Raw genomic sequence first — 41,916 nt, 5'->3', positions numbered from 1 at the left:
TTTTTTATTGCCATAAATCCTTTACATAGCCACCTTGACAAAGTGGCTAAATCTATGCGAAAGGAGGACGCACCCTATGTCAAATTGCAAAGTAATCGCTTTAACCAACCAGAAAGGCGGCGTTGGAAAGACCACTACGGCGGTCAATCTGGGCGTGGCTCTGGCACAGCAGGGTAAGAAAGTCCTGCTCATTGATGCCGACGCACAGGCAAATTTAACCATGTCGCTCGGTTACAGCAGACCAGACGACTTGCCCGACACGCTCTCCACCATCATGCAGGACATCATTGATGATAAACCCGCCGATGTTTCCAGAAGCATCCTGCACCATGACGAGGGCGTTGACCTGCTCCCATCTAACATTGAGCTGTCGGGGCTGGAAGTAAGGCTGATTAACGCCATAAGCCGTGAAAGCGTACTGAAAACCTGCATCAACGAGGTAAAAAAGAGTTATGATACTGTCCTCATTGATTGTATGCCGAGCTTGGGTATGCTGACAATCAATGCGCTTGCGGCTGCTGACAGCGTGGTTATCCCGACACAGCCCCATTATCTTTCCGCCAAAGGCTTAGAGCTGTTGCTTCGCTCCGTGTCGAAAGTGAAACGGCAGATCAACCCGCACCTGCGGATTGACGGCATCCTTATGACGATGGTAATGCCACGCACGAACATCTCTAAGGAAATCACGGCAACGGTGAAAAGTGCCTACGGGCAGAGAATTAAAGTTTTTGATGCCCAGATACCCCACTCTATCCGTGCGGTTGAAGCCACCGCAGAGGGAAAAAGCATTTTTGCCTACGACAAGGGCGGCAAGGTAGCCGCAGCCTATGAACAGTTTGCAAAGGAGGTGGCAGAGATTGGCGAGAAACAGAGAAAGCAAAATCGAGCTGACCGCATACGATGACCTCTTTGAAACAGACGAGAGCCGAGCAGAAGCGAATCTAAGCAAGATAAGGGAGATACCCATTTCCGAAATTGATGAGTTCCCAGACCACCCATTCAAGGTTTTGATGAATGAGGATATGGAACAGCTTGTTGAAAGTGTCAGTCGGAGCGGCGTAATGACCCCTGCCACAGTTCGGCAGAAAGAGGACGGACGGTACGAGCTTATCAGCGGTCACAGGCGGAAAAAGGCTTGCGAGCTTGCAGGGCTTGAAACTCTGAAATGTGAGGTTAAGGAGCTGACCCATGATGAAGCGATTATTGTCATGGTTGAGAGTAATCTCCAAAGGACTACTATCTTGCCGAGTGAGAAAGCCTTTGCATATAAGATGCGGCTTGAAGCGATGAAAAGACAGGCAGGCAGACCCACAAAAGATAATTATTCCCCAGTGGGTAATAATTTTGGATTTGCTACTTCAAGTGATGAACTTGCCGAGAAAGTCGGGGAAAGTAAAAATCAGATTTTTCGCTATATCCGTCTGACCGAGCTTGTACCCGAAATCCTGCAAATGGTTGATGAACGCCAGATTGCTTTCCGCCCTGCGGTGGAAATCTCCTATCTGTCCGAGGAACAGCAATACACGCTTTTAGAAGCGATGGGCTACAACGATGCCACGCCCTCTCTTGCACAGGCTATCAAGATGAAAAAGTTCATGCAGGAGGGGAAGCTCACGGATGAGGTTATCCAGAGCATCATGCAGGAGGAAAAGCCGAACCAGAAAGAGAAGCCCGCCTTTAAGGACGAGCGGATAACCAAGCTCATACCGAAATCCATCCCCAGAGGGCAGGAAACGGATTTTGTCATAAAGGCGTTGGAGTTCTACAACCGCCACTTACAGCGGAGCAAGGCTCACGAGAGGTAAGGCAGGAAACATGGGAATTTTTGAAGTGGACACCGAGGGGGAAGTCTGCCCTTTGGGAAACAGAAAAAATTTTTTGACTTCCCCCTCTCCGCACCTCTCCCCCTAGATACTGCCAGTAACTATCCGAGAAAAGAACTATTAAAGGCTGTCCAGAGGGGCAGCTTTTTCTGTCAGAAAATCAATGAGCAACTATCAACAAGAGAACGAACAGGAGGTAATGAATGAAGATTCGTAAATTATTTCAAAGGGCTGCGGCGTTTGCTTTGGCTGCGGTTACGGCACTGTCCGCAGTCCCTGCAACGACAGCGTTTGCGGCGGGCGACATCGGCACGATTAGCTTTACTCACACCTACGACGGCGCAGGGAACGCAATCAGATATAATTCCAGTGCGAACATCGGCGGTCATACCGCAGGAGGTACGGGCGAATATAAGTACCGTATGTATGTGGACGGGGAAACGGCGTTCTGCCTTCAGCCGGGCGTACCCTTAAAAACAGGGAATACACTGGCAAAGGCGTCTTCCAACACATGGAACGCCCTCTCCGCAGACCAGAAAAAGGCGGTGGGGCTTGCCCTGCTCTACGGCTATCAGGGGAACAGCGGGAACCTGTCTGGAAGTGACGACGAGAAATGGCTTGCCACCCAGACCCTTGTGTGGGAGTTCGTCACGGGATGCCGCAACTCTGCAAGCCCGTACAGCCAGACAAGCGCAACCGTTTACAGCCTGCACTTTGGCTCGAACTATGCAAACAGCGGGGCGAGGGCGGCTTACGACCAGATTGTGTCATTCATGACAAGGCACAGCACGATTCCGAGTTTTATGTCGGCGGGCAAAAAGGACATTACAAAGGAGCTTGCCTATAAGGACGGCAAATACAGCCTTACGCTGACCGACAGCAACGGCGTGTTGTCCGAATATTCCTTTACCAGCTCCGACAGCAATGTAAAGGTGTCCAAGTCTGGGAACAAGCTCACCATCACGTCAAAAAAGGCGATTGATGGCAAGGCGAGGATTACAGCAACGAGAAATAACACGCCGACGGTCAGCAGCGGGGCGAAGATGATTGCCTACGGCGACCCGAACCTGCAGGATGTCATTACGGGCGTGGAGAACGTGGACACCATGACGGCATATATCAACGTGGAAACGCCGACAGGGACGGTCGCATTAAAAAAGACTTCCGAGGACGGCGTTGTTGCGGGGATTTCCTTTACCATCAAGGGCGACGGCTTCAACAAGACCGTAAAGACAGATAAAGACGGAAATATCACGGTGGAGGGCTTATTCCCTGGCACTTACACCGTCACGGAACAGTCCATCGACCGCTACGAGCCGCAGAAAACACAGACCGTGACGATTATCGGCGGGAAAACCTCTACGGTCACGTTCAGCAATACCTTGAAGCGTGGAAGCCTTGAGGTTGTGAAAACATCCGAGGACAATCTTGTGGATGGCGTGAAGTTCCACCTTTACGGCACTTCTTTAAGCGGATTGGCGGTTGATGAATACGCCGTGACCGATAAGAATGGATTGGCGAAGTTTGAGAACGTCCTTATCAGCGGCAGCACGCCGTACACCCTTGAGGAAGTGGACACGGCTATCCGTTACGTTGTCCCTGCATCCCAGACCGCCCCGATTGAGTGGAAAAAGGTCACGAAACGCAGCTTTACCAACATCTTAAAGAAATTCAACGTCACGGTATTAAAGACCGACGTGGAAACGGGGAAGAAGCCGCAGGGCGACGCCACACTTGCAGGTGCGGTTTACGGCATCTATAAGGGCGAGGAATTAGTTGACACTTACACCACCGATGAAAACGGGCAGTTCACAACGAAATATTATATCTGCGGAAATGATTGGAGCGTCCGTGAGATTGCCCCGTCCGAGGGCTATCTGTTAGATACTACAACCCACCATGTAGGCGCAGAGCCAGAGCTTTACACCGTGGAATATAATTCTGCCAAGAATGATGTAAACGAGCAGGTAATCAAGGGCAATATCGCCATCATCAAGCACACCGACAACGGCGAAACCCAGATTGAAACGCCAGAGGAGGGGGCTGTTTTTGAGGTATATTTGAAATCCGCAGGCAGCTTCGATGCGGCGGAGGAAACCGAGCGTGACACATTGATATGTGACGAGAACGGCTTTGCCCAGACAAAGGATATGCCGTATGGCATCTATACCGTACACCAGACCTCTGGATGGGACGGTCGGGAGCTGATGAAAGACTTTGACGTGTTCATCTGCAAGGACAGCCAGACCTACCGCTACCTTATCAATAACGCCAATTTTGAAAGCTATATCAAGATTGTGAAAAAGGATATAGAAACGGGCAAGGTCATCCCCTATGCAGGTGCAGGATTCCAGATTTACGACCCAGAGGGAAACCTTGTAACAATGAAATTCACTTATCCAGAAGTGACGGAGATTGACACGTTCTACACCACGGCGGACGGCGGGCTTATCACGCCGCAGACCTTAGAGTACGGCAAGGGTTATTCCCTCGTTGAAGTGCAAGCCCCATACGGTTATGTCCTCGACTCCGAGCCAGTCTATTTTGACGTGGAGCAGGAAAACTCCGAGATTGAGGGCGGCGTCACCATTGTAAAGGTGGAACGCTCCAACATGGCGCAGAAAGGGAAAATCACGGTAGGAAAATCTGGCGAGGTATTCAGCAGGGTATCGGGAAACAAGGGGCTGTACCAGCCGATTTTTGCAGTAGACAGCCTTGAGGGAGCGGTCTATGAGATTAGCGCAGCCGAGGACATCATCACAACCGATGGCACAGTTAGAGCCGAGAAAGGCGAAGTCGTGGACACGCTTACCACAGGGGAAGATGGCACAGCGGAATCCAAAGAGCTTTATCTCGGAAAGTATGAGGTAAAGGAAGTGACCGCCCCATATGGAATGGTGCTGAATGATGAAATCCATGCCGTGGAGCTTGTGTATGCAGGGCAGGAAATCGAAGTGACGGAAACAGGCACAAAGTTTTACAACGAGCGTCAGCGTGTGGAAATTGACGTAATCAAGAGCCTTGAGGTTGACGAAGCATACGGCGTAGGCAGCAACGGTGAAATCAAAGACGTTACGTTCGGTCTGTATGCAGCCGAGGAGCTGACCGCCGCAGACGGCACAACAATCCCTGCCGATGGATTGATTGAGGTAATTTTCCTTGACGAGAACGGTCACGGAAAAGCAATCAGCGACTTGCCGATGGGCAGCTATTATGTGCAGGAAATCAGCACAAACGCCGCTTACCTTGTCAGCGATGAGAAGTACCCTGTTGATTTTGAATATGCAGGGCAGGAAACCGCCGTTGTGAACATTACGGCAAACGAGGGCGAAGCCATTGAAAATGAACTGATTTACGGTTCTGTCAGCGGCAAAAAGTCCAATGAGGACGGTGAGGATTTAGGCGGTGCTTTAATCGGCATCTTTAAGATGGGGACAACGGAATATACAAAGGAAAATGCGATTGCGACTGCCACATCCGAGGATGACGGCAGTTTTTCTTTTGCCGAAGTTCCGTTTGGCACATGGGTTATCCGTGAAATCGAAAGCCCGAAAGGATATGTACTCTCAGAGGAAGAAATCAGCGTAACTATCAGTGAGGTTGATGAAGTTGTGGAGATTGAGCTTGTAAATTATTTTATCAAAGGCAATCTCTCCCTGACGAAAGTAGACAAGGACTACCCAGACAACAAGCTCACAGGTGCGGTATTCGAGGTTTACTCTGATACAAACGAAGATGGAAAACTGGACAAGAAAGACGTGCTGCTCGGCGAGATGGGCGAGGTAGAGAAAGGCGTTTACCAGATGAACGACCTGCGGTACGGCAAGTATCTTGTCCGTGAGAAAACCGCCCCGACAGGCTTCGTACTGGATGAGAACGTCTATCCCGTATCCATTGAGGAAAACGGCAAGACCTACAACGTGGAGAATGAAGCGGGCAAGGGCTTCTTAAATGAAGCCCAGAAAGGCTCGCTGAAAATCGTCAAGACATCTTCTGACGGCAAGGTGGAGGGCTTCTCTTTCCGTGTGATTGGAAAAGATTATGACCAGACATTCAAGACGGACAAAAACGGTGAAATCGTCATTGACGGCTTGCGTATCGGCGAATACACCGTGTCCGAGGTCAGCGACAAGGCATCTTCTGGCTATATCCTGCCCGCCGACCAGAAAGTGACCATCAAGACGGATGAAACGGCAACCGTAACCATGCACAACGAGCTGCGTGACACCCCGAAAACAGGCGACGACTTTAATCTCGGCTTGTGGGTAAGCCTTGCGGCGGCATTTACAGTCGGTGCGGGAATCTTCGGATTTGCAGGCTACCAGTGCGGAAGAAAGAAAAAGGAGGACTAAGCAGGATGAGGGGAAAAACCATTATCGCCATTGTGCTTGTGGCGTTTATCGGCGGTGCGGCTGCGTGGCTGCATCTCCGCAGGAAATAGTTTGAGAAATATTTTACTGATGTGGATTGGGGCGGTTTTCAGCGACCGTCCTCTTTCCATGAATGGAGGTAATTATGGACAGTCTGAAAACCATTGAGGGCAAAGTCAGAATCGTCCTGCAAGAGAATGAGGACGCCAGAAATGACGACATGGTGCTGTACCTTGCCCTCTGCAACTTTTATCTGAAAGATGCGGGAGCTATGCCGCTTGCAGAAATAATGACAAGGCATAAGGAGCTTGGCTTGCCGAGCTTTGAGAGCGTGGGCAGGACACGCCGCAAATTGCAGGAGAAATGCCCCGAACTTTTAGGGAGCGTGCGGATGCAGAAAATCAGAGCCAAAGGGGAAAAGGCATACCGCAGATATGCCAAAGAATCTTGAAGTGAATAAAAAATTTAAAGAGAGGAGGAACGCCTATGGACGGTGGAACACGCTCCAATCAGGGCTATGAAATCATAGAGGGCTGCACTATCGGGAACACGGAGCTTGTCATCGGGCATCACCCGAAAGCCCCGAACCCTTATGTATGCTGGTACTGCAAGGGCGGCGACAACTACTATTGGGGCTGCTACTGCAACACCCTTGAAGCGGCGAGGGAAAAGCTGAACGAACGCTACCAGTCGGAGTGCCAGATGCCATACAACCAACAGCCCGATAAAAAGGCGAAGCAACACGATGACCGAGAGCGGTAAGGAAAAGAAATATGACTGCACGGACTGTCCTTACCCCCGATATAAGGACAGCCGTGTTATCTTCTGCGACGTCTGCATCCGAAAGGTTTTAGACTGGCAGAGGGAGAAAAAGCAGGGAAAGGAGAAGCAAGATGGAGAACGAAGAAAAACGGATGATTAGCTCCTATGAGGTCACGCAGAGCATCCACATCGGAAAAAAGGAAGTCGTGTTCGGCATAGATGAGAAAGAGGAATACCCGTATCTTGTCTGCTGCTGCACTTACGATAACCCGCTGTCCGCAGAATGGGTGACGGATGCGGTCGGCTCTGACGATTATCTGGAAGCCATGCAGATGTTTACCGACAGGGTGCAGGAACAGATAGGGATTGTGCGGGCAGAGCAGGAACAGTTCAAGTTTGACATGACCCCGTTTACCATAGACGACTGCATCCCAGACGATAAGTGCGGCAGCATTGTGGACAAGGTCGTTGTCATCAATGCCGAGGTCAACCGCCATGAATATCGGCATTCTGCCTACCAGCTTGTACTGGCAGACGGCGGTCACGGCGCATTGGGCGGCAGGGGGCAGGCGGTGTTCGGCACTTCCCTTGCGGACGGAAAGCACGCCCGATGGGAACGGTGCGACGTGCTTGGGGAAATCAAGCCAGAGAAGATGCCCGTCTGGGCAAAGGAAGCTCTTGCAAAAATCCAATCGCAGGAAAAGGCGAAAAAATCAAAGAGCAGGGAGGAACGCTGATGGAGATACGGGCTTTGACGCAATCCGAACAGAAATACACCTATGCCCAGAGTATGCAGCTTGAGGGACAGACGGGATGTATCGGTCATCTCCGAGGTGATTTTAACACTTCTGGATATGGCTTTCATACCACTTGGTTTGATACCAGAAAACAGTGGAAAACGGACGAGTTTAAGACAGGTCTGGACGATGTTATCAATACCCTGCGTGAAGATAAGGGGCTTCTGCACAGCCGCTATGACATGGCGGCATTTGCGAGGGAAAATCCCGAAAGCGCATTTCAGGGCAGCTACTGTACCGAGTACGGCTTCCGTGCGGATACCGACAAGCACGCTTTCCTGCTCCGCTGCAACCCGACAAAGGGCGACTATAACTTTTACTGCTATTGCTATGTGAAAGAATGGCTCGATAGGCATATATCCAGAGCGGAACAGGGAATCCGCTTTATAGACCCCCATTACAAAGAGCTGTTCCGCATCCCAGACGGCGGGAAAATTATCATCACTTATGATTGGGGAGAAAAGGCGGAAAAGACCTGCCGTTTCATTGACGCATGCCATACCGAGGTGGACAGCAACCTCTACCACATCTGCGAGTTTGCCGAGCGCATGGAGAAAAACGGGGCAACGTATGAGCCGAAGCCGCAGGAGCCGCCGTCCGCACAGAAAGCCCCGAAGCACAAAGACCATGAACGATAGGAGGAAAGGAACATGGCAGTCAACCAGAAAGCCGTTAAGGTTTTAAATAAGATATTTGAAGCAGGCTTTACCGAAGAAAAAGCCATTGCCGCCATGACGATGGACGACATTCTCTCCATGCAGGGCATCACGGTGGCGGACATCACGCTCATCAACGAGCTGCAAAAGAGCATCAAGGGGAACAAGGTCATCTCTTTTCTGGGAGGTGGGACGGAGTGAACGCAGCAAGGCAGGTCTGCATGACGGACGGCAAAGGCAGGACGCTTTTCTCTGTCCCCGATGGCGGCATCATCCGTATGCTTTACGGGAACGGAGAGGATTATTTTGCCGTCTGCCGCTATCTGGATGAAACCCATGCAGAGATTGACGGCGTAAGGTACGCCGTTCGGGAGTTTGCAGGGAGGATGGAACGAAACAAAATCAGCTATGCCCTTGCCTAAAGGCGGACATGGACAACGAGGAGGATTGATATTTTTATGGAACAGACTGTTTTATCGGGCGGTGGTAAGGAATGAGTATCGAGCTAATCAACCGCATCACAGTAAAGAAAGACGGCGTGTATGTTTCTTCCCACAGCTCCAACGACAACTCGTCGTACCATTCATGGAGGTGCAAGGGCTTGTCGGAAATCTACGATGCCGAGGGGCAGAAAGGGCTTGACCGTGCGGTCATCCGTATGCTCTACGAGTATGCCGAGCTTCGTGGGACGCATAAGAGCCTTTCCCGTTACCGCTACGCAAAGGACGCCCCCGCCGCCCATGCCATTTATCAGAAATATATGGACAAGATAGACGACCGTTACGGGCAGATGGACGAAGCCGACCAGAACAGCGTCTGGTACAAGCCCACGGAAAAGGCAAAGGAGTACCGAGCCTATGAGCGGGACATGCGGGACAAGATGTATTCCGAAATCGCCGAGCGGTGCGGGGAATACGACAGGAAACAGAAAAACAAAGAAATGGAACGATAAGGAGGTGTGAGCCTATGGCTGCAAAGTACCAGCTTATTACGGAGCTGTACCGCCGCACGGGGATGGCGGTCGTAAAAAACCCGCAGGCTTGGCAGGGCTTTTTATCCTCTGCCTGCCACAATTACAAGTGCCGCTTTGACGAGCAGCTCTTGATTTACGCCCAACGCCCCGACGCAACCGCCGTAGCCGAGATTGGCACATGGAACAGGCTTTTTAAAAGATGGGTAAATAAGGACAGCAAAGGCATAGCGGTCTTTGACCCGAAAGGGCGCAGGAACACGCTGAAATACTATTTTGACGTTTCCGACACCCATGAGGGCTACTACGGCAGCCGAGCCGTCCCGATATGGCAGATGGATAAGCGGTACGAGCAGCCCGTCATGGAGCGGCTTGCGGACAGGTTCGGCGGCACGGAGGGCGGCGACCTTGCCACGTTTTTAATTCAGACGGCGGAGAACGCCGTGGAGGATAATCTGCCCGATTACCTCTCACAGCTAAAGGACTGCACGAAAGACAGCTTTTTGGAGGAACTGGACGACTATAGTATAGAAGTGATTTACAGACGGCTTGCCGCAAACAGCGTCGCCTATATGCTGTTGAGCCGCTGCGGTCTGGATGCGGACGGGTATTTTGAGCGTGAGGACTTTGCGGAGATTACAAATTTCAACACGCCCCAGACGCTGAACGCCGTCGGCATCGCTACGAGCGACATTTCCGAGATGGCGTTGCGGGAAATCTCTGCGGCAGTCCGAAATGTGCAAATCGAAGCAAAACGGCAGAACCGCACATTTGCAAGGAGTATCGCAAGCCAGTATGATAAAGGCAGGAAACAACCCGAAAGGAGTGAAGATAATGAGCGAAATCACTTACACGAAGCAGGCGGACTACCTTATACCCGACCTGACATTACCGACAGAGCCAGAGCTTCCGCTTGGCAGGTACGCTTTGATGCACAGGGATTATCTGGAACAGCACAAAAGAGTGACCTATCTCAACCTGCTGACAGCGGGCAGGCTGAACGAACACCTTTACCAGACCGAGCAGACGGCGTTGCAGCGTCTGGAGTTTCTGACGAAGCAGCTCGCCAAAGAGCAGGGAGTGACGGAGGAGCTGAAAGAGAAAGCCCCGATGCAGTGGCTCGGCATGATGAACAGCATCCGCAGCCAAGCGGAGGAAGTGATACTGGAAGAACTAATTTTCAGTTAGAAACAACAGAGCCAGAGGGACAGACAGAAAAAGGCAGTGTTGCCAATGAGGAAGAAGTTGCCGCCAATCTCCCGACCGTAGACGAACAGATTGAAAAGATAGCTGAAGCAGAGGACGAAAAAGCCTCTGCTTTTGCCGTTTCACAGGAGGACATTGATGCCGTCCTTATAAAAGGGAACAGCGTTGCCAATGGGAAATACCGTATTTATCATCAGTTCCAGAAGCAGGAAGATAAAAAGAAGAACATTGATTTTCTGAAAAGGGAATACGGCACGGGCGGCTTTTTTGTTAATTTTTCAGACGGCACGGAGGGGTATGTGTGGTACAGCGGCAAGGGCATCTCCATTGACCGTGACGGCATTTCCACCGAACACGACCTTGTTTTGAGCTGGTCGAAAGCGGAAAAACGCCTACGGGAGCTTGTTAAGGATAACCGCTACCTCAATCCCAAAGAGAAAGACCACTATGCCGACTATCTGGAAAGCGTGTCTGCCCCGCAATATGAAATCGATACCCAGAGGAAACTGGCAAGGCAGCGTTTCATTGAGGAAAAAAGGGAGCTACCCCCTGCGGACAAGCGGGACACGCTCGCCCTGCGGCTCTCCGATTTTATCCATGACTTGGACGGCTATGAGAAAGATTTGTTGGGCGTGATTGGATGCAGTGATTTTGCGGATATGCCCGCCGACCTTATGGAACAGACATTGCAGCATCCCGACAACGTGCAGGAGCTTTTAGACTTTCTCTCGCTTGTGCAGAAAAAGACGACCAGCGTTTACAGCCGCAGCAATGCATGGCGTTTCTCGCAGGAGCTTACGGAGTTGTACCCTCTCCGCTACCTCTACCATGAGGGCGACGTGGTGTATATCGGGGCGGACAAATATGAGGTCATAGCCTTTGATGAGAACGCCGTGTCTTTACGAAATGCGGAGTTTCCGTTGTTCGGAAAGGAGTTCAGCCGAGCCGACTTTGAAGAAAAACTAAAGGAGAACCCTGCAAACGACCATCTGAAAACGGTCATTACCGAGAGCCAGAAAACAGAAACACTTGCCGAGGAAAAACCCGACAGCATTACCCTTTCAATCGGTTTCTCCGAGCATCCCGCCTTTTATGACAGGGAGCTGAACGACCGATTTACGGATTTGAGTTTCGCTCTGGGAAATAAACTGCTCGGCATTCTGGACGAAAAACAGCATCGGGAAAGGGAGAATGAGGATAACCATGTTGGCTGGTATCATAAGACCGATTTTGAAATCCATGCCGTCACCGGCGGCGAGGAATTTAACTATGAGGGGAGGTTTGACATCGGCGACGGCGAGGGGGATTTAATCGCCCATATCCGAAATTTTTATGAATATTCCCTCTCCCCCGACTGCCCGTTTATCCCAGAATGGAAACGGCAGGGGGAAGATTACTACCGAAAGAAAATGGAATCCCTGCGTCTGGGGCATGACGTGTTTATCCCGTTCTTAGAGAGGAACACCGAGCTGACCCCAGAGGATGAAAAGCAGCTTGGCGAGATAATGTCCTTTGAAAATGAATGGTTTGTATCTGCTGAAAAGGAAAAAACCTTTGCCACAGACAGGGAGATAGATATTCTGCATGATGTTCTCTCCCAGATGAAAATGGATGATATAGGGCTTTCTTACGAAGATGGAGTGATTGTTGCACGGAGTGCAGGCGATAAATGGCAGGGGGCAGGTTTCTATCACTTCTTAGTAGACGAAGCCATGAATTTTGACGGGAATGGCAATTTATCTGGAATGGAACTGGATGCAGATACGCTTGCCGACTTCAAGCGGCTTGCCGAGCATAATGGCGTGGAAATGCCCATGAGCCACAGCATACGGGACGAAGAAGAATTGCCCCATTACACGGTAGAGCAGACTTCTGACGCTTTTGCCGACCCGTTTATCATACGGAATAATGAAGCCCCAGAGGACAGTGCCGACCGATACTACGACGTAGGCGACATCTACCAGACCTTTGAAACCGAGGAAGAAGCACAGGAATACGCCGACACCTTAAACAGTGCAGAGCATATCACGGAGCTATTTGCAGCGAAAGATGCGGAGCGTGAGGAACAGCAGAAATCAGAGTCTGCCCCGTCTGGGACAGACAGAAAGCAGGATAATTCTGACCTTATCGGAAAGGAAATTTCCATTGACAACCGCCGCTACCTTATCGAGAGCATCGGGAAAATCAGCGGCGACGTTTCCATGCGTGACATCACATTTCAGAACAGCGTGGGCTTCCCGATAAACCGTGTGGAGAAAGGCGGCTATGTCCGCAGGATTTTAGAGCAGGCAGAAAAAGAACCACAGCCCGAAGAAAAATCAGAATCTCCCGCAAAGCCAACCACGGAAACCGTGGCGGAATACCCCGCCGTGGAGAACGGGCTTCCCTACGACATTGTGGTGGAGAAGATACGCTTTGATGAGCCAGAGCATGGGCAGCCGAGAAAAACGCCCGCCCCTGCCCTCTCTGCCGACCGCCGCAACTACCGCATTACCGATGATAATTTAGGCGTTGGCGGCGCAAAAGAGAAGTTCCGCAACAACATGTCCGCAATAAGGCTTCTCCACGACCTTCAGATAGAAAACCGCCTTGCCATGCCCGAAGAACAGGAAACCCTTGCAAAGTATGTCGGGTGGGGCGGTCTGTCGATGGCGTTTGATAGCAATAATGCGGCATGGGAGAACGAATATAAGGAATTAAAATCAGCTCTCTCCGACGAGGAATACCATGCCGCTATGGAATCCACGCTGACCGCATTTTATACGCCGCCTGTTGTCATCAAGGCAATGTACGAAGCACTTGACCGTCTGGGATTTTCACAGGGGAATATTTTAGAGCCGTCCTGCGGCACGGGAAATTTTTTAGGATTGCTGCCCGACAGCATGGAAAAATCAAAGCTGCACGGCATCGAGATTGACCCGTTATCGGGCAGGATTGCGAAACAGCTCTACCAGAAAGCCAGCATCGCCATTGAGGGATTTGAGGAAACAAAGCTCCCAGACAGCCATTTTGACGTGGTGCTTGGCAACATCCCGTTCGGGGAGTTCAAGGTCAACGACAGCCGCTACAATGCCCAGAAGTTCCTAATCCACGACTATTTTATCGCAAAGGCACTGGACAAAGTGCGCTCAGGCGGCGTTGTGATGTTCATCACCTCTAAGGGGACGATGGACAAAACAAGCCCAGAGGTGCGGAAGTATATCGCACGGAGAGCCGAGCTTTTAGGGGCGGTAAGGCTTCCCGACAACACGTTTCGGGCAAACGCAGGCACGGAGGTCACGAGCGACATCCTTATTTTACAGAAACGTGACCGCATAATAGAGATAGAGCCAGAGTGGGTACACCTCGACACAGACGAAAACGGCGTCACGATGAACAGCTACTTTGTCCAGCATCCAGAGATGGTGCTTGGCGAGATGAAGATGGAAAGCACAAGGTTCGGCATGGACAGTGCCTGCAAAGCCTACCCAGACGTGCCGCTTGCGGGGCTTCTCCATGAAGCCGTGCAGCGGATAAACGGCGAAATCACGGAGCAGGATGTTGGGATTGATGAAATTTCCGATGAGCGTGAGAAAGCCATCCCCGCCGACCCGAACGTGCGGAACTTCTCTTTTGCCCTCGTGGGCGGCAAGGTTTACTTCCGAGAGAATAATGAAATGACCCCCGCAAACGTGTCCATGACGGCAGAGAGCCGCATCAAGGGGCTGTTGGAAATCCGTGACTGCGTGAGGAAGCTCATCCAGTACCAGACCGACGACTGCCCAGAGGAAATGATAAAGACCGAGCAGGAAAACCTAAACCGATTATACGATGCCTTTACCAAAAAGTACGGTTTAATCAACAGCAGGGGGAACTACCTCGCTTTTGCGGCAGACGAGAGCTACTTCCTTTTATGCTCCCTGGAAGTGCTTGACGACGAGGGGAAATTCAAACGCAAGGCGGACATGTTCACGAAGCGGACGATAAAGCCCCACCGAGAAGTGACCTTTGTGGAAACCGCCAGCGAAGCCCTCGCCCTCTCCATCGGGGAGAAAGCCCGTGTCGATTTGGAGTATATGGCACGGCTTACTTGCAGGTCGGAGGAAGAAATCATCAAGGAATTGCAGGGAGTTATTTATAAAGTTCCATCTTCCGAGCCTGCAAGGTATGTGACCGCAGACGAGTATTTGTCGGGCAATGTGCGGGAGAAACTGAAAGTCGCAGAGATAGCGGCAAAGGCAGACCCAGAGCTTGCAGCCAACGTGGCAGCACTGGAAAAGGTCATCCCGAAAGACCTGCCCGCAAGCGAAATCTCCGTCCGTCTGGGTACGACGTGGATACCGCAGGAGGATATACAGAAGTTCATGGTGGAGCTTCTAACGCCGTCAAGCTATGCGGCGGGCAGGCTGCAAGTGCGCTACACGGCATATAACGGCGACTGGTTTATTGAGAATAAAAGTTCCGACGTGGGGAACGTCAAGGCGGACAGCACTTACGGCACGAAGCGGGCAAGTGCCTACCGCATCATGGAGGACACTTTGAATCTCCGTGACACCCGTATCTTTGACTATGTTTATGACGAACACAACAATAAGAAAGCGGTTCTGAACCATAAGGAAACCACGGCGGCGCAGGCAAAGCAGGAGGTGATAAAGCAGGCGTTTCAGGACTGGATTTGGAAAGACCCAGAGCGGAGAAACCGTCTTGTACGCTATTATAATGACACATTTAATTCTATCCGCCCCCGTGAATATGACGGAAGCCATATCACATTTGGCGGCATCAGCCCAGAGATTCAGCTAAGACCGCATCAAGTCAATGCGATTGCCCATATCCTTTACGGCGGCAACACGCTCCTTGCACACAAGGTAGGGGCGGGAAAAACCTTTGAGATGGTCGCCGCCGCACAGGAAAGCAAGCGGCTCGGCTTATGCCAGAAATCCATGTTTGTCGTGCCAAACCACCTTGTCGGGCAGTGGGCGTCGGAGTATTTAAGGCTCTATCCATCTGCCAACATCCTTGTCACGACCAAGCGGGATTTTGAAACGGGAAACCGAAAGAAGTTCTGCGGCAGGATTGCGACGGGGGCGTATGATGCGGTGATTATCGGGCATAGCCAGTTCGAGAAAATCCCCATCAGCGAGGAACGCCAGAGGGAACAGCTCATGCGCCAGCTTGACGATATAGAGATGGGGATAGACGATGTGCAGGCATCCCACGGGGAGCAGTTCACGGTCAAGCAGCTCATGAAAACGAGGAAAGCAATCAAGGCAAAGCTCGACAAGCTCAACGACACCAAGCGGAAAGACAGCGTGATAAACTTTGAGGAACTGGGCATAGACAGGCTCTTTATAGATGAGAGTCATTTTTACAAAAATCTTTACCTGTTTACAAAGATGCGGAACGTGGGCGGCATCGCCCAGACCGAAGCCCAGAAGTCGAGCGATTTGTTTATGAAATGCCGCTATCTGGACGAAATCACGGGCAGCCGTGGCGTGATTTTCGCAACGGGGACGCCCATCAGTAACTCAATGGTAGAAATGTATTCCGTGCAGAGGTATTTGCAGTATGACACGCTTGCGAGGAACGGATTGCAGCATTTTGACAGTTGGGCTTCCACGTTCGGAGAAACGGTTACGGCTCTGGAACTCGCCCCAGAGGGGACGAATTACCGAGCAAAGACGAGGTTTGCGAAGTTCTACAACCTGCCAGAGCTGATGCAGATGTTCCGTGAGGTTGCGGACATCCAGACCGCCGATATGCTAAAGCTCCCCGTGCCAAAGGTTAATTACCACAACATCAAGACCAAGCCGAGCCAAATCCAGACGGAAATGGTGGCGGGGCTTGCGAAGCGGGCAGAGAAAATCCGTGCAAGGATGGTAAAACCACAATTCGATAACATGCTCAAAGTGACAAACGACGGGCGGCAGCTTGCCCTAGACCAGAGATTGATTGACCCGATGCTGCCAGATGACCCGAACAGCAAAGTCAACGCCTGCGTGGAAAATATGTACCGCATCTGGGAGGAACACACTGACACAAAGGCGGCACAATTATTGTTCTGCGACCTCAGCACACCGAAAAATGACGGCATGTTCAACGTCTACGACGACATGAGGGAAAAATTGATACGGCGTGGCATCCCTGCGGAGCAGGTGCGTTTCATCCATGAAGCAAATACCGACGCACAGAAAAAAGAGCTGTTCGCAAAGGTAAGGAGCGGCGAGGTGCGTATATTGTTTGGCTCTACCCAGAAGATGGGTGCGGGTACAAACGTGCAGGACAGATTGATTGCCATTCATAACCTCGACTGCCCGTGGAAACCGTCGTGTTTAGAACAACGCCAAGGTCGTCTGGAACGTCAGGGCAATATGTTCCCAGAGGTTGAAGTTTACCGCTATGTGACGGAACAGACATTTGATGCGTACCTCTATCAGCTCGTCGAGGGAAAGCAGAAATTTATCAGCCAGATAATGACGAGCAAAAGCCCCGTCCGTTCTGCCGAGGATGTAGACGAAGTGGCTCTCTCCTTTGCGGAGGTAAAAATGCTGGCTACGGGCGACGAGCGTTTCAAGGAAAAAATGGATTTGGATATGCAGGTGGCGAAGCTGAAAGTCTTGAAGCAGAGCTATCTTTCCGAGCATTACGACCTTGAGGACAGGATACTGAAGCACTACCCGCAGGAGATTAAGGAGTATGAGGAACGCATTATTGGTTATGGAAATGATGCTAAGATTGCAAGCCAGCACAAGCCGCAGGGCGAGGACAAGTTCTGCCCGATGACCTTAAACGGCGTGACTTACAAAGAAAAGGCGGACGCAGGCGGGATGTTGCTTGCCATCTGCAAGGAAAACCCGCTGTCACAGCCGATAAAAATCGGCAGCTACCGTGGCTTTCAGATGGAGGTTTTCTATGATACCGTCAATGCCCACTATTGTCTGAACCTTTGCGGAATGAGGAAATATAAAGTAGATTTAGGAACGGATGCCCTCGGAAATCTTACTAGAATCGAGAATGAGATTGCCAAGCTCCCCGCCAGACTGGAAGCCGCCAAGACCAGAAAGGAGGAAACCACCGCACAGCTTGAAACCGCAAAAGAGGAAGTGAAGAAGCCGTTTGCCTTTGAAAATGAGCTGAAAGAAAAGACGGAGCGGCTGAACGCCCTCAATATCGAACTAAATCTGAATGAAAAAGACAAGTCTGTTATTGACGATGAGCCAGAGCAGAACGACGAGCAGCCAGAGAAGAAAAGTGCGGACAGGGAGCGTTAAATCCAGTTTGCACATTTGTACTGCTGATTTTGGGGTATTATAATAAGGACGATTAGTAAAATCGGAGGTGAGGAAGAATGTCGGATGCGTTCAGATTTGAAACCTTTGTAGACGCCCACAGCAATATCTTTAATGAATACCTCGGCTCTGTCATAGCGAAGCTGTCCAGAGAAAACGAGGAATACCGTGCCATAAGAGCCGAGATTGAGGGATTGTATGAGAAATATCCGAAAGTCTTAGGCGTGTTTGACACGGAAACAGCGGAGGAACTGACCGAGGAAGAATGTGCCGCACTGATTAAAGTGATGGAGCTTAGGAACAAACTTACGGACATGGAGATGCAGTCGGTCTATTTCCGTGGCTGCTATGACAGCGTGGGGTATCTGAAAAAGGCAGGGATTTTATAACGGACTGACCGAGAAAAAAGGCGGTGTTGGCGTGAGTGCTGATGCCGTCTTTTACATATGCAGTCATAAATTTGTTTATTATATGAGATTGCATAAATGTCTATGTGGTAGATTTTGCAACAAGGATATGATACAATCAGAAGAAAAAACGCAGATATGTATGAGGAGATTTATGAGAGAACAATTATTGCTTTTGATTAGAATTTCAAAGCCAGATTACAATAAAACTTTATATGAGGACTACAAATTATATATGAATCCGCAGATGGCATTTAAAAAGGATAATATGACAGCAGGTCAAAAAGACATAATGGAGGGAGCTATAACTAATATACCAAGCAAATTATTATATTCAACGGATGAAAAGAAAACATGGAAATTACTTGGTGATATTACGCTAATGCACAAAAATAATAATGCTTATATTTATTGTATGTATGGATTAAAATACGACGTTAAGTATTACAATGCCAAAAGTAATAAGTATTTTTATCCTATACCTTGGAGTTATATTGAACCATTATGGCAGGGTAATGGCACGGAAATGATAGTTATCATTAATACTTCCGAATTTATAAACAAATTTTTAAAAGCAGCAAAACAGAAAGGATTAGCACATTCTTATGGAAAAGTGCATTATGATTTAGAAGAAAAGTTGCAGGACAAGGAGTATCTTCATTTAGCTATGAATGATAGTTTTGAATCGGTTTATCATAAAATGGCTGATGGTTATGAATTACAGAAAGAGGTTCGATTTACCATTATATGTCCAGATAAACCAGACCATTATGAATTACAACTGGATAATGACCAGAAGTTGAAATTTACAACAATACCATTATCTTATGGAAAAAATATTGGTGTGGAGTTGTCGAATTTAGAGTTTGATGATACATTGGGACTTCCAGTAAGATTTTCATCTGACATTAAATATTATGAATCAGAATAGATATTTTTATATTTGAGAAGATTGAATATCTATACATAGCCGAGAGGTTTTCATTTACGAAAATCCCTCGGCTTATTTCATTTTCGGGAGGTGATTTTATTTATTGAGAAGTAACAGACCCTATGTGCAGATTGACCCAGACGTGCTTGAGCAGGCAAGGCAGATAGATTTGTTGTCTTATCTTAGAGTCTACGAGCCGAGCAACCTTGTCAAAGTCAAAGGCACGACGAACGTCTATTGTACCGCCGAGCATGACAGCCTAAAGATTTCCAACGGCAAATGGTACTGGTGGTCGAGGGGCTTTGGCGGCTATTCTGCCCTTGATTATCTGATGAAAGTCAAGGAATACGGCTTTGTGGAAGCCGTGGAAACCCTCACGGGGCAGACGATGGCGGACTGGAAGCCGCCGCCCCCTGCCGTGAAAAAAGACGAGCCAAAGGTGCTGCTCCTGCCGCCAAAGAATAAGGACTGCGGCAGAGTGACAGAGTATCTTTTCGGGCGTGGCATTGACTACCAGATTATCCAAGAGTGCATTGCCGAGGGGATTATTTTCGAGAGTGCCGACTACCACAACGCCGTTTTTATCGGGAAAGATGAAAGCGGAACACCAAAATACGCCGCCTGCCGTGGCACGATGGGGAGCTTCAAGCGGGACGCATCGGGCAGTGACAAGCGGTATTCGTTTCGACTTCTGGCAAAAGAGCCATGTGCTTCGGTACATTTATTCGAAGCTGCCATTGACTTACTCTCCTATGCCACTTATTTAAAATGTGAGGGCAGGGATTATAAAACGGAAAATCTTCTCTCCCTGTCGGGCGTATATCAGCCGAAGAAAGAGCTGAAAGAAAGCAAAATCCCCGTTGCCCTCACGACTTTTTTGAAAGCAAACCCGCAAATCAAGACCATATTTCTGCATCTGGATAAGGACAAAGCAGGTCGGCTATGTACCGCCGCATTAAAAGAATTGTTGCAGAAAGACTACCGAATCGTTGATGAACCGCCGCCAGCCGGCAAGGACTTCAACGATTTTTTAATGTCCTATCTGGGGATTGCAAGGCAGAAACCGAGCCGTGAAAGGAGGGATGCCCGCTGACTGAATAACGATTTTCTGTAAGAAATGACCGTAACCACAACAAAATTTCAGACCGAAAGGGAGGAAAGAACGATTGAAAAATTATGAAGTGACCCTTGTCGCCCACTATGCAAAGACCGTTTCCATCCATGCCGACAGCCCCGAACAGGCGGCGGAGAAGTTAAAAATTATCCTGTTTGACACCGACCTTGTGAGGTTTTCCGATGGGGATTTCGTCTGCGGCGAAGCCGAGATTAACGCTCCCTTAGAGGACGCAGGGGAAGAAAACGAATCCGAGGGAGAGGATTTTGAGGACGGCTGCTGTTCGGGCTGTCCGTGCTTCAGAACGGTATGTAAAGGATGCTGTCACGGGGGCGGGGATTAAAGACACGTCTTACCAAGCACTGAATTTGGTTATCCATCTGCCGATGGAAACAAAATTCGCTTGTTAGGGGAAAGCTCCCCTAATACCCCGTGGAAAAGACCGCCGCCAGAGTGCGGCAGGAAGAAAGGAGTTTTTAAGGATGAGAGATTTATTGTTCTTCGCCCTCGGCACAACGCTCGGAGGGATGTGCGGCGTGGCGTGTATGTGCGTGCTGCAGATTAACAGGCTCTCCGAGGGAAAGGGGGATTTGGATGCGGAAACGAAACGTGCAGATACTGTTCCGACTGACCGAGGAAGAAGCTGAATACCTCTGCTCCCTTGCGGAGCGGTCGGGACACTCCAGACAAGCCCTGCTCCAGTCGATGGTCATGGGCTACCGCCTGTGCGAGAAGCCAGACCCAGAGTTCTATAAAATCATGCGGGAGCTGTCAGCCATCGGCAACCGCATCAACCAGCTTGCGGCAAAGGCGAACGCCTTGAACTTTGTGGATACGCCGATGCTCTACGACGAAGCCAAGCGGTGGCGGGACTTCCGTCTGGACGTGGGCAGGTGCTACCTTGTTCCGAGGAAGACGTCTGGCTGATGGCGGTCTGCGAGATATGGGACGTAAAGGGCAGGCTCGACCATCCCATCGACTACGCCGAGAACCCAGAAAAGACCGCCAACCCAAAATACACGGATGCGGACTTGCAGGCGATGGGCGACGTGATGAAGTACGCCATCAACGGTGATAAGACCGAGCGTCAGTTTTTCGTCACGGGCGTAAACTGCGACCCTGCCACCGCAAGGGATGAGATGATGATGGCGAAAGCCCAATGGAACGACCAGAGCGAGATTGTCTGCTATCACGGCTTTCAGAGCTTCAAGCACGGCGAGGTCACGCCAGAGCAGGCACATGAGGTCGGCGTGAAGCTGGCGGAGAAAATGTGGGGCGGAAGGTTTCAAGTGATTGTGGCGACGCATCTGAATACGGACTGCCTGCACAACCACTTTGTCGTCAACTCCGTTTCTTATATTGACGGAAAGCATTACCACGACAACAAAAAGAACCTGCGTCTGCTCCGCCAGCGTTCGGATGAATTGTGCCGTGAGTATTCCTTATCGGTCATCGAACACCCAAGCGGCAGGAAGAAGCCCTATGTCCTCTGCCAAGCCGAGAAGAACGGCTTGCCTACAAGGGACAGCGTGGCACGGCAGGCGGTGGACGAAGCCATCTCAAAATCATTTACGCTGAAAGACTTTGACCGCCAGTTGTCGGAAATGGGATACCGCATCAATTTTGACCCCAACCGAAAATACTGGACGATTATCGGCAAAGGGTGGCAAAGACCAAAGCGGCTCCATAAGCTCGGCGACGACTACACCAATGAGCGGATAACGGAACGCATAAGGGAAAATTCCTATGCGGTCAAATTCCAGAACTTTTCCAAAGAACAGCCGCAGGTCAGAGTGCTAAAGGTAAAAGGCACATTAAAAAGTGCAAAGAAAATCGGCGGCTTGCGTGGGCTGTATCTCCACTACTGCTACAAGCTCGGCATCCTGCCGAAGAAGAAGCAACAGAACTATGCACGGCTTCACTATCTCCTAAAGGACGACTTGATGAAGATGGAAGCCATCACAAACGAAACAAGGCTGCTCTGCCGCAACCATATCGACACGGCAGAGCAGCTTTTGTCTTATAAAGGCTCTCTGGAATCCGAGATAAGTGAGCTGACCGAACAGCGAAAGGGGCTTTACTCCCAGAGCCGCAAAGCAAGCGGCAAAGATAAAGAAGCGGTCAAGGCTCGGCTGTCGGAAATCACGGGGCGCATGAAAACACTGCGTAAGGAGGTCAGATTATGCGAGGGAATCGAAGCCCGCAGCGACACCCTCAAGGAAAAATTAACTGTCATACGGGCAGACGAGAACAAAGAAAAAGGAAAGGAGCTGATGAAGCATGAACACAGGCGGCGAAGCGGCGGAGCAAATCGTAAGGATGAGCTTGGAGGGATTTGAGGTCGCAGCCAGAATCACGGGGGCGGGTGCGAAAAACATCGCCATCCTGCTCTACTCCATTTTAAAAGAGGAACAGAAAACCAAAGGAAAGGCAAGGCTCACAAATATGCTCCGCTCTGGGAAAGAATTAAAAGTCTTTACCGTAAAGAGCGGCGATTTGAAAAAATTCACGCAGGAAGCGAAGAAATATGGTGTACTCTACTGCGTCCTTGCAGACCGTAAGAACAAAGACCCCAATGCGGAGGTGGACGTGATTGCGAGAGCCGAGGACGCATCGAAAATCAGCCGCATCGTGGAGCGGTTCAGCCTTGCTTCCGTAGATACCGCTTCTATCGTGACCGAAGCGGAGAAATCGAAAGGGGCAAAGGGCAAAACGAAAGAAGAAAAGAATAAGCTGAAAGATGCCAAGACCGCAGATGTGAAAGACGCAGGGGCAGAGGACGGTCAGCCAGAGCCAGACGTCGGCGTGGAGGAAAAGGCGGAGAAAGACAAACTCATGGACGCCCTTATGGGAAAGCCCGTGCAGAAGGAGGAAAACGCCCCAAACCCCTCGGTGGCAAAGACAGAAAAATCCCCTCTGTCCGAGCCTACCTTAAAGCAGCAAAGGAAGCCCGCAGAGGGGGCTACTATGGCTAAGACGGAGAAGCCGTCAGTCAGGGAGGAACTGCGGAAAATCAAGGAGAGCCGCAAGGGGCAGGAAGCGGACGCTTCCCCGAATCTTGACAAAGAGAAATCCCCCGACAGGGCAAAAAAGCCGCCCGCTGGAAAGACGGAGCATAAGCAGCCCCAGAAGCGGAAACGGAAACCAAAATCGAAAGGAGCAAGATAAGCATGAGTATTTATGACGTATTCAGCGGCGGCGGCAGACCTTTTAACAAAGAGGAATGGGCTGCCGCAAAGCAGGAACAGCGGAAAGCAGCCTATGAGCTGATAGACACGACCTGCGAGAAAATGATGGCGGACGGCGTGGCGTTTCAGCAGTACCTTGACGTGCAGGGGCATTTTGACCGCTACTCCGTCAACAACGCCATCTTGGTGTCGGCACAGATGCCCGAAGCGACGCAGCTTAAAGATTACGGCAGTTGGAAACAGAGCCGTGCCTATGTGGACAAGGACGCACAGAAAATTACCATCCTTGAGCCGGGGAAAGAGTACGAGCGGGAGGACGGCTCAAAGGCGGTCGGCTACAACGCAAAAGTGGTCTACGACATTTCCCAGACCTCGGCAAAAGACAGGCAGCAGCCGCAGGAAGCCAAAACCATGCGGGAGCTTGTGTCGGCGATGATTGACGCAAGCCCCGTTTCCTTTGTGCCTGTCGATGACCTTGAGCTGCCTGCGTTTTACGACAGCGCACAGCAGACCATCTTCATCAAGACGGGATTGAATGAGGAACAGCTCTTTGTCAGCATGGCAAAGGAAGTGTCGGCGGCGGTCTTTGACTTCAAGCATAAGGAGAGCCGTGACGCTTCAGAGTTCAAGTCGTTCTGCGTCGCCTATATGGTAAGCTCCCGCTACGGCGTGGACACAAAGGGCTTTAATTTTGATAAACTCCCGAAAGAATTTGAGGGCATGGAAACGCAGGAATTTAAAGGGCAGCTCGGCTCGATGCGTGACGTACTCGGCGAAATCCAGTCGGATATGTATAAGAGCCTTGAAAAGAACAAGCCGCCCAAATCCAAAGGGCAGGAACGCTAATCGGAGGTGCAGACTATGAAAGAAGAACGCTATCACTTGGCGTTGGATAAATATGATAAGAATATCGTCCTTAACGCCCTCAACACCCTGCGGACGCAGCAGATACAGGAGGAACGCCCCACTGAGCCTGTTGACGAGCTGATAAGCAGGGTGGCATACGCCCCGACCAAGAAAGTAAAGGTCGCCCCGTGCAAGTGCCATGAAGAACGGTGACGATTATAAAGTGAGCCTAATCCTTTCTCTGTTTGGCATTATCCCTGTCGTATGGCTTGCCCTGCTGACTGCCCCTTATGTCAGCGGCGGCATCGTGGAGATAATCGGCAACCTGTCCGTGGCAATGGAGAACCCATTTTCCATAACGGTATGTGGGGACAGCGTAAGGACTGTCCTTATTTTTCTGCTTGCCTACGGCATGGGAATCGGCGTTTATTTCTCCACACGCAGGAACTACCGCAAGGGGGAGGAACACGGCTCTGCAAAATGGGGCAACGCAGGCACTCTCAATAAGAAATACCGAGATAAGGACGCATCGGAAAACAAGCTGCTGACCCAGAGCGTCTGCATCGGGCTTGACGGGAAGAAGCACAGGAGGAATCTGAATATCCTTGTGGTGGGCGGCTCTGGCGCAGGAAAGACCAGATTTTTTTGTAAGCCCAATGTCATGCAATGTAACACGTCAATGGTAATTTTAGACCCGAAAGGCGAGATTGTCCGTGACACGGGCGGGCTTCTGGAAAAGAAAGGCTATGAGGTGCGTGTGCTTGATTTAATCAATATGCACAAGAGCCACTGCTACAACCCGTTTGTATATTTAAGGAACGACAACGACGTGCAGCGGCTGGTAACAAATTTATTTAAGGCGACCACGCCGAAAGGAAGCCAGTCACAAGACCCGTTCTGGGACACGGCGGCGAGTATGCTGCTTCTGTCCCTCGTGTTCTATCTGAAATACGAAGCCCCGCCAGAGGAACAGAATTTCCCGATGGTGATGGAGCTATTGCGGGCGGGCGAGGTAAGGGAGGACGACGACGGCTATGTAAGCCCGCTTGACGAACTGTTTGACCGTCTTGAGATGGTAAACCCAGAGCATATCGCTTTGAAATACTACCGTGATTACCACAGCGGGAGTGCCAAGACGCTAAAGAGCATCCAGATAACCCTTGCCGCAAGGCTTGAGAAGTTCAATCTGGAAAGCCTTGCGGGATTGACCGCCACGGACGAATTGGATTTGCCGTCTTTGGGCGAGAAGAAAGTCGCACTGTTCGCACTAATACCAGACAACGACACCAGTTTCAATTTCCTTGTGTCGCTGTTATACACGCAGCTATTCCAACAGTTATTCTACCTCGCCGACCACAAGTACGGCGGGAGCCTGCCCGTCCACTGCCAGTTCATTATGGATGAATTTGCCAATGTTTCGCTGCCCGATGACTTTGACAAGATTTTGAGCGTCATGCGGTCAAGGGGCGTGTCCGTTTCGATTATCCTGCAAAATCTGGCACAGCTCAAAGCCCTGTTTGAGAAACAGTGGGAAAGCATCGTTGGCAATGCCGATGAGTTCCTCTATCTCGGCGGCAACGAGCAGAGTACCCATAAGTTTGTAAGTGAGCTTCTTGGAAAAGCCACGATAGACACGAACACCTACGGGAAAAGCTCTGGGCGGAGCGGCAACTATTCCACCAACTACCAGATTTCGGGGCGTGAGCTTTTAACCCCAGATGAGGTGCGTATGCTTGACAACCGCTACGCACTTCTTTTTGTGCGTGGGGAACGCCCCGTTATGGATTTGAAGTACGACATTTTGAAACACCCGAACGTGAAACTGACCGCCGACGGGGGGAAGCCGCCGTATCTCCACGGAGAGCCGACGCAGGCGGTCGCAACCCTTGTGTTTGACGATGCTTTGCTGATGGATGCAGAGAGCATGGAAACGGTCAGCACATCCTACGAACTTCTGTCCGATGAGGACTTGGAAGAAATATTCAATTTATAAGGAGGATTTACCCTATGAAACTTTTTCAGAAAAACGAGAAGAAAGCAACCCAGAAACTGCCGATGACAGGCAAGGTAAAAAGAGGTTTCCGCTTCTACTGCGTGGCGGTACTGGCTGCGGCTCTGATGCTTGGAACGTCCATGACCGCCTTTGCCGCAAATGACCCGATTGCCGTTGTCAACAACCTTTCCAATTTCATCTTCGGTCTGATACGGGCGGTCGGAATGATTATGCTCGGCTTCGGCATCGTGCAGGTCGGCTTGTCGCTGAAATCCCACGACCCGTCCCAGAGGGCGAACGGCTTCCTCACACTGGCGGGCGGCGTTGTGATTACCTTTGCGAAAGAGATTTTAACCCTTATCACGGGCTAATAAGAAACTAAGACAACAGACTGACACAAGACAGGGCAACGGGGCAGATCCGCTCTGCGGGACTTGCCCCGCTGCCCAATTTTAAGAACGGAGGTGGTCGAATGTCAGACAACTGGGTAGTCCAGAACTTGGAGAACGCCCTTGACACATGGAATGAAAAGTTAGCCGAGATATGGCAGCTCATCACCCAATCCCCAGAAACCTTTAAAGGCGGTGCGATATGGAAAGTCATCGTTGACATCCACGGGGCGTTGCAGGCGATAGGTCTTGCCCTGCTCGTGCTGTTCTTTGTCGTGGGCGTGATGCGTACCTGCGGCGACTTCGCAAGCGTGAAGAAGCCCGAACACGCCTTGAAGCTGTTCATCCGCTTTGCTCTTGCGAAAGGCGCGGTCACTTACGGCTTGGAGCTGATGATGGCTCTGTTTAAAATCGTGCAGGGCGTGATTTCCGCCATTATGAAAGCCGCAGGCTTCGGCTCGGCGCAGAAAACGGTTCTGCCGCAGGAGATTGTGACAGCCGTGGAGGACTGCGGCTTTTTCGAGAGCATCCCCTTATGGGCGGTCACGCTGATAGGAGGGCTGTTCATCACGGTGCTGTCGTTCATTATGATAATGTCGGTGTACGGCAGGTTTTTTAAGCTGTACCTTTATACCGCCATCGCCCCCGTGCCGCTGTCCTCGTTTGCGGGAGAGCCGAGCCAGAGCGTGGGGAAGAGCTTCATCAAAAGCTACTCCGCCGTCTGCCTAGAGGGGGCAATCATCGTGCTTGCCTGCATCATCTTCTCGGTGTTTGCGGCGTCCCCACCCGCAGTCAACCCCGATGCGGCGGCAGTCACGATGGTATGGGGCTATATCGGGGAATTGGTGTTCAATATGCTCGTCCTTGTCGGTGCGGTCAAGATGGCAGACCGTGTGGTAAGGGAGATGATGGGCTTGTAATTATCCAACAGGAAAGGAAAATTGAAATGAAAAAAGAAACGAAATATTACCAGAATTATGATATTCATTTGTTAAATGGAGAAGTCATCGGGGCTTCCGAAGCCTATGACCTGCCTGCTGAAAAAGGACTGGTCGGAAAATTTGAAAAAGCGGACGATAACGAGATATTTGAAATCGGGGATGCCATTTCTGGATTTGCGTATATCCCGAAACGCAGTATCCTCTTTATTTCGACGGGGGATGTCAGGGAGGGGCGGTGCTGATATGGAAGTCAAGATAAATAAGGAAATCCGCAACTACACGGAATCCATGTTCTTCGGGCTGTCGATGCGGCAGTTCCTGTTTTCCGTGCTTGCCTGCGGCGTGGCGGTCGGCTTGTTCTTCCTGCTCCGTGGCAGGTTCGGGACGGAAACAGTAAGCTGGATGTGCATCTTGGGGGCTTCCCCTTTTGCGGTCATGGGATTTGTAAGGTACAACGGCATGACCGCCGAGCAGTTTGTGTGGGCGTGGATAAAGTCGCAGTTTCTGATGCCGAAGAAGATTTTATTTGTCCCAGAGAATTTATATTACGAAGCGGTGAAGCAGGCACTGGACGCACATGAGAAAGGATTGCCCGCCGTGCAGGAGAAGAAACGGAAAAAGGGGAAACGCAGAAAAAAAGAACAAAGACAGACGGGCGAAAGCAGCCCAAGAAATCAAGAAAGCGCAAGGAGGTAGATTATGATTAAGACGCTGAAAACGCTGTTCAAGCAGGACAGGGAGAAATTCATCGTGCCGAAGTCGGTGCAGGCGGTCATCCCGTTAAAGACCATGTGGGAGGACGGCATTTTCCTCGTGGGCAGGAACAAATACGCAAAGACATTTAAGTTTGAGGACATCAACTACGCCGTGGCAAGCCGTGAGGACAAGGAAGCGATGTTCCTCGAATACTCGGAGCTTCTTAACGCCCTCGATAGCGGGGCGACCACGAAAATCACGATAAACAATCGCAGGCTCAATAAAGCGGACTTTGAGCAGACCATCTTAATCCCGATGGCGGAGGACGATTTGGATAAATACCGCAAAGAGTATAACAAGATGCTGCTCGATAAAGCAACGGGGGCAAACTCCACCGTGCAGGATAAATATGTGACGGTTTCCGTCTGCAAGAAGAACATTGAGGAAGCGAGGAATTATTTTGCCCGTGTCGGTGCTGACCTTATCGGGCATTTTAACCGTTTAGGCTCGAAGTGTACGGAACTGGATGCTAACGACAAGCTGCGTATCTTCCATGATTTTTACCGCACGGGCGAGGAAACGGCGTTCTCCTTTGACATGGTGCAGACCATGCGGAAAGGACACGACTTCAAGGACTATATCTGCCCCGACTCCTTTGAGTTTGAGAAAGATTATTTTAAGATGGGCAACCGCTACGGGCGTGTGATATTCCTCAGAGAGTACGCCGCCTATATCAAGGACAGCATGGTGGCGGAGCTTTGCGAATTAAACCGTAACATGATGCTCTCTGTTGATGTTGTTCCTGTTCCCACAGACGAAGCCGTGCGGGAGGTGGAAAACCGTCTTTTAGGCGTGGAAACCAACATCACGAACTGGCAGAGGAAACAGAACCAGAACAACAATTTTTCCGCCGTCATCCCCTACGACTTGGAACAGCAGAGAAAGGAAAGCAAGGAATTTCTGGACGATTTGACGACCCGTGACCAGAGGATGATGTTTGCCGTGCTTACGATGGTGCATACCGCAGACACCAAAGAGCAGCTTGACAATGACACGGAAGCCCTGCTCACGACGGCAAGGAAGCATCTCTGCCAGTTTGCCGTGCTGAAGTACCAGCAGATGGACGGTCTGAACACCGCCCTGCCGTTCGGCGTGAGGAAAATAGATGCCCTGCGTACCCTCACCACGGAGAGCCTTGCGGTGTTTATTCCTTTCCGTGTGCAGGAAATCTACCATAAGGACGGCGTGTATTACGGGCAGAACGTCATTTCAAAGAACATGATTATCGCCAACCGCCGCCACCTTTTGAACGGAAATTCCTTTATCCTCGGCGTGTCTGGTGCGGGCAAATCCTTTACGGCAAAGGAGGAAATGACGAACATCATTCTGACCGACCCTAACGCCGATGTCTTGGTCATAGACCCCGAACGAGAGTACGCCCCTCTTGTAAAGGCGATGCAGGGCGAGGTTATCCACATCTCGGCGACGAGCGACAACCACATCAACGCAATGGACATGAACTCTGATTACGGCGACGGTGCGAACCCCGTCATCTTGAAGTCAGAGTTTATTTTATCCCTCTGCGAGCAGCTTATCGGCGGGGCAAGCCTTGGGGCAAAGCAGAAATCCATCATTGACCGCTGCACGGCGAGCGTCTACCGCCATTACCAGCAGGGCAACTATATGGGTACACCTCCGACCTTGCAGGACTTCCGTGAGGAGCTGTTAAAACAGGACGAGCCAGAAGCGCAGGAAATCGCCCTTGCGATTGAGCTGTTTACGGACGGCAGTTTGAATACCTTTGCCAAGCATACGAACGTGGACACCCACAGCCGCCTTATCTGCTACGACATCCTCGATTTGGGCAAGCAGTTACAGCCTATCGGTATGCTTGTCGTCCTCGACAGCATTTTAAACCGCATCACCCAGAACAGGGCGAAAGGCAGGAACACCTTTATTTTCATTGACGAGATTTATCTGCTCTTTCAGCATGAATACTCGGCTAACTTCCTCTTTACCCTCTGGAAGCGTGTGCGTAAGTACGGGGCGTACTGTACTGGAATTACGCAGAACGTGGACGACCTCTTGCAGAGCCATACGGCGAGGACGATGCTTGCCAACTCTGAATTTATCATCATGCTGAACCAAGCATCCACAGACCGTATTGAGCTTGCGAAGCTCCTTAACATCTCCGATTTACAGATGAGCTATATCACGAATGTTGGTGCGGGGCAGGGGTTACTCAAAGTCGGCAGCTCCCTTGTGCCGTTCGTTAATAAGTTCCCACGCAATACGGAGCTGTATAAGCTGATGACGACTAAATTTGGGGAGTGCTAAAAGGAGGGATTTTTATGTCAGAGATAAGATTCCGCAACGCAGCCCACCGTGATTTTTTTCTGGAAAGCATGATGAAATGCAGGGTAAACGACTGCTACCACAGGGCGTTTTTCTATGTGATGGGGATTGCGGGGGAAACAAGGCAGAACATCAACGCCATGTTCGATTTTAAGACGGACTGCATCAAGCCAGAGGGGATGCACGGCGGATGGCAGACAAGCGGCACGGTCAAGGTCTGCCACCTTGCTTTTAACCTCTGGAACGGTTACGCCGAGGAGGGGCGTGAGAAACTGTTTACGCCAGAAGAATTGTTCTGCTGCGAGTTCGCCCCGTATTTCATGGAGGGCATCAAGGCACGGTATCCCGAATATTGCAGGGACTTACCCACGCCCAAGAAGCAGGCGGAGCATACACGGTAACTGAAAATAAATGTCAAGGAATTACCCTGCGGGCATACGTCTATGCCCAAAAGCAGGGCAAGAACAAAGAAACACCCTGCGGGCATACCCCTATGCCCAGAAAGCAGGGCAGAATTAAGGAAAGGAATAGCCTATGAATCTGAAAAACTATAAATGTATTCTCTGTACCGCCGCCGCTGTTACCCTTTTGGGAGCGGCGGTTTTTTGCGGCTTTAAGATTTACAGCCATTACCAGCAGATAGACGAGCAGACGGAAGCCTTTGCGGAGATTGCCGAGGTTGTGGAGAACGCCGAGCCAGAGGAAGAACCGCCCAGAGATAAGGATATGCCCGTCAGCGAGGGCGAGGACATTCTTGCGAAATACAAAGAGCTGTATTTGCAGAATGAGGATATGGTCGGGTGGATTGCCATTGACGGAACAGGCATCAACTACCCCGTCATGCAGAGTAAAAACAATCCGAATTTCTATCTGAAGCACAGCTTTGAAAAGGAATACAGCGATTTGGGAGTGCCGTATATCCAAGAGGACTGCGACATCCCCACAAGCGACAATCTGGTTATTTACGGACACCACATCAAAGGCGGCAGGATGTTCGGGGCGTTGGAAGATTACAAATCCAAGAGCTTTTATGAGAAGCATAAGACCGTCCAGTTTGACACGCTCACGGAGCAGGCAGCGTATGAAATCATCGCCGTTTTTAAGACCGTGGCATACAGCTCGGAGGGCTACCGCTACTATGATTTTGTCAATGCGGAGAATGAAAAAGAGTTTGACGCCTATGTCGGGAAGTGTAAGGAGCTTGCCTTGTATGATACGGGTGTGACAGCCCAATACGGCGACAGGCTCATTACCCTCTCCACCTGCGAATACTCGGCACAGAACGGCAGGCTTGTCGTCGTGGCAAAAAAGGTAAATTGACATGACCGCAAATCTTCTGGGAAAGGAGGTCGGATTTTATGGCTGATATAAAGACCAGAGATGCGGTCAGAGGCACGATTAAGACGCTTGATAAGGCGGCTGTTGCAGGGGAACGCATGAAATCCGCTTACGCAAAGACAAAGGACAAGGCGGAGCAGGGATATTATGCAGAGGAAAATTCCCCCACGGAATATGCCGCCGACAAGGTTTCCCATGCTTCGGGGCGTATCAGGGACGAGGGCATCCACCAATTTAATAAGCAGGGGCAGAAAAACACCCAGATTACCAAAGAAAATATCGGTAAGGCAAAGGATAAAATTGCCGATTTTAAGGCAAAGCGGGCGAAGAAAGCCGCAGAGCAGAAAACAATGCGGAATAAGGCAGAACAAAACGCCATGCGTACAATGGGACAGGACGGCTTGCAGGAAATACAAGGGACTGCAAGCCGTCCCGCTGTTTCCGCTGCTCCTGCCAAGACCGAAACGCCCCAGACGGCGGCAAACTCGCTGATAAAGACCAGACAGCAGGGAAAGCGGACGATAAAGACAACCGCCAGAAATGCGGAAAAAACCGTCAAGACCACAGCCAAAGGCACAGTCAAGGCGACGGAAAAAGGCGTGAAAACCGCAAAGGCGACATCCAAGACAGCGATTAAGACCACCGAGCAGACCGCAAAGGCGGCACAGAAAACGGCGAAAGCATCTGCCAAAGCCGCCCAGAAAGCGGCGCAGACGGCAAAAGTCACCGCAAAAGCGACAGCCGAAGCGACGAAAGCCACGGTCAAGGCTACCATTGCGGCGGTCAAGGCAATCATAGCGGGGACAAAAGCGTTGATTTCTGCCCTTATCGCGGGCGGCTGGATTGCCATTGTGATAATCATTATCGTCGTCCTGCTTGGGTGCGCCGTTTCCCTGTTCGGGGGCGGCAGCGACAGCACTTCCTATACCCCTGTCAGTGCGGAAGTGGAAGCCTACACGCCGCTGATACAGAAGTATGCGAAGCAGTACGGAATCCCCGAATATGTGGAGCTGATAAAGGCGGTGATGATGCAGGAATCTGGCGGCAAAGGCAGCGACCCGATGCAGGCGGCGGAGGGGAGTTTCAACAAGAAATACCCCCATGAGCCGAATGGTATTAAAGACCCCGAATATTCCATCGAGTGCGGCGTGCAGGAACTGAAAGCTGCACTTGTTTCAGCCGAGGTGGAGAACCCGATTGACATGGAGCGCATCAAGCTCGCCCTGCAGGGCTACAACTTTGGGAACGGGTATATCTCATGGGCAAAGACCAACTACGGCGGCTATTCCTATGCAAATGCGGTGGAATTTTCCGCAATGCAGGCACAGCGGCTCGGTTGGGAGAAGTACGGCGACACGCAGTACCCCGCCCATGTGTTACGCTACTACCCATACGGGCGGGCGTTTACAAGCGGTGGCAATCAAGCCATCGTAGAAGTGGCTCTGACGCAGCTTGGCAACGAGGGAGGTCAGCCTTATTGGAGCTGGTACGGCTTTGGCGGGCGTGTGGAATGGTGTGCATGTTTTGTGTCGTGGTGCGCCGACCAGTGCGGCTATCTGGAAAGCGGAATTGTGCCGAAATTCTCCCTCTGCTCGGACGGCGTGAACTGGTTCAAGGGCAAAGGACAGTGGAAGGACAAAAACTATGAGCCGCAGGCAGGCGACCTTATTTTCTTTGATTGGGGGAGCGACGGCTCAATCGACCATGTGGGAATCGTGGAGAAATGCGAGAATGGAACGGTTTATACCGTGGAGGGTAACTCTGGGGATGCCTGCAAACAGCAGAGCTATCCAGTCGGGAGCGGCTCAATATACGGCTACGGATGCCCAAACTATTAGTTGGGCGGAGCAAAAGGAAACCAGAGGTCAATCCTCTGGCTCTTTTGCTTTACATAGCCCGTTTACAGTTGCTTCAACAACGGACAGTTCTTTGTCATCCAGTCGGTCAAGCATAGCATCCAAACGTCTTCGGATAGAACTTTTCTTTGCTTTTTCCTCAGTATGTATATGTTCGTCAACTGATACATCAAACATTGTGATAAGTTGAAGGAATAGCTCTATGCTTGGATACTGCCCCTCATTTTCAACAGCTTGAAGATGTCTGGGATTATAATCAATAATCTCCGCAAGCTGTTCTCTGGTCACGCCTTGAGCTTTACGGGCTTTTTTGATTGCCAGTCCTAACGGTCTGAAATCAAAGTCAAAATCGTTGTTTCTTTTGTCCATTCGTTCACCACCTGTACTCTGAAAATTTTTACCCTTATATTTTACAGAGGTGTAGTATCCTATGAAACGATGTGAAATCTCTGGTTATAAGAGATTTTATCTCCTATTACAAGAGAGGAAAAATCCTATTTACATAATTGTTGCTATTTATATAAGCGGTTATAATAGATGTAAGTTAGCACATAAATGGATGTTCTTTCTAAAATTTCACATTCGCTCCATATTGGAGTGTTAAACTGAAAAAAGAGGTGATTAATATGGCGACATTACTTATTGTTGAAGATGACCGAAAAACAAATGAAGCGATTTGCGAGTATTTGAAATTAGCGGGACACAAATTAATTCCTGCATATGACGGGGAATCTGCGCTGCAATGTTTTAGCAATAGCAGGATTGACTTAATTGTACTTGACATTATGCTTCCAAAAATATCGGGACTTTCTGTTTTGCATGAAATCAGAGAAAAAAGTTCTGTCCCGATACTTATGCTAACAGCAATAGGGGACGAATATACACAAGTTTCCAGCTTTGACGGACAGGCAGATGACTATATCGTAAAACCCTTTTCCATGATTTTGTTAGGGCGGCGCATTACTGCACTTTTAAGAAGAAGCGGAAAGGGGATTTTGCCAGATACAATCGAATTTGGAAATGTAATTGTAGATTTTTTAGGTTATACAGCAAAAGATGACAATGGAAAAATCGACGTTACTCCAAAAGAGATTGACTTGCTGAAATTGTTTGTGGAGCATAAAGGACTGGTTCTGACCCGTTCCCAGATACTTGACGATTTATGGGGCGACAGCCATCCTATTATTGACAGGACAGTAGATACTTATATAAAAAACCTGCGAAAAAAACTGCATCTTGACTGCATTGTTACTGTAAAAGGAATTGGATATAAATATGAGGTGGACTAATATGGCACGAATAAAAATATTTCCTAAGACATTTTTATATACATTGAGTGTCTTGATATTTATTGTAATAACTGCACATGGCATCATGTATGTTCTTGCCCCACAAATATCTTTAGGACTTGTTGGCGAGAAAGGAATGGAACTGGACGGATTTTTAGTCAGTACGGACGTAGATGCCTCACAGTTTGTAACATTTACGATAAAACGTGCCCTGCCTGTTTCTGTTTCCTGTTGTATCGTGATTGCCATTGTCTGTGCTGCACTTTTTTCCAGAAGCATGACGCGAAATATTTGTCACTTATCAGAAACAGCGCAGCGCATGACAAAAATGGATAAGTCTGCGATATGTTCTGTTACTTCGGGAGATGAAATTGAAGATTTGGCAGGAAATATCAATAGTCTTTACAGGAGTTTGCTGAAAGCAATCCATAATCTTGAATTAGAAAAAAAGTATGTGCAGGAAAGCGAGAAATTGAAAATAGATTTTTTGCGTGCAGCTTCCCACGAATTAAAAACGCCTGTTACTGCTTTAAACGCCATTCTTGAAAATATGATACTTGGAGTAGGAAAATATCAAGACTATGACGTATATCTGCCAGAGTGCAAAGAAATAACAGAACAGCTTTCCGAGATGATACATGAAATTTTAGAAACATCCAAAATGAATATCATAAATGAAGAAAAACCGACCGAAATAAATTTGCCAGAACTGCTCACAAACCTTTGTGAGCCATATAAACTGATTGCCGTTGCAAACGAGATAAATTTTTCTGTCTGCCTGCCACAGCATTTTACAGTCAGTATACCCATTTCCTTATTTGAAAAGGCAGTTTCTAATATTCTTGCAAATGCAGTTGCATATACAGAAAGCGGGAAGCTGATTTCTGTTTCTATGGATGGCAGAAATCTTGTTGTTGAAAATGAATGTGTCCCTGTTCGGCAATCCGAAATCCCCCAGTTGTTTGAGCCATTTTACCGTCTTGATTATGCAAGAAGCAGAGAGCAAGGAGGAAATGGCTTAGGCTTGTATATTGTGGACACTATTTTTTCTGCACTTTCTATTCCATATACGTTTCAAGCGAAAGACAATCCGCAAAGAATGTGTTTTACTATATATTTATGATGAAAAACCCTCCGATGTTTCGGGGGATTTTTTTCTTCCGTTTATTTTTCACAGATATTCCATATACGTTCCATATAGGAATGTTATTTTAATATTGTGTTCAAAAAATAAAAAACGGAGGTATCAAAATGAATTTTTTAAAACGGGCAATGTTATATGTTACTCGAAAAAAAGGGAAAAGCATAGTGCTTTTTTGTATATTGCTTATTATGGCAACCTTTGTCTTGTCGGGATTGTCTATCGGGAAAGCTACAAAACAAGCACAGCAAAATCTGCGTCAAAGCCTTGGCGGTTCTTTTCATGTCTGGACGGACTACACAGATAATAACCCCTATCTGCATAAAGAATCGGACGAGGATGAAAGTGGAGGGACTGGATATATCATGTATTCCACAGAGCAGTTATCCTCTGATATGGTGAAAAATATCCGTGATATAGCAGGAGTGAAATATTGCGATGCATTTGATGAAACATTATTGGATTTTGAACAGTTGTCTTTTTTCAAGGGGACAATTCCTTTGGAGGAAGAATTAGGGAATAGCACGACTACGGTAAGTCTATGGCGTTCCGAAGAACACAATTTGTTTACAAATGGCGTTGTCAAACTAACGGAAGGCAGGCATATTACAGAAAAAGATACGGGGAAAGCAATTATTTGTAAAGATTTGGCTGATAAAAATGGCTTAGGGATAGGCGATATGCTGAAAACGAGGTCTATGGATGGGCGCAGCATGACGCTGGAAATCGTTGGATTGTTTACAGCAATGGAAACAGAAAAAATCGGCAAGAATATAGAGGGCTATAATAAAATACAGAATCGGGTGTTTATAGATATAGCGTCGGCAATTCTTATCGAGAACACCCCTGCTGTCCAGGGATTTTCAGAAGTTTCAATTACCATAAACGACCCAGAAGAAATGGATGAAATTATCGAAAAAGTGAAAAAGACGCCTGGATTTAAAGAGGATGGATTTACGATTGATACGGAAAATGAAACTTATGAAAATACGGCTTCCTCTCTGGAAAGTATGGATAAACTGGTGATAGGTCTGCTGATTGCGGCTATCCTTGTCAGCGTTGTAATCTTATCGCTTATTCTTACTCTATGGGGAAAATCACGTGTCCGTGAAACAGGTGTGTTCCTCTCGCTTGGCATAAAAAAGACAGACATTATAGGGCAATATCTGACAGAAGTATTGCTGATTGCAATCGTTGCTTTTGGGATTTCCTTTTTTACAAGTAATATGGTTTCAAACCGTATCGCCGATGTGCTTTTACAGCAGGATATACAGAATAAAATAGAAGAACCGAATGACGTGCAGCAAGATGACATTGTGATAGAATCGTTTGAAAGTACAGCATTAGGAGGTGTAGACAATATAGAATTGAGCGGTGCAGAAAATACAGATTATTTGGAAACGGATATTGAAGTTTCTGTAAGCATAGAAAATTTATTACAGTTATATCTTGTTGGATTTGTAATTATCATTGTATCTGTTATGATATCGTCTATTGCGGTCATGCGTTTGAAGCCGCGTGAAATTTTATCCCGCATGAGTTAGGAGGAGAAAAAGATGACAACGCTAATATGTGAAAACGTAACATATCAATATGAAAAAGGCTCAAAGGTCTTAGAACATATCACAACTCAATTTGAAACAGGAAAAATGTATGCGATACTTGGTGCATCTGGTTCTGGGAAAACGACCCTGTTATCATTGATAGGCGGTCTTGATATTCCACAGGAAGGAAAAATTATGTTTAATGGCAGGGATATATCGGAGATGGGACTTGAATCCCATAGGCGCAATCATGTTTCTGTCATATTCCAGAATTACAATCTTATTGATTATATGACTCCGATTGAAAACGTAAAATTGACCGCAAAACAGGACGCCCTGCCAATATTAAAGCAGCTTGGATTGACGGAGGATGAAGCAAAACGAAATGTAATGAAACTGTCGGGAGGACAGCAGCAGCGTGTGGCAATTGCCCGTACACTGGTATCGAATGCCCCTGTTATTTTAGCGGATGAACCAACGGGAAATTTAGACAAAGATACTGCCGCAGAAATTACGGGGATTTTGAAAAATTGCGCCCATCAGATGAATAAATGCGTAATTATTGTTACCCACTCCAACGACCTTGTAAAACAAGCAGATACCGTTTTTAAGTTAAAAAAAGGCAGGTTGCTTCAAATATGAAATACGAGTGGATATATTGCCCGATTTGCAAAAAAAAGACGCATAACAAATTTAGGGAAGATACTGTTTTGAAAAACTATCCGCTTTATTGTCCAAAATGTAAACGGGAAACGATAATTAACGCAAAAAATATGCAAGTATTTATCATCACAGAGCCAGACACATAGATGCAGAGCCGATGAATGTGTGGAATGAATGAAACCACAGTTTATCGGCTCTGCATTTTACTTAATTAAATGCAGATACGTCCACCAAATAAAAAAACGGCGATTTGGATGGTGTTCCGTAAGGAAGTTGCCCTAAAGACCGAAATATTGTGATATGCTGCTATGTAGACAGTGTAGCCTTGCGGCTACGCTGTTTTACTGCTCTGGCTGACTGTTCTTTTCCGCATATGCTCTTGGAACAGTTCTTCCATTTCTTCGGGCATCGGCTCTCTGACAATGCCGACGCTGTTGTAGTAAATATCTAAACTCTGGTAACGCTGACCGTCGATATATTCTGGCTTGGACACGACAATCTTCTCAATAAACTCGTGTACGATTTCGGGGGTTAATTCCGTAAGCTGTGTGACACATTTTACCCTGTCGATAAAACGCTGAAGGCTGTCGCTCTTGTCCGTTTCGGTTTCAAGGTACTGTTCCATATTGGGAATGGATTCTTTTAACTGTTTCTGCTCGTCCTCAAATGCCATTGACATGGTGGCGAAACGCCCATCAGAGATTTTCCCGCTTACATTGTCCTCATAAATCTTCTGGATAAGGCTGTCAATCTCTTTCACCCGCTTTTTTGCCTGTGCAAGCTCCCTGCGCTTTTCGGATAATTCTTTCCTCTTTTCCTCTCCGAAAGCCGCCATCTGATTTCTGGCAAAATCTTTTTCAAAACACTGGACGTACCAGAACACACGCTGCATACTGTCCAATACTGCCTTTGCCACTACTTTTTCTCGGATATAGTGGGCAGAGCATACATCAGAGTTTTTGCGGTAGGAAGAACAGAAGAAATAAGCCTGTTCCCTCTTGTAATTATTTACTGTGCTGTAATAGAGTTTCTCCCCGCAGTCTGCGCAATAGAGCAGACCAGAAAACATGCTGATAATCCCGCTCCTTGTCGGTCTGCGGCGGTGTTCCCGAAGCTCCTGCACGAGTAGGAAGGTTTCTTCGTCAATGATTGCGGGATGGGTGTTTTTAAATATCTGCCATTCCTCCTGCGGGAGTTCCAGCCGCTTCTTGCTTTTAAATGATTTGTGCATGGTGCGGAAATTAACGGTGTCCCCGATATATTCCTGTCGGGAGAGGATGCGTACTACGCTGGCTGCTGACCAGTGGTAGGGTGTGGCGGGCGGTTTTCGGTATGCCATTCCAATGCTGTTCCAGTAAACCGTCGGCGTCATTACCTTGTCGGCTTTCAGTTTTTTTGCTATCTGTGTCGGTCCAAGCCCTGCCACGCATAAGCTGAAAATCTGTTTTACTATTTTTGCCGCAGGCTCGTCGATAATCCATTTTCGGGGATTTTCAGTGTCTTTTTTATAGCCGTATGGCAGGTTGCTTGTAAGCGGGATTCCTGACATCCCCTTATTGCGAAATACATTCTTTACTTTCTGGCTTGTGTTCTTGGCGTGCCATTCATTGAATAAATCCTGCATGGGGACAAGGTCGCTGATGCCTTTAGCAGTGTCGATATTGTCCATGATAGCGATATAACGTACCTCCATGCGGTCAAAATCTTCTTCCAATAACTGCCCGACAACAAGGCGGTTACGCCCAAGCCTTGAGTGGTCTTTGACGATAATCGTCCCGATTTTCCCCTGCTCGGCTAAGTCCATCATTTCCATAAATGCGGGTCTTGTAAACGACACCCCCGAAAATCCATCGTCAATAAAGAAGCGGGCATTGCGGAAACCATTTTCTTTTGCGTATTTCTCTAGTATGGACTTCTGGTTTTTGATGCTGCCCGAAAGCCCGTCCTGTTCATCGTCACGGCTTAAACGGCAGTATAAAGCTGTTATTTTATCTGGCTGGCTGCTCATAATTCTCCTTTCCACAGCCAGATATGATATGAATTGTAGGTGCCATTATCATACCATATCTGGCAGAATACTTCAACGCTTTAAAGCCTTAATTCAAATCTTGTTTATGCGTTTAGGAGAATACGCTTGGTCTTTTCCTCTATGCTTTCAGATGCGGAAGCGTTAAAATGGGCATTGACTGTGTAAACCGTGCCGTCTATTTCTTTCTGGAAATTAAGTGGATGGGGATATTGCGACCTGCGAAACCATGCTATCCGTTCTTCTTTTGTCATGGATGCAAGGCAGTCCGTAATCCCATCAATCATCTGACGGATGACAGTTTCTTCTGACAATTCTTCTTTTTCTATGTCGCTAAAAGGCTCATTCATCGAAATGATTCCTCCCTCCTGCGGTCTGCCCTGCCTGTTCTGACATTTGTATTTGCTCGCTGGTTTTCAGTCGTATCGTGGATTTGGTCTAAGCAGTTGTCGATATGGGCAGCGCGTTTTTCAATCCCGTCTGCATATTTTAGACGCTTCCTAAGCTCGGTTATCTGTTCCGTCACGCCCTGTTTTTTGGCTCGGAGTGTTTCTTTTTCGGCTGGTAAAGCACGGCGTACCTTATTCCGCAAGTGCTGGCGGTAGTCAATCAGTTTATTCATTTCGGTCTGGTTTTTCTCCCTGTCGGCGTGTAAATCGGAGAGGGTAGCGATGTTATGCTTTGACATATACCTTACCTGTGCGGTAATCTCGTCCAGTTTCCGAAGCTCCTCTTTCATCAGCGTTGTCGGCTTGTAGTCCGTGCCTTTTGGGAATATCCCCAACTGATAGCACCAGTAATAATATAACGCTAAGATTCCTGTGGTTTTTTGATGTGGTTTCCATGCGTTTTTGTACTGCTCTGGCATATGCTGGGAGTAGGAAATTCTTGCTTTATGGTTTCCGTATCGGGAAGTCCCGCCTAGGCATGACCGTATGAAATCGGGTGTCAGCCTCTCGTCAAGCGTGTCTAACCTTGTGAAATGTTTGTACTGCGGCAGCTTCATTTTCCAATGGCTGCCCGAAAAATCAATCTCATATCCCTTGTCGGCAAGGTATTTCATCATGTGCTGTAAATCCCTGCTCCTATTGATTGCTTCTCTCAAATCCTCCCGATAAACATTGTACCGTGTCGGCTTTCCGTTTTTTTCGTCCAGATAAAGCGGTCTTGACGGGGCTTTCTTAGGATTTTCAATCACCGATAAACCGTACTCTCGGCATAAGCGGTCGGACACTTCCCTCAACCTTTTCTGCTCCGATTTTGAGTAATTATATTTGCTCCCATCCAGATAGGAAACGGAGTTAAAACAGAAATGATTATGGAGATGTCCTTTGTCAAGGTGGGTGG

Annotated in this window: 41 protein-coding genes; 37 read left to right on the top strand and 4 right to left on the bottom strand. The window is 48.9% G+C overall.

Annotated elements, in window-relative coordinates; translation table 11 throughout:
- Window positions 1–76 precede the first annotated feature (76 nt).
- From E5329_RS18305 to E5329_RS18155, 32 genes are all read left to right on the top strand, one after another.
- Window positions 77–904 carry a ParA family protein gene (locus tag E5329_RS18305; RefSeq protein ID WP_135975375.1) on the top strand — a complete coding sequence of 276 codons (828 nt, stop codon included), beginning with the start codon at window positions 77–79 and terminating at the stop codon, window positions 902–904.
- On the top strand, window positions 858–1,805 hold the full coding sequence (locus E5329_RS18300; protein ID WP_135975373.1) for a ParB/RepB/Spo0J family partition protein: 948 nt from the start codon (window positions 858–860) through the stop codon (window positions 1,803–1,805). The genes E5329_RS18305 and E5329_RS18300 overlap by 47 nt, the downstream gene beginning before the upstream one ends.
- Before the next feature lie 221 nt (window positions 1,806–2,026).
- Entirely contained in the window at window positions 2,027–6,175 is a 4,149-nt protein-coding gene (locus E5329_RS18295) for a SpaA isopeptide-forming pilin-related protein (protein ID WP_135975371.1), read from the top strand.
- 163 nt (window positions 6,176–6,338) lie between these two features.
- Window positions 6,339–6,644, top strand: a complete 306-nt coding sequence (locus E5329_RS18290) for a hypothetical protein (protein WP_135975369.1) — start codon at window positions 6,339–6,341, stop codon at window positions 6,642–6,644.
- A gap of 35 nt (window positions 6,645–6,679) precedes the next feature.
- Window positions 6,680–6,955, top strand: coding sequence for a hypothetical protein (locus tag E5329_RS18285; RefSeq protein ID WP_135975367.1), 276 nt, complete (start codon window positions 6,680–6,682; stop codon window positions 6,953–6,955).
- The gene (locus tag E5329_RS29910; protein ID WP_168354743.1) at window positions 6,939–7,115 is read left to right on the top strand and encodes a hypothetical protein; all 177 of its coding nucleotides are present in this window, start codon (window positions 6,939–6,941) and stop codon (window positions 7,113–7,115) included. The genes E5329_RS18285 and E5329_RS29910 overlap by 17 nt, the downstream gene beginning before the upstream one ends.
- Entirely contained in the window at window positions 7,087–7,692 is a 606-nt protein-coding gene (locus tag E5329_RS18280) for a hypothetical protein (RefSeq protein WP_135975366.1), read from the top strand. The genes E5329_RS29910 and E5329_RS18280 overlap by 29 nt, the downstream gene beginning before the upstream one ends.
- Window positions 7,692–8,390: a hypothetical protein gene (locus tag E5329_RS18275; RefSeq protein WP_135975363.1), complete on the top strand. Its 699-nt coding sequence runs from the start codon at window positions 7,692–7,694 to the stop codon at window positions 8,388–8,390. Before E5329_RS18280 ends, E5329_RS18275 begins: the two co-directional genes overlap by 1 nt.
- Window positions 8,391–8,402: 12 nt before the next feature.
- Window positions 8,403–8,609: a hypothetical protein gene (locus E5329_RS18270; RefSeq protein WP_016221066.1), complete on the top strand. Its 207-nt coding sequence runs from the start codon at window positions 8,403–8,405 to the stop codon at window positions 8,607–8,609.
- On the top strand, window positions 8,606–8,830 hold the full coding sequence (locus E5329_RS18265) for a hypothetical protein (protein ID WP_135975356.1): 225 nt from the start codon (window positions 8,606–8,608) through the stop codon (window positions 8,828–8,830). The genes E5329_RS18270 and E5329_RS18265 overlap by 4 nt, the downstream gene beginning before the upstream one ends.
- Window positions 8,831–8,901: 71 nt before the next feature.
- Window positions 8,902–9,360 carry a hypothetical protein gene (locus E5329_RS18260; RefSeq protein WP_135990840.1) on the top strand — a complete coding sequence of 153 codons (459 nt, stop codon included), beginning with the start codon at window positions 8,902–8,904 and terminating at the stop codon, window positions 9,358–9,360.
- A gap of 753 nt (window positions 9,361–10,113) precedes the next feature.
- Window positions 10,114–10,566: a TnpV protein gene (locus E5329_RS32600; protein ID WP_408634667.1), complete on the top strand. Its 453-nt coding sequence runs from the start codon at window positions 10,114–10,116 to the stop codon at window positions 10,564–10,566.
- Window positions 10,567–11,243: 677 nt separating this feature from the next.
- On the top strand, window positions 11,244–17,834 hold the full coding sequence (locus tag E5329_RS29905; RefSeq protein ID WP_408634668.1) for an LPD25 domain-containing protein: 6,591 nt from the start codon (window positions 11,244–11,246) through the stop codon (window positions 17,832–17,834).
- A 77-nt stretch (window positions 17,835–17,911) separates the two neighbouring features.
- On the top strand, window positions 17,912–18,241 hold the full coding sequence (locus E5329_RS18245) for a DUF6664 family protein (protein ID WP_135976895.1): 330 nt from the start codon (window positions 17,912–17,914) through the stop codon (window positions 18,239–18,241).
- Window positions 18,242–18,413: 172 nt separating this feature from the next.
- Complete coding sequence (locus E5329_RS18240) at window positions 18,414–19,190, top strand: hypothetical protein (RefSeq protein WP_135976896.1); 777 nt, start codon at window positions 18,414–18,416, stop codon at window positions 19,188–19,190.
- A 103-nt stretch (window positions 19,191–19,293) separates the two neighbouring features.
- Entirely contained in the window at window positions 19,294–20,283 is a 990-nt protein-coding gene (locus E5329_RS18235; RefSeq protein ID WP_135976897.1) for a DUF3991 and TOPRIM domain-containing protein, read from the top strand.
- A 73-nt stretch (window positions 20,284–20,356) separates the two neighbouring features.
- Entirely contained in the window at window positions 20,357–20,647 is a 291-nt protein-coding gene (locus E5329_RS18230) for a hypothetical protein (RefSeq protein ID WP_135976898.1), read from the top strand.
- Between the two features lie 139 nt (window positions 20,648–20,786).
- Window positions 20,787–20,951 carry a DUF3789 domain-containing protein gene (locus E5329_RS18225; protein WP_135976899.1) on the top strand — a complete coding sequence of 55 codons (165 nt, stop codon included), beginning with the start codon at window positions 20,787–20,789 and terminating at the stop codon, window positions 20,949–20,951.
- A complete protein-coding gene (locus E5329_RS18220) occupies window positions 20,899–21,231 on the top strand; it encodes a plasmid mobilization protein (protein ID WP_135976900.1) in 333 nt (110 codons plus the stop codon). Before E5329_RS18225 ends, E5329_RS18220 begins: the two co-directional genes overlap by 53 nt.
- Window positions 21,198–22,643, top strand: coding sequence for a relaxase/mobilization nuclease domain-containing protein (locus tag E5329_RS18215; RefSeq protein WP_330572244.1), 1,446 nt, complete (start codon window positions 21,198–21,200; stop codon window positions 22,641–22,643). Before E5329_RS18220 ends, E5329_RS18215 begins: the two co-directional genes overlap by 34 nt.
- Complete coding sequence (locus tag E5329_RS18210) at window positions 22,585–23,472, top strand: PcfB family protein (RefSeq protein ID WP_135990838.1); 888 nt, start codon at window positions 22,585–22,587, stop codon at window positions 23,470–23,472. Before E5329_RS18215 ends, E5329_RS18210 begins: the two co-directional genes overlap by 59 nt.
- Window positions 23,473–23,474: 2 nt before the next feature.
- Complete coding sequence (locus tag E5329_RS18205) at window positions 23,475–24,338, top strand: hypothetical protein (protein WP_135990837.1); 864 nt, start codon at window positions 23,475–23,477, stop codon at window positions 24,336–24,338.
- A gap of 15 nt (window positions 24,339–24,353) precedes the next feature.
- Entirely contained in the window at window positions 24,354–24,551 is a 198-nt protein-coding gene (locus E5329_RS18200; RefSeq protein ID WP_016217817.1) for a hypothetical protein, read from the top strand.
- Complete coding sequence (locus tag E5329_RS18195; protein WP_135990836.1) at window positions 24,538–26,331, top strand: VirD4-like conjugal transfer protein, CD1115 family; 1,794 nt, start codon at window positions 24,538–24,540, stop codon at window positions 26,329–26,331. The genes E5329_RS18200 and E5329_RS18195 overlap by 14 nt, the downstream gene beginning before the upstream one ends.
- 14 nt (window positions 26,332–26,345) lie before the next feature.
- The gene (locus tag E5329_RS18190) at window positions 26,346–26,702 is read left to right on the top strand and encodes a glutamyl-tRNA amidotransferase (RefSeq protein ID WP_135990835.1); all 357 of its coding nucleotides are present in this window, start codon (window positions 26,346–26,348) and stop codon (window positions 26,700–26,702) included.
- Between the two features lie 101 nt (window positions 26,703–26,803).
- Window positions 26,804–27,640, top strand: a complete 837-nt coding sequence (locus tag E5329_RS18185) for a hypothetical protein (RefSeq protein ID WP_016296645.1) — start codon at window positions 26,804–26,806, stop codon at window positions 27,638–27,640.
- Between the two features lie 26 nt (window positions 27,641–27,666).
- Window positions 27,667–27,903 (top strand): hypothetical protein, encoded by a 237-nt coding sequence (locus E5329_RS18180; protein ID WP_135977096.1) that lies wholly within the window; start codon window positions 27,667–27,669, stop codon window positions 27,901–27,903.
- Between the two features lies 1 nt (window position 27,904).
- Window positions 27,905–28,357 carry a PrgI family protein gene (locus E5329_RS18175; protein WP_135977071.1) on the top strand — a complete coding sequence of 151 codons (453 nt, stop codon included), beginning with the start codon at window positions 27,905–27,907 and terminating at the stop codon, window positions 28,355–28,357.
- A 3-nt stretch (window positions 28,358–28,360) separates the two neighbouring features.
- Window positions 28,361–30,694 (top strand): VirB4-like conjugal transfer ATPase, CD1110 family, encoded by a 2,334-nt coding sequence (locus E5329_RS18170; RefSeq protein WP_135990834.1) that lies wholly within the window; start codon window positions 28,361–28,363, stop codon window positions 30,692–30,694.
- Between the two features lie 14 nt (window positions 30,695–30,708).
- Window positions 30,709–31,113 (top strand): DUF6075 family protein, encoded by a 405-nt coding sequence (locus tag E5329_RS18165; protein WP_135990833.1) that lies wholly within the window; start codon window positions 30,709–30,711, stop codon window positions 31,111–31,113.
- A 139-nt stretch (window positions 31,114–31,252) separates the two neighbouring features.
- On the top strand, window positions 31,253–32,032 hold the full coding sequence (gene srtB / locus E5329_RS18160) for a class B sortase (RefSeq protein WP_135990841.1): 780 nt from the start codon (window positions 31,253–31,255) through the stop codon (window positions 32,030–32,032).
- A gap of 38 nt (window positions 32,033–32,070) precedes the next feature.
- Window positions 32,071–33,888, top strand: a complete 1,818-nt coding sequence (locus E5329_RS18155; RefSeq protein ID WP_135990832.1) for a lysozyme family protein — start codon at window positions 32,071–32,073, stop codon at window positions 33,886–33,888.
- Between the two features lie 27 nt (window positions 33,889–33,915).
- Here the strand turns inward: E5329_RS18155 and E5329_RS18150 are convergent, their stop codons facing one another.
- A complete protein-coding gene (locus E5329_RS18150; RefSeq protein ID WP_135976972.1) occupies window positions 33,916–34,275 on the bottom strand; it encodes a helix-turn-helix transcriptional regulator in 360 nt (119 codons plus the stop codon).
- 257 nt (window positions 34,276–34,532) lie between these two features.
- On the opposite strand from E5329_RS18150, the gene E5329_RS18145 reads away from it, so the two are divergent.
- The 5 genes from E5329_RS18145 to E5329_RS18125 all read left to right on the top strand — a co-directional run bounded on the left by E5329_RS18145 (window position 34,533) and on the right by E5329_RS18125 (window position 38,689).
- Window positions 34,533–35,195, top strand: a complete 663-nt coding sequence (locus E5329_RS18145) for a response regulator transcription factor (protein ID WP_016221090.1) — start codon at window positions 34,533–34,535, stop codon at window positions 35,193–35,195.
- A gap of 1 nt (window position 35,196) precedes the next feature.
- Window positions 35,197–36,318: a HAMP domain-containing sensor histidine kinase gene (locus E5329_RS18140; RefSeq protein ID WP_135976971.1), complete on the top strand. Its 1,122-nt coding sequence runs from the start codon at window positions 35,197–35,199 to the stop codon at window positions 36,316–36,318.
- 128 nt (window positions 36,319–36,446) lie between these two features.
- Window positions 36,447–37,880 (top strand): ABC transporter permease, encoded by a 1,434-nt coding sequence (locus E5329_RS18135; protein ID WP_120391750.1) that lies wholly within the window; start codon window positions 36,447–36,449, stop codon window positions 37,878–37,880.
- Window positions 37,881–37,892: 12 nt separating this feature from the next.
- The gene (locus E5329_RS18130; RefSeq protein WP_016221093.1) at window positions 37,893–38,522 is read left to right on the top strand and encodes an ABC transporter ATP-binding protein; all 630 of its coding nucleotides are present in this window, start codon (window positions 37,893–37,895) and stop codon (window positions 38,520–38,522) included.
- Window positions 38,519–38,689, top strand: coding sequence for a cysteine-rich KTR domain-containing protein (locus E5329_RS18125; RefSeq protein WP_016221094.1), 171 nt, complete (start codon window positions 38,519–38,521; stop codon window positions 38,687–38,689). The genes E5329_RS18130 and E5329_RS18125 overlap by 4 nt, the downstream gene beginning before the upstream one ends.
- Before the next feature lie 185 nt (window positions 38,690–38,874).
- On the opposite strand, the gene E5329_RS18120 is transcribed toward E5329_RS18125, so the two are convergent.
- The 3 genes from E5329_RS18120 to E5329_RS18110 all read right to left on the bottom strand — a co-directional run.
- Window positions 38,875–40,551: a recombinase family protein gene (locus tag E5329_RS18120; RefSeq protein ID WP_135990831.1), complete on the bottom strand. Its 1,677-nt coding sequence runs from the start codon at window positions 40,549–40,551 to the stop codon at window positions 38,875–38,877.
- Window positions 40,552–40,655: 104 nt separating this feature from the next.
- Window positions 40,656–40,919 carry a transposon-encoded TnpW family protein gene (locus E5329_RS18115; protein WP_135990830.1) on the bottom strand — a complete coding sequence of 88 codons (264 nt, stop codon included), beginning with the start codon at window positions 40,917–40,919 and terminating at the stop codon, window positions 40,656–40,658.
- The coding region (locus E5329_RS18110) for a relaxase/mobilization nuclease domain-containing protein (RefSeq protein WP_135990829.1) at window positions 40,916–41,916 on the bottom strand (1,001 nt) is incomplete at its 5' end. The genes E5329_RS18110 and E5329_RS18115, both read right to left, overlap by 4 nt.

The sequence above is a fragment of the Petralouisia muris genome (assembly GCF_004793545.1).
In the GTDB taxonomy this organism is placed as follows: domain Bacteria; phylum Bacillota; class Clostridia; order Lachnospirales; family Lachnospiraceae; genus Petralouisia; species Petralouisia muris.
The sequence above is the reverse complement of the archived record's forward strand: the minus strand, read 5'-3'. Positions and strand labels throughout refer to the sequence as shown.

Bases quoted from the DNA above. Each gene is read 5' to 3' on its own strand.
- E5329_RS18130 (WP_016221093.1), top strand. From the start codon at position 37,893: ATGACAACGCTAATATGTGAAAACGTAACATATCAATATGAAAAAGGC.
- E5329_RS18125 (WP_016221094.1), top strand. From the start codon at position 38,519: ATGAAATACGAGTGGATATATTGCCCGATTTGCAAAAAAAAGACGCAT.
- E5329_RS18205 (WP_135990837.1), top strand. From the start codon at position 23,475: ATGAGTATTTATGACGTATTCAGCGGCGGCGGCAGACCTTTTAACAAA.
- E5329_RS18140 (WP_135976971.1), top strand. From the start codon at position 35,197: ATGGCACGAATAAAAATATTTCCTAAGACATTTTTATATACATTGAGT.
- E5329_RS18175 (WP_135977071.1), top strand. From the start codon at position 27,905: ATGGAAGTCAAGATAAATAAGGAAATCCGCAACTACACGGAATCCATG.
- E5329_RS18245 (WP_135976895.1), top strand. From the start codon at position 17,912: ATGTCGGATGCGTTCAGATTTGAAACCTTTGTAGACGCCCACAGCAAT.
- E5329_RS18285 (WP_135975367.1), top strand. From the start codon at position 6,680: ATGGACGGTGGAACACGCTCCAATCAGGGCTATGAAATCATAGAGGGC.
- E5329_RS32600 (WP_408634667.1), top strand. From the start codon at position 10,114: ATGTGCAAATCGAAGCAAAACGGCAGAACCGCACATTTGCAAGGAGTA.
- E5329_RS18150 (WP_135976972.1), bottom strand. From the start codon at position 34,275: ATGGACAAAAGAAACAACGATTTTGACTTTGATTTCAGACCGTTAGGA.
- E5329_RS18295 (WP_135975371.1), top strand. From the start codon at position 2,027: ATGAAGATTCGTAAATTATTTCAAAGGGCTGCGGCGTTTGCTTTGGCT.
- E5329_RS18220 (WP_135976900.1), top strand. From the start codon at position 20,899: ATGCGGAAACGAAACGTGCAGATACTGTTCCGACTGACCGAGGAAGAA.
- E5329_RS18155 (WP_135990832.1), top strand. From the start codon at position 32,071: ATGGCTGATATAAAGACCAGAGATGCGGTCAGAGGCACGATTAAGACG.
- E5329_RS18200 (WP_016217817.1), top strand. From the start codon at position 24,354: ATGAAAGAAGAACGCTATCACTTGGCGTTGGATAAATATGATAAGAAT.
- E5329_RS18115 (WP_135990830.1), bottom strand. From the start codon at position 40,919: ATGAATGAGCCTTTTAGCGACATAGAAAAAGAAGAATTGTCAGAAGAA.
- E5329_RS18290 (WP_135975369.1), top strand. From the start codon at position 6,339: ATGGACAGTCTGAAAACCATTGAGGGCAAAGTCAGAATCGTCCTGCAA.
- E5329_RS18165 (WP_135990833.1), top strand. From the start codon at position 30,709: ATGTCAGAGATAAGATTCCGCAACGCAGCCCACCGTGATTTTTTTCTG.
- E5329_RS18210 (WP_135990838.1), top strand. From the start codon at position 22,585: ATGAACACAGGCGGCGAAGCGGCGGAGCAAATCGTAAGGATGAGCTTG.
- E5329_RS18275 (WP_135975363.1), top strand. From the start codon at position 7,692: ATGGAGATACGGGCTTTGACGCAATCCGAACAGAAATACACCTATGCC.
- E5329_RS18170 (WP_135990834.1), top strand. From the start codon at position 28,361: ATGATTAAGACGCTGAAAACGCTGTTCAAGCAGGACAGGGAGAAATTC.
- E5329_RS18280 (WP_135975366.1), top strand. From the start codon at position 7,087: ATGGAGAACGAAGAAAAACGGATGATTAGCTCCTATGAGGTCACGCAG.
- E5329_RS29910 (WP_168354743.1), top strand. From the start codon at position 6,939: ATGACCGAGAGCGGTAAGGAAAAGAAATATGACTGCACGGACTGTCCT.
- E5329_RS29905 (WP_408634668.1), top strand. From the start codon at position 11,244: ATGCCCGCCGACCTTATGGAACAGACATTGCAGCATCCCGACAACGTG.
- E5329_RS18270 (WP_016221066.1), top strand. From the start codon at position 8,403: ATGGCAGTCAACCAGAAAGCCGTTAAGGTTTTAAATAAGATATTTGAA.
- E5329_RS18305 (WP_135975375.1), top strand. From the start codon at position 77: ATGTCAAATTGCAAAGTAATCGCTTTAACCAACCAGAAAGGCGGCGTT.
- E5329_RS18260 (WP_135990840.1), top strand. From the start codon at position 8,902: ATGAGTATCGAGCTAATCAACCGCATCACAGTAAAGAAAGACGGCGTG.
- E5329_RS18240 (WP_135976896.1), top strand. From the start codon at position 18,414: ATGAGAGAACAATTATTGCTTTTGATTAGAATTTCAAAGCCAGATTAC.
- E5329_RS18145 (WP_016221090.1), top strand. From the start codon at position 34,533: ATGGCGACATTACTTATTGTTGAAGATGACCGAAAAACAAATGAAGCG.
- E5329_RS18120 (WP_135990831.1), bottom strand. From the start codon at position 40,551: ATGAGCAGCCAGCCAGATAAAATAACAGCTTTATACTGCCGTTTAAGC.
- E5329_RS18190 (WP_135990835.1), top strand. From the start codon at position 26,346: ATGAAACTTTTTCAGAAAAACGAGAAGAAAGCAACCCAGAAACTGCCG.
- E5329_RS18180 (WP_135977096.1), top strand. From the start codon at position 27,667: ATGAAAAAAGAAACGAAATATTACCAGAATTATGATATTCATTTGTTA.
- E5329_RS18185 (WP_016296645.1), top strand. From the start codon at position 26,804: ATGTCAGACAACTGGGTAGTCCAGAACTTGGAGAACGCCCTTGACACA.
- E5329_RS18135 (WP_120391750.1), top strand. From the start codon at position 36,447: ATGAATTTTTTAAAACGGGCAATGTTATATGTTACTCGAAAAAAAGGG.
- E5329_RS18225 (WP_135976899.1), top strand. From the start codon at position 20,787: ATGAGAGATTTATTGTTCTTCGCCCTCGGCACAACGCTCGGAGGGATG.
- E5329_RS18195 (WP_135990836.1), top strand. From the start codon at position 24,538: ATGAAGAACGGTGACGATTATAAAGTGAGCCTAATCCTTTCTCTGTTT.